Here is a 56,043-nt window from a genome sequence, read left to right as displayed (position 1 = left end):
GGCGGCGACGCGGGTGCCGGTGAGGGCGGTGGCGCCGACGGTGCCGCCTCCGCCGGTGACGGAGTTGAGGAGCATGCCGGCGCCCTGGATGACGACGGTCTCGGCCAGCAGCTGCACGACGAGGGCGACGACCTCGGCCCGGTGGGACTCGACCTGGTCGGCGTACTGCTCGCAGGCTCGGCCCAGACCGTAGGCCTCCTCGGCGATCGCGGCGAGCTGGTCGGAGACCTCCTGGCAGGCGTCGACGGCGAGCGGGATCTCGGGGGACACCTCGCCCTCGAGGCCCCGGACCGCCGCGCCGCAGTCGGAGGTCAGGTCGGCGACGGCGCGCGCGCAGTCGACCCACGTGGCGCCCGCGGTGCGCAGCTCGCCGACGTCGGCGCTGGGCCACGCGAAGCCCTGGATCAGGTCGATCACCCAGCCCAGCCCCGTGGGGACGGCCGACCAGTCACCGCCGAGGGCGGTGGGCGGCGGCGAGGGCATCGCCGCGACCCAGCCCAGGTCGCCCGGCCCGCCGGCGGGGGAGACCTCGCCGTCGGGCGCGACGACCGCCCCCGGCACCACCACGCCGCGGAGCACGGCCCCGGCCTCGGCCCGCTCGTGCTCGGCGCGTGACGTCGCGGTGAGCCGACCCAGGCAGGCCAGCGCCGTCACGCAGTCGCCGAGCCCGGCGACGACCTCGGCGGCTGCTGTGTCGTAGGCCGCTGCGAAGTCGGCGGAGGTGGCGTCGTCGCCGGCCATGCCGCCGAGACCGGCGAGGGCGTCGGTGAGGTCGTCGAGGTGCTCCGCACAGCGGCGGTTGCCGGTGGCCAGGGCGTGCTCGGCGGTGAGGAAGCCCGCGCCGTCGACGTCGATCCTCACCGCACGGCCCCCCAGGCCGCGAGGTTGGAGGCGACCGCCGCCTCGTAGCGGTCGTGGGCCAGGCCCGCAGCCGTGCGCAGGTCGGCGAGCGCCCCCCGCATCTCCTCGTACGCCGCGGCCCAGCGCGCATGCGCCTGGTCGTGCGCATCGGCGGCGGCGCCCGTCCACGCGGCGTCCAACCGCGCCACCCGGGCCGCGACGCGGTCGAGCGCCGCGTCGAGCTCGCGCTGGGTCGCACCGGCCGCGTCGACGACCCGCTGGAGCTCCGCGAGGTCGACCCGGAAGCCGCTCACCGGGAGCCTCCGACGCCGCTCCCGTCGAGCCGGGCCGCCAGCGCTGCGAGTCCGTCGGCCACACCGACGTCGAGGTCGGTCACGTCGCGGTGGTGCCGCGCGATCCGGTCGGCGGTCTCGTCGAGGGCCGCGACGACCGCGTCGGCCGCCCCGGCCCAGTCGGCCCAGGCGACCGCGAAGGAGTCGGCGGCCCGGCCGCGCCACACGGCGTCGAGGAGCCCGTCGACCTCGCGGCCGAGGCGGGCCCGCGACCGGGCGAGGTCGGCGGCGGTGTCGCGCAGGTCGGCGACCGCGGCCTCGGTGGCCGCGTGGTCGAGGGCCAGCGTGCCGGCGGGGCCGGCGGGGGCGTCGAGGTGCATCGGATCTCCCGAGAGGTCGTCGTAGGACCACCCTGACCCGAGGGGGAGCGCCGCGACAGCCCCGGTCGCCGATCTGTGGAAAACCCCGCGGGAGGGGTCAGACGAGGTCGCCGGGGTCGGCCGGCACGTCGACCGACTGCGAGCGCAGCGCGTCGAGGGGGATGATCTCGAGGGCCCGCTCGCTGGTCGCGGCGAGCACGACGGGGGCCGCGACGCCGTCGTGGAGCGCCTGGAGCCAGCGCACGGCCACCACGCACCAGCGGTCGCCGGGGTGCAGCCCCGGGAAGCCCCACTCGGGGCGCGGGGTGGCCAGGTCGTTGCCGACCGAGCGCTGGTGGGCGAGGAACTCCTCGGTCATCACCGTGCACACCGCGTGCAGGCCCACGTCGGCCGGGCCGCAGGTGCACGTGCCGTCGCGGTGGAAGCCGGTCATGGGCTCGGTGCCGCACGGCTCGAGCTCGCCGCCGAGCACGTTGAGCTCCGGTGTGCCCTCGGGTCGCATGGCGTCACTGTCGCAGGTCGGGTGGCTCCGCGGACAGGGTTCGCGGAGACCGCCCCCCGCTGTCACGGTCAGCGCCCGACCATCACCCCGACCGGCTCGGGGGTGAAGCCGGGGAAGACCTGGGCGGCGGAGGCGTCGGTGCGCGACAGGACGACCTCGGAGAGCACCGAGCGGAAGTCGGTGGTGACGGTGAGGTCGGCGTCGAGGGAGTTCTCCAGACCGGGCCAGCGGCCGTAGTAGCGCCCGCCCTTGACCCCGGCGCCGGCGAGGAACATGACGTTGCCCCAGCCGTGGTCGAGGCCGTAGTTGGAGTTCTCCGACACCCGTCGGCCGAACTCCGAGATGGTCAGCAGGGTGACCCTCTCGCGCATCGAGCCGAGGTCGGCGAAGAAGGCGGCGATCGCGGTGGCCAGGTCGTTGGCGTTGTACTTCATCGCGCCCCAGTCGAGGGTGCCGAGGTCGGCGTGCATGTCCCACTCGCCCTGGTCGACGGTGACCAGGGAGACGCCGACGTCGCCGCGGATGGTGCGGGCGACGGCGGCCAGCGCCCGGCCCAGGTCGCTGTCGGGGTAGGCCGCGCGGTTCTCCGGCTCGGCGCGCACGGGGCCGAGGTCGGCCACGGCCGCCATCGCCGAGCGCATGCCACGGGCCATCGGGGCGGTGGAGGAGCCCCACATCTGCGACAGCGAGCGCAGCCGGGCCTGGTCGGTGTCCCACTGGTCGTTCCCGGCGACGACGGCGTCGGAGATGTTGCGCAGCGACATGATCGGCTGCTCGCCGTAGAGCGAGGCCGGTGGGGAGGAGGAGCCGATGCTGACGCCCTGGAGCGGCGAGTCGCCGTCGAGGCCGCCGAGCAGGCGGTTGAGCCAGCCGCTGCGCACGCTCGAGCCCGGGTTGGCGTCCTCGACCAGCTCCATGGCCGCGAAGTGTGACCGGTTGACCACGGCCATGCCCGTGGCGTGCACGGCGGCGAGCTCTCCCGACTGCCACATCGGGAGCAGGGGCGCGAGGTTGGGGTGCAGCCCGAAGAAGGCGTCCTTGCCCAGCAGCTTGGCCGCGGGCACGGCGATGCGGGGGCGCGCGGCGTAGTAGGCCGGGTCGCCGTGGGGCACGACGAGGGAGAGCCCGTCGGCGGCACCGCGCATCGACAGCACGACCAGCACCGAGCCGTTCGGCGCCGGCGCGACCCCGGCGGCCATGGCCGGCGCGGCGCCGTAGGTGACCATCGCCGAGCCCACGGCGTACGCCGCGCCCGTGAGCCCCAGCCCGCGCAGGAAGCCGCGGCGCGAGAGCGCGGTGGCGGCGGCGTAGTCGGGGCACCCGCACGGGTCGCCGGTGCGGGAGGCGGTGCGGGCAGCAGCAGTCGTCATCGTCGTCACGCTCACCGGAGGTAGTGGTCGGGGTGGTCGAGCAGAGCAGCGAGCAGGCGCGGAAAGTGCCACTTCATCAGCGCGTGGTCGGCGGTGATGGTGGCGTCGGGGGCGATGCCGGTGGCCGTGCACGCGCCCTGGAGCAGCGAGGCGGAGGACGGACGGGCGTGCACGCGGCGGGCCATGTGGTCGACCAGGTCGCGGAAGACGATCGGGAACTCCGGCACCCACTCGGTGGGCTTCTTGTAGGTCGTGCCGTGCTCGGGCCACCACCCGCCCGACATCGACCAGTGCATGGCCATCGAGGCCAGGGCGCGGGCCGGGGAGTCCCAGGCGGCGTTGGTGAGCGGCTGTCCGTCGGGGCGGGGCCAGGCGAAGGGCTTGAGCCCGATGGTCTCCGACTGCCAGATCATGGCGTTGGCGGCGGCCTCGCCGTCGCTGGGCGGCTCGAGGGGCAGGCCGAGCGCGCGGTAGGTCGCGACGACGTCCTCGGCGGGGTCGCGCAGCTTGGTGCGCCGCGAGGTGCGGAACTCGCGGCTGTTGACCAGCTTCATCAGCACCGGCTTGATGGCGGTGTCGTTGGCCAGGTAGGTCGCGGCCAGCCTCTCCACCAGCGCGTCGCTGGGGGTGTCGCTGACGAAGCGCAGCGCCAGCTTGCGCGCGATGCGCCGCGCCGTGGCGGGGTGGTGGGCCAGGTGCACGAGGTAGGCCCGCACGACCTCGCGCCCATCGGCGGCGGCGTTGTCGTGGCTGAAGCCCGCCACCTGCACCGGCCCGGTCCAGTGGTCCTCGGGGCGGTAGGTGGCGGCCCAGGTGCGCCACAGGTCGACGCGGTAGCCGGTGAGGATCCGCGCGGAGGCCTTGACGTCGTCCTCGGTGTAGTTGCCGACCCCGAGGGTGTGCAGCTCGAGCAGCTCGCGGCCGAGGTTCTCGTTGGGGTGGGCCTTGGTGGAGGTCGCGCCGTCGAGGAAGATCAGCATCGAGGGGTGGGTGATCGCCTCGACCAGCATCTCGTCGAAGCGCCCGAGCGCGTGGCGCCGCATGATCTCGCCGTAGGGCGCGCGCCACACCGCCTGCGCGTCGCCGATCGCCGGCACGTGGAGGTGGCCCTCCCAGAACTCCGTCATCACCTCGAGCACCTGCTGGCGCGAGGTGATGCGCCGCGCCATCGCCCGGCGCGCGTAGTCGTACATGACCTCCCACGTGCCGCGGACGTCGGTGATCTGGCGCTGCCAGAGGTCGGCGGGCCCGCGGTGGAGGTCGGGCCACCAGTCGGCGAGGGCCTCGGCGCGGGCGGAGTCGGCGGTGGCGAGCTGCTCGCGGAACCACGCCATGCCGCCGCCGGCGGCCTTGACCTCGGCGGTGAGCTCGGGCGTGACGCCGTAGGAGAAGCGGGTGACCAGATGGCGGGCGCCGGCGCCCAGGACGGGCGTGCGGGCGTAGCGGCCGGGGGCGTAGGTGGCACTCACGAGGCGGGGGGTCCTCATCCGTGGGGTGGTGCGGCGGGGGTGCGGGTGATGGCGCGGGGGTGCTGCAGGGGGGTTGTCGAGGGGGGCGACACGGTGATCTTCGGCCGCGACGCGCCGAGGCGGAGGGATCGGCCCCAGAAGGGGCCGTCAGGCGGGCGGCATGGCCCGGACGGGCCATGCCCGGGTGGCCCGGTCGGGTCACCCGCAGGAGGTGGGTGGGGTGCGGTCGAGCCGTTCGTGGCACCGGTGTCGCCGAACGGCGCATGGAGCGTCGCGACGTGGGTACGTTGCGACCGTCCAGCCCGCGGCGCCACGCCACGGGCCTGCCCCCGGTCACGAGGATCCCCCCATGAGCGACAGCACCCCGTCAGCCCCGCCCCCGCCGCCCGAGGGCTACCGCCCCCCGCCGCCGGCCGGCTCGCCCTCCTCCTACGGCGCGCAGCCGCCCTCGCCGTACGGCGGCTACGGCGCGCCCGCGACCTACGGCGCCCCGGGCGGCGCGCCCCTCGGCAAGGTCCGCGGCACCGGCGTCTGCATCGTGCTGGCCATCGTGACCTTCGGCATCTACTCCCTCTACTGGTACTTCAAGACCCACGAGGAGATGAAGCAGCACAGCGGCCAGGGCGTCGGCGGCGGCGTGGCCCTGATCCTGGCCCTCTTCGTCGGGTTCGTGATGCCCTACCTCACCGCCAGCGAGGTCGGCGGGCTCTACAAGCGCCGCGGCCAGGAGCCGCCGGTCAGCGGTCTCACCGGCCTGTGGTACTTCCCCGGCATGTTCATCCTCGTCGGCCCGATCGTGTGGTTCGTGAAGACCAACGGCGCCCTGAACCGCTACTGGGAGTCGCTGGGCGCCACCCGCGACTGACCCGCACCACGCACGGAACACCCGGGACGCTCCCGGGGTTGGCCCGACGTACCCCCGTCACCGACCCCAGGAGCGTCTCCCCGTGCCCACCTCCGAGCTGTTCACCCCGATCACCCTGCGCGGCGTCACCGTGCGCAACCGGGTCTGGGTGGCGCCGATGTGCCAGTACTCCTCCGTCGACGGCCTGCCCGACGACTGGCACCTGGTGCACCTCGGCTCCTTCGCCCGCGGCGGCGCCGGCCTGGTGATGACCGAGGCCGCGGCCGTGGTGCCCGAGGGGCGCATCACCCCGCAGGACGCCGGCATCTGGGACGACGCCCAGCGCGACGCCTGGCGCCGGGTCGTCGACTTCGTGCACGGCCAGGGGGCCACGGCGGCGGTCCAGCTCGCCCACGCCGGGCGCAAGGCCTCCGCGGCCCGCCCCTGGGCCGAGGGCCAGGTGGCCTCCGACGCCGAGGGCGGCTGGGAGCCGGTCGGCCCGTCGGCCGAGGCCTTCCCGGGCCTGCGCGACCCCCGCGCGCTGACGGTCGCCGAGATCGAGCAGGTCGTGGAGGCCTTCGGGGCCGCCGCGGTGCGCGCCGTCGAGGCCGGCTTCGACGTCGTCGAGGTCCACGCCGCCCACGGCTACCTGCTCCACGAGTTCCTCTCCCCGCTCTCCAACCACCGCGACGACGAGTACGGCGGCCCCTTCGAGCACCGCGCCCGCCTCCTGCTCGACGTCGTACGCCGGGTCCGCGCGGCCGTCGGCGAGGACGTGCCGCTGCTGGTGCGCATCTCCGCGACCGACTGGGCCGAGGGCGGCTGGGACGCCGACTCCTCGGTGCGGCTCGCGGGGCTGCTGCGCGAGGCGGGCGTCGACCTGGTCGACACCTCCTCGGGCGGCAACCTGCGCGTCGACATCCCGGTGGAGCCGGGCTACCAGGTGCCGTTCGCGGCCCGGATCCGCGCCGAGGCCGGCATCGCCTCGGGTGCGGTGGGCCTGATCACCGAGCCCAAGCAGGCCAACGACGTCATCGCCGAGGGCTCCGCCGACGTGGTGCTGCTGGCCCGCGAGCTGCTGCGCGACCCGCACTGGCCGCTGCGCGCGGCCCACGAGCTCGGGGTCGAGCCGGGGGAGGGCGTCGACTGGCCGGTGCAGTACCGCGCGGGATCCGCCGGCTGGTGAGGCCGGCTGGTGAGGCCCGGCCGCTCAGAGCACCGAGCGGTAGACCTCCACCGTGCGGGCCGCGATGGCGCCCCAGCTGAAGGACTCGATGGCCCGCTGCCGGCCGGCGCGCCCCAGGGCGGCGGCGCGGTCGGGGTCGGAGACGACCTCGACGAGCGCCGCGGCGAAGTCGGCGACGTAGCGGTCGGGGTCGAGCGGCGTGCCGGTGCCGTCGGTGGCCTGCTCGATGGGCACCAGCCGGCCGGTGGCGCCGGCCCCGGCGCCGTCGACGACGACCTCGGGGATGCCACCGGTCGCGGTGGCCACCACCGCGGTCTCGCAGGCCATCGCCTCGAGGTTGACGATGCCCAGCGGCTCGTAGATCGAGGGGCACGCGAAGGCGGTGGCGGCGCTGAGCAGGGCGACCACGTCGGCGCGCGGCAGCATCTCGCGGATCCACACGACGCCGTCGCGCTCGGCGGCCAGGCCGGCCACCAGCGTCTCGACCTCGGCCTGGATCTCCGGGGTGTCGGGGGCCCCGGCGCACAGCACGATCTGCACCTCGGGCGGCAGCTGCGCCACCGCGCGCAGGAAGAGCGGCAGCCCCTTCTGCCGGGTGATCCGGCCGACGAAGACGACCGAGGGCCGGTCGGGGTCGACGCCCTGGGCCCGCACCCGATCGGGGGCGTGCACGGGGGCCCACAGGTCGGTGTCGATGCCGTTGTGCACGGTGTGCACGCGGTCGGGGTCGACGGCGGGGTAGGAGCGCAGCACGTCCTCGCGCATCGCGGCCGACACCGCGATCACCGCGGCCGCCGCCTCGTAGGAGGTGCGCTCCACCCACGACGACAGGGCGTAGCCGCCCTCGAGCTGCTCGGCCTTCCAGGGCCTCATCGGCTCCAGGGAGTGCGCCGAGACGACGTGCGGCACGCCGTGCAGCAGCGAGGCGAGGTGGCCGGCCATGTTGGCGTACCAGGTGTGGGAGTGCACCAGGTCGCTGCCGGCGCACCCCTGCGCGATGGCGAGGTCCACGCCCAGGGTGCGCAGGGCCGGGTTGGCGCCGGCGAGCTCGCCCAGGTCGGCGTACGACGAGGTGCCGGGCTCCTCGCGCGGGGCGCCGAAGGCGTGGACCCGGGTGTCGGGCCCGTCGGGCATCGCGCGCAGCGCGCGCACCAGCTCGGCGACGTGCACCCCCGCCCCGCCGTAGATCTCCGGGGGGTACTCCTTGCTCAGGACGTCGACTCGCACGCAGAGGAACCTACTCGCCCCGGGGGCGACACGCCCCGCGGGAACAGCGCCCGTGGACGCCGGGTTGGGGCGGGCATGAGCACCCGCCCCGTGAAGGTCCCCGACGCCAGCCACCCGATCTCGGTCACCGCCACCGGCCAGCCCGTCACCGTCAGCGTCGACGGTCACGTGGTCGCGCGCACCGACGCCGCGCTCAGCCTGGCCGAGGCGGGCTACCCGCCCGTGCAGTACGTGCCGATCGGCGACGTCGACCCGCTCGTGCTGACCCGCACCGAGCACGCCACCTACTGCCCCTACAAGGGCGAGGCCGGCTACTACAGCCTCGTGGTCGGGGGCCGCACGCTGGAGAACAAGGTGTGGACCTACGACACGCCCTATCCCGCGGTCGCCGAGATCGCCGGTCACGTCGCCTTCTACCCCGACGTCGTCGACGTGCGCGTCGGCTGACCTGCCCAGCCGGGGGTCCGGGGCGTTACGGTGACGCCATGAGCGCCTCCCGCAAGAAGGTCCTGGCCATCGTGCTCGCCGGCGGTGAGGGCAAGCGACTGATGCCGCTCACCGCCGACCGGGCCAAGCCCGCGGTGCCCTTCGCGGGCATCTACCGCCTCATCGACTTCGCCCTGTCCAACGTCGTCAACTCCGGCTACCTCCAGGTCGTGGTGCTGACGCAGTACAAGAGCCACAGCCTCGACCGCCACGTCACCCAGACGTGGCGCATGTCGACCATGCTCGGCAACTACGTCACCCCGGTGCCGGCCCAGCAGCGCGTGGGCAAGCACTGGTACCTCGGCAGCGCCGACGCGATCTACCAGTCGCTCAACCTGATCAAGGACGAGAAGCCCGACATCGTCGTCGTGGTCGGGGCCGACCACGTCTACCGCATGGACTTCTCCCAGATGGTGGCCCAGCACGTCGAGAGCGGCGCGGCCTGCACCGTCGCGGCGATCCGGCAGCCGATCTCGCTGGCCGACCAGTTCGGCGTGATCGACGTCGTGCCCGACGAGCCGAGCCGCATCCGCGACTTCCTCGAGAAGCCCACCGACCCGGTGGGTCTGCCCTCCAGCCCCGGCGAGGTGCTGGCCTCGATGGGCAACTACGTCTTCGACGCCGACGCGCTCGTCGAGGCCGTCACCCGCGACGCCACCACGCCCGGCTCCAAGCACGACATGGGCGGCGACATCGTGCCGGCCTTCGTGCGCCGCTCCCAGGCCGGCGTCTACGACTACCGCGACAACGTCGTGCCCGGCGCGACCGACCGTGACCGCGGCTACTGGCGCGACGTCGGCACGCTCGGGTCCTACTACGCCGCCCACATGGACGTCGTCTCCCCGCTGCCGGTCTTCAACCTCTACAACTTCGACTGGCCGATCTACACCGCCTACGGCCCGCAGCCCCCGGTCAAGATCGTGCAGGGCGGCGACGGCACCAAGGCCGAGGTCGACGAGGCCGTGCTCTCGCCCGGGGCCGTGGTGACCGGCGGCGCGGTCAGCCGCTCGGTGCTCTCGCCCGCGGTGCGGGTGGAGTCCGGCGCCGAGGTCAGCGGCTCGGTGCTGCTCAACGGCGTGCAGGTCGGCGCCGGCGCGGTCGTGCGCAACGCCATCCTCGACAAGAACGTCGTGGTGCCCCCGGGCGCCCAGGTCGGCGTCGACCCCGAGGCCGACCGGGCCCGGGGCTTCGTGGTCGAGGACGGCCTCACCGTGCTCGGCAAGGACCAGCCCTTCCCGGCCTAGGTCGCGGGTGGCGGGGTCGTGGGGAGCAGCCCCGCGGCCCGCGCCGGCTCGGCGTAGGCCAGGGCGAGGGTCTCGGTGGTCTCGTGGGCGTTGAGCCCGCTGGGGTTGGGCACGATCCACAGCTCCGCGCCGGCCAGGGGCTCGGGCTGGCGGCCCTGCTGCGCGCGGGGCAGCGCGAAGGCGGTGCGGTAGGCCGTGACGCCGGCGACCGCGACCACGCGGGGGCGCACCCGCTCGACCAGCGCCGTGAGCCGCGCGGCGCCGGCGCGCAGCTCGGCGGCGCCGAGCTCGGAGGCCTTGGCGGTCGCACGGGGTGCGAGGTTGGTCAGCCCGATCCCGCGCTCGCGCAGCCGGTCGCGGTCGGCGTCGGTGAGGCCCGCGGCCGGGTCGACGGGGTGCTCGATCACCCCGGCGCGGAGCATCGCGGGCCAGAACCGGTTGCCCGGGTGGGCGAAGTGCGTGCCGGTCGCCGCGGTCCACAGGCCGGGGTTGATCCCGACCACGAGCAGCCGCACCGGGTGCGCGTCGTCGCCGAGCAGGTCGGGCACCTCCGCGTCGCGGAAGCCCTCCAGCTCGGCGCGGGTGAAGGTCTGCCGCGGGCTCACGCGCCGAGCCTGCCACGCCGGCGCCGGGTGCCCGCGGGAACCCCGCGCCGCGGGCTACCGTCGGAGCACCATGCGCCTCCTCCTCGGGACCCTGACCGTGCTCGTGCTCGCGTCGGGCTGCGCCGACGGCCAGACCTCGGGGTCGGCCGCCGACCCGGTCCGCGCGGGCGCGGAGCCCGAGGTCGTCGCGCTGCTGAGCGCCACGGCCGCGGGCGGCCGGCCGGGTGCGGGGCCGACCCACCTGCGCGGGCCGGGCGACGTGGCCGCGCTGGTCGCCGACCTGCGGGGGCCGCTGGTGGGCGAGGTGCGCCGTGCGGTCGAGGGCGCCGACGTGCCGCAGGGGAGCGAGCTGGTCGGCGGCGTCGTGGCGGTGGGCTGCGAGCCGGCCGAGGACGTCGCGGTGGAGGGCGCCGGTGAGGGGCTCCGGCTCACCGCCGCCCCCGCCCCCGCGACCGGTCGGGAGTGCCTCGCGCCGGTGACGACGGTGGCGCTGGTGCTGGTCGAGGAGCCGACCGACCGCTGAGCCGGCCGGGCCGGGATCAGCCCCGAGGGGCGACGTAGGTGACCAGGAGGCTGTTGGCCACCGAGCGCTGGACGTCGTCGGAGGGCTCGTTCTCGACCGCCAGCCCGCCGTCGCCCTGCTCGGCCACGAGGGTGGAGGAGCCGCCGCCGTCGAGGTTGAGCGCCTCGTCGGCGCCGAGGTCGATCATGAGGTCGGCCAGCTCGACCATGGTGTGGCCGCGGCTCTGCTGGGAGCGGCCGTCGACCACGAGCACGAGCACCTCGCCGGTGTCGGCGTCGATGCCCACCGCCGTGCGCGGGTGCATCTCGCGGTCGTCGACGACCTGCACCACCCCGTCGTCGACGAGGAACTTGTTGCCGGTCACGACCATGCGCGGGGCGCCCTCGAGCGACCAGGTGGTGCGCACCGGCGTCCCGACCCGCAGCGCGCGCAGGGAGCGGGCCCCGTCGCCGCGCCCGACGAGCAGCCGGCCGTCGATCCTGGCCCCGGGCTGGAGGCGGGTGCGGTTGGCGACGACCCGGCCGTCGCGCACGACGACGAGTCGCACGTCCTCCTGCTGGCCCTGCACGACCTGGTAGCCCGGCGAGCGACCCCACCGGGGCGTGTAGATCCCGACCCCGCCGGGAGCCACGACGTGCGAGTTGAGGTTGGTGACGTCGATGCCGGGGCGGTCGACGACCGAGGCCCGCAGGCGGACCGTGCCGATGTGGGGTGCGCCGTGGGCGCCGAGGTAGAAGGCGGAGTTCCACCCCGAGGCACGGGCGTTCATGACGCCCCCGGCCTGCGAGCGGCCGACGCCGAGCGGGGCGCCCGTGCGGCCGATGTCGTAGAAGTCGCCGTTGACGGCGCCGACCGCGGCGGGCCGGTCCTGGGCCATGTCGAGCACGGTCTCGGTGGCGGCGACCCGGCCGGGGTTGGCGTAGTCGAGGCCCACCCCCCTCACCGAGGGGTCGACCACCAGCAGGTGCGCGCGGACCGGGCCGCGGGCGTCGGTCTGGCTCCACTCCCGCAGCTCGACCCCGGGGGCGACCTGGCGCACCGAGACGACGCTGCGGGTGAGGAGGCGGCGCTCGCCGGGGCTGACGGGCGCCGCCAGGGTGCCGGCGAAGCCGTCGGAGGTCTGCCGGTCGCGGCCCTCGCCGGCGGCGGTGCCGGGCCGGGTCGCCGGGGCCGAGCTCCCGGCAGGGCTCGGGTCAGGACTCGCGGAGCCGGCGGGAGCGGGGTCGTCGGGGGTCGCCAGGGCCGGGGCACCGAGGGCGAGCAGCCCGCTCAGCGCCGCGGCAGCCAGGGGTCGGGAGACGCGCACGGCATGAAGGCTAAGCCTCTCACCCGTGCTCGCGGGGCAGATGCGCCACAGTTCCCTCCAGCACCACGCGGCCCGGCCGCCTCAGGAGCAGGGCACCGAGCCCAGGCGGGCCAGACCCTCGCGGTCGCCCTCGCCCAGGGTGGTGCGCCCCAGGTTGTCGGCGTTCATCAGCTCCTCCGGGTCGTCGACGTGGCCCAGGCCCACGACGTGGCCGAGCTCGTGCACCAGGATGGCGCGCATCTGCTCGCGCCCGCCCGGCTCGTCGGCGAGGCGGTCGTAGACGTCGGTGTCGAGGGCGACCATGCCGGTGACGTAGTAGCGCCGGCCCAGGCCCTGGCTGGTCGCGCTGCCGCCGAGCCCGGCGACGTCGCCGGCCAGGCGCGGCACCTCCTCGGCGTCCGACCAGCCGATGAGCACCGGCGCGGGCCGGCCGAGCAGGCTCTCGCGCCGCTCGAAGTCGCGGTCGTCGGTCACTCCCTCGTCGCTGAACCGGAAGCCCGTGGCCCCCTCGATCTCGGCCACCGACTCCGAGACCAGCACCTCCCAGTCCTGCGGCGCCCCGGCGGGGTTGACCACGTAGGTGATCGGCTCGCAGGGGTTCCAGCTCACCGGCTGGCGGCCCCCGCGCTGGGTGAGGCTGAAGTCGTAGGACCCGCCGGTGTCCTCCACGCCCACGAGGTCGCCCAGCCGGTCGTTGCGACCCAGCAGGTCGCGCATCCGGTTGCCGAAGGCGCCCGGGTCGCGCATCAGCAGCAGCGTGGTCACCACGACCGCCACCAGCAGCCCCGGCAGCACCGGCCCGTGGGTGCGGCGCTCGCGGCGCGGCCCCGACGTACGCCGGCGCGCGCCCCACGGCTCCCGCACGGGTCGGTGGGTCGGGCTCGCCCCCAGGCCGTGGGACTGGTCGAGACGGTCGAGCTCGCGCAGGCGCCGCTCCATCTCCCTGGCCCAGCGGTGTCGCACTAGGGTCGGCGGCGTGCCGGTGTGGAACACCTTCGTGGAGGGCGACAACCTCGCCGTCCTGCGGGCGTGCGCCGCGCGCGGCGAGGCCTTCGACCTGGTCTACATCGACCCGCCCTACAACACCGGGCACGCCTTCGCCTACGCCGACGACCGCCGCGGCGCGCCCGGGGAGGGCCGCCACGTAGCCTGGACCGCCTTCATGCGCCCGCGCCTCGAGGCGGCCCGCGACGTGCTCGCCGGCACCGGGGCGCTCTTCGTCAGCATCGACGACCACGAGGCGGCGCACCTGCGGCTGCTGCTCGACGAGGTGCTGGGCGAGGAGGGCTTCCTGGCCCAGGTCGTGGTCAACCTCAACCCCAAGGGCCGCCAGCTCGGCGGCGGCTTCGCCACCAGCCACGAGTACCTGCTGGTCTACGCCCGCGACCCGCGCCGCTGCGTGCTGCAGGCCAGCAGCCCCGACACCGTCGACGAGCGCGACTTCCCGCTCACCGACGCCGCGACGGGGCGGCGCTTCCGGCACCTGCCGCTGCGCAACACCAACAAGAAGTTCAACCCCACCACCTCCCGCACGCTGCACTTCGCGGTGTGGGGCGACCCGGTCACCGGCCGCGTCGCCACCACGCCCTTCGACGGCGCGGTCGAGATCGAGCCCGTCTTCGGCGACGGCCGGCCCGCGGTCTGGCGCTGGAGCCGCCCGCTCATCGACCAGCGCCCCGACGACCTGGTCTGCCGCACCGTCAACGGCGTGCGCGGCCCGCGGGTCGACGTCTTCCAGCGCGACTGGCTGCACCCGGGCCGGCGCAAGAAGCTGACCACGATCTGGCTGGCCGAGGAGGTGGGCTCCACCGACACCGCGGTGGCCGAGCTCAAGGAGCTGGTGGGCCACGTCTTCGAGTCGCCGAAGCCGACCGGCCTGCTGCGCCGCGTGCTCGCCACGATGCCCGCCGACGCGCGGGTGCTCGACTTCTTCGCCGGCAGCGGCACCACCGGCCACGCGGTGGCGCTGGCCAACGCCGCCGACGGCGGCACCCGCACCTGCACGAGCGTCGACGTGGCCGCGCCGACCCGCGTCGGGTCCAACGCCCACGCCGCGGGCCTGGCCACGGTCGCCGACATCACCCGGGCGCGGCTGCGCGCCGTGGCCGAGCGCGTCGGCGGCGGGCTGGAGGAGCGGGTCGAGCCACCCTCCTGACCCGCGGCCGACCCCGCGTCACTCCACGCCGGCGGCCTTCTCCAGGGCCGCGACCTCGTCCTCGAGGAAGGTCAGCAGCCGCTGCAGGTGCGGCACGGTGCGGCGGCAGCCGGTGAGGCCGAAGGCCATCTGGCCGTCGTAGGAGGTGCAGGTGATGTTGAGGGCCATGCCGTTGATCGGGATCGACAGCGGGTAGACCCCCGTCATCCGCGCGCCGTTCCAGTAGTGGGTCGTGCGGGGGCCCGGCACGTTGCTGATGATGAGGTTGTAGGGCGAGCGGACGATGCCCTGCATCCGCAGCAGCGGCGGGATGATCGCCGGCGCCTGGCCCATCGCGGTCATCGCGATGATCTGCGTCGGCGTCATCGACGACAGCGCCTCCTTGCCGTCGACCATGGAGCGGTGGATGCTGCGCAGCCGGTCGGCCGGGTCCTCGAGGTGGGTGGCCAGCTGGGCCAGCACCGCGCCCACGGCGTTGCCGCCGTCGGCGGAGGCGATGTGGGAGGACTTCGCGTTCAGCCCCACCGGCACCATCGCCACCATCGGCTGGTCGGGCAGCGCGTCGAGCTCGAGCAGGTAGGCGCGCATCGCGCCGCTGCACATCGCGAGCACCACGTCATTGAGGGTCGTGCCGGTGGCCCGGCCGATGGCGTGCAGCCGCTCGATCGGCCAGTCCTGGGCCGCGAAGCGTCGGGCGCCCGTGATCGGGCGGTTGAACATCGTGCGCGGAGTGCGCAGCGAGACCGTGGTCGTCTCGTTGCGCACCCCGCGGGCCAGGGTCCGCACCAGGGCCGAGGGCATGCCCGCGGCCTCGGCGCTGATGCCCAGCGCCGTGCGCGCCGCCCGCAGCGGCAGCTCGGCGAGGCTGCGGTCGCGGGTGGTGGCCAGCGCCTTCGAGCGGGTGGGCGGGCGGTAGCCCCACGGCGCGGGCATGTCGCGCTCGTCGGGGTCGGTGCCCAGCACGCTCTGGAGCAGGCGCATCGCCGAGACGCCGTCGACCAGCGCGTGGTGCGACTTGGTGTAGAGCGCCACCTTGCCGTCGGCCAGGCCCTCGATGACGTGCGACTCCCACAGCGGGCGCTCCCAGGCCAGGCGCGTGGAGTGCAGCCGCGAGCACAGCTCGAACAGCTCGCGGTAGCGGCCCGGCTCCGGCAGCGCGCTGTGGCGCACGTGGTGCTCCACGTCGAAGTCCTCGTCGGGCACCCACACCAGCTGGCCCGCGGTGCGCAGCGAGCGGTGGGGGCGCTTGAGGAAGAGCGGTGCGATCTCCTCGACGTCGCGCATCTGCTCGTACATCTCGCGCACGTAGTGCGGGCCCGCACCGGCCGGCTTCTCGAAGAGCTGCAGACCGCCCACGTGCATCGGCATGTGCCGGTTCTCGGCCAGCAGGAACGCCGTGGCGGTGGGGTCGATCGGAGTGACCACGAGAGGGCCTTTCGCTGGCAGGGGGCTGCTAGGCGGCGGCCCGGGGGCCAGGATGTCTCGCCGTGACGGTCGCCACAAGGTGAACGGTGAACTCCCGGTGAAGTGACGCCGGCCCGCGGGCGGTGTGCGTCACCCCGGCTGAGGGGTTCCCCTCGTCCTCGCGCGCGGGTCTTGCCGGGCCCCGGCGGCGGCCGCAGGCTCGACGTACGCCGTCCCTCCGACTCCCGGGAGCCCTCGTGGTCCGCCGTCTCCTACCCTCCGTCCTCGTCTCCGCGGCCCTCGCCGTGGGCGCGGTCGTGCTGCCGAGCGCGGCGCACGCCGCCGACTACTCCGCGCCGCTGCGCACCGCCGTCAGCGACCTGCCGACCGCCACCGAGGTGCGCACGGGCTACTCCCGCGACCTGTTCACCCACTGGATCGACGCCGACGGCGACGGGTGCAGCACCCGCAACGAGGTGCTCATCAGCGAGGCCGACGACCCGGTCACGGTCGGCTCGGGCTGCGCGCTGTCGGGCGGGCGCTGGTACTCCTACTACGACGGCGCGTCGTGGACCGCCACCTCCGACGTCGACATCGACCACATGGTGCCGCTGGCCGAGGCATGGGACTCCGGCGCCCGCACCTGGTCGAGCGCGACCCGCCAGGCCTACGCCAACGACCTCGGCGACCACCGCTCGCTGGTCGGGGTCACCGACAACGTCAACCAGGCCAAGAGCGACCAGGATCCCGCCGAGTGGCTGCCGGCCCAGCAGGTGTGCCGCTACGTCTCGGAGTACGTCGCGGTCAAGCACCGCTGGCGGCTCAGCGTCGACGCGGCGGAGAAGGCGGCGCTGGTCTCCGTGGCCGACGGCTGCACCAACACCACGCTGACCGTCGCCCTCGCCCGCTGAGCCCGGCCGGACCCGGCCCGCCCGGCCCGCCCCGGCCCACGAGTCGTCCACAGGCGCTCGCGCCCGTCGGTCCCTCCCCAGCCGGCCGCGGGCCGGGCCCGGCGGGGCCCGGATCTCCCTAGCGTCGTGGTCGACACCGGATCCCACCGGTGCGCGACCCTCGGGAGAGACACCATGACCAGCTCCACCCTGCGCCTGGCCGTCGCGGCGGCCGGCCTCACGCTCGCCGCCACCGCCGGCTCCCTCGTCGGCGTGGCCGCGGCCCAGGCCGACCCCACCCCGCCGGCGCCCGACACGATCGTCAAGGTCACCGGCGACGCCCAGACCGGCTTCGGCATCAAGTACTACGACGGCAGCTCCGACTTCCCCCCGCGCCTGCGCGAGGCGCTCGACGACTGCGCCGACTACCCCGCCCGGATCGGCCAGGCGCGCTGCCGCACCAAGGTCAAGACGTGGTACCGCGACCTCGCCGACACCAAGCAGGCGCTGAAGTGGGCCCGGAGCGCGGCGTGAGGGCCCCGGCCCGGGCGGCCGCCCTGGTCGGCCTCGCCGGCGCCCTGGCCGGGGTCGGCCTGCTGCTGCCGGGCGCCAGCAACGGCACCCAGGCGCCGGCGCAGCCGCCGCCCGACACCATCGTCGAGGTGACCGGCGACGCCGCCAACGGCTTCGGCGTCCACCACTACGACGGCACCGCGCTCTACCCGCCCACCGACTCCGAGGCCGCGGCCGAGTGCGGGGAGTACGACACACGGGTCGCGCGGGTGCGCTGCCGCACCGAGGTGCGGGTCTGGTACCGCGACCTCGCCGACCTCCAGCAGGCCCTCGACTGGGCCCACCGCTAGGTCGTCCGCCCGCGCCGCTCCGGCCACGGCGGGGTCCCGGGTCTGGCACGATCAGGACCATGGAGGCCCCGCCGTTCGACCTCGTGTGGAGCCGCTCGCGCAGCTCGGCGCGGGTGCGGGTCGCCCGCTGGCGCTCCAAGCGCTGGCAGATCCTCCAGTGCGCGGTGGCCGCCGCCGTCGCCTGGCTCATCGCCAGCGACCTGCTGGGTCACGACGTGCCCGTCTTCGCACCCATCGCCGCGGTGGTCAGCCTCGGCACCTCCTACGGCCAGCGGCTGCGGCGGGTGGCGGAGGTGACGGCGGGCGTGGCCATCGGGGTGCTCCTGGCCGACCTGCTCATCGTCTGGCTCGGCGGCGGCGCCTGGCAGCTGGGGCTCATCGTGGCCCTCGCCATGACCGCAGCGGTGCTGCTCGACGCCGGCACCCTCTTCGTCAACCAGGCTGCGATCCAGTCGATCTTCGTCGTGGCCCTGCTGCCGGGGTCGGGCGCCTCGCTGACCCGGTGGACCGACGCCCTCATCGGGGGCGGCGTCGCCCTGGTGGCGGCCACGGTGGTGCCGGCGGCGGCGCTGCGGCGCCCGCGCGAGCAGGCCGCTGTCGTGCTGCGCAAGGTCGCCGAGCTCCTGCGCGGCGCCGCCGACGTCATGGTCGACGGCGAGGTCGAGCGCGGCATGGCCCTACTCGACGACGCCCGCAGCACCGACGCGCTCATCCGCCAGCTCCAGTCGGCGGCCGACGAGGGCATGGCCATCGTGGCGTCCTCGCCGTTCCGGGTACGGCACAAGCCGGGCATCCGGCGCATGGCGGAGCTGGTGGGCCCGATGGACCGCGCGATGCGCAGCACCCGGGTGCTGGTGCGCCAGGTCGCGGTCGCCGCCTACCACCGCCGACCGGTGCCCACCTCCTACTCCGCGCTGGCCCGCGACCTCGCCGACGCCGTCGACGTGGTGGTCGAGGAGCTCACCCAGGACCGCCAGCCCACCGCGGCGATGCCCGCGCTGCTGGCGGTGGGCATGGCCACCGGGTCGGTCGAGCGCGCCGAGGAGATGACCGCCGAGGTCGTGCTGGCCCAGCTGCGCTCCGTCGTCGTCGACCTGCTCATGCTCACCGGGCTCTCGCAGCTGGAGTCGACCGACGCGCTGCCCCCGCCGCCGCGCTGAGCCGGGCGGGCCGGGTCACAGCTCGGCGCGCAGCTCCTGCACCACCGAGTCGACGACCGCCACGAGGTCGCCGCCGGTGCGCTCGGCCACCGCCCGCTGGCGCTGGTAGGAGGCGCCGCGGCGGGGGATGTCACCGACCAGGGCGAGCTCCTCGGAGCAGCCCAGCCGCTCCGCCACCGGGGCGAGGCGCTCCAGCAGGTCGGCCAGGTCGTCGGTGACCAGGCGCTCGGTGGAGTGCTCGTCGAGGATCACGATGGCCTCGAGGCCGTAGCGCGCCGCGCGCCACTTGTTCTCCTGCACGTGCCACGGCGGCATGGTGGGCAGCTCCTCGCCGCCGGCCAGCCGGGTGTCGAGGTCGACCACCAGGCACTGGGTGAGCGCGGTCAGCGCCGCGAGGTCGGAGAAGGTGGAGACGCCGTCGCACACCCGGCTCTCGAGGGTGCCGAGGTGGGCGGCGGGCCGCACGTCCCAGCGGATCTCGGAGAGGTCGTCGATCACGCCGGTGGTGAGCTGGTCGTGGGCGAAGCGCTCGAACTCCTCCCAGGTCGCGAACTGGAAGGGCAGCCCGGCCGTCGGCAGCTGCTGGAACATGAGCGCCCGGTTGGAGGCGTAGCCGGTGTCGACCCCGGCCCAGATCGGGGAGGAGGCCGAGAGGGCCTGCAGGTGGGGGTAGTGGTTGAGCAGCGACGACAGCACCGGCATCACCCGGCGCCGCTCGGGCAGGCCGACGTGCACGTGCACGCCCCAGATCAGCATCTGCCGGCCCCACCACTGGGTGCGGTTGATGAGCTCCTCGTAGCGGTGGCCCTCGCTGAGCTGCTGGGTGGTCCAGGAGGCGAAGGGGTGGGTGCCACCGCCGTAGAGGTCCACGCCCAGCTCGTCGGCGGCCGGCACGACCGCCTCCAGGGTGGCGCGCAGGTCCTCGACGGCGTCCCCGACGGTGTCGCAGATGCCCGTCACCGCCTCGACGGTGTTGCGCAGCAGCTCCTTGTGGAGCCGCTCGGGGTGGGGCAGCCGGGGCCCGGCGAGGGCGGAGAGGTCGGCGGCGCAGTGGGTCAGGTCGCGGTCGGTCTTGTCGACCAGCGCGAGCTCCCACTCCACCCCGAGCGTGGGGGTCGGCGACCCGTGGAAGTCGATGCGCACGCGCCCAGCGAACCACACGGGCGGCGTGAGGCAGATCGCAGCGGCGGAGTTTGGCCAGCCCGGGGCAGGCCCTGCGAGCATCGCGGCCATGTCGGAGAACCGTGAGCTGAACCTGACCCTGGACTTCTGTCTCCGGGTGGGGGAGGTGCTGCTGTCCTCGGGTGCCGGCGCGGCCGACGTGACCGCGACGATGCTCTCGCTGGCGCGCGCCCTCGGCTTCTGGCAGGCCGAGTGCGACATCACCTTCACCTCCCTGGAGATGTCGCACCAGACCAGCCCCGACGAGCCCCCGGTGATCGCGACGCGCCAGGTCAAGCAGCGGGTCATCGACTACCAGCACCTCACCCGCGTCGACCACCTCGTGCGCGACGTCCTGCGCGAGGACCTCGACCTGCGCCAGGCCCGGGCCGAGCTCGGCCGCATCGTCTCCACCGGTCACGACCGGCCCCGCTGGGCCGTCACCGGGGCCTGGGCCGCGATGAGCGCCGGCGTGGCGATGCAGCTCGGCGGCGACGCGGCCGTGGTCGTGCTGGCCTTGCTCAGCGCGGTCACCATCGACCGGCTCCAGCTGCGCATGGCCAAGCGCCGGATGCCGGCCTTCTACCAACAGGTCGCCGGTGCGGGCGCCGCGACGCTGATCGCCGCGGCCGCCGCGGCCAGCCCGCTGAGCATCGACGTCTCGCTGGTGATCACCGCCAACATCGTCATGCTGCTGGCCGGCGTCGGCTTCATGGGCGGGCTCCAGGACGCCCTGACCGGCTTCTACATCACCGCCGGCGCCCGTCTGACCGAGGCGATCCTGGCCACGGCCGGCATCATCGCCGGCGTCAGCGGCGGGCTCAGCCTGGCCAACGTGGTCGGTGTCCAGATCCCCGAGATCGACCCCGGCCGCGTCGACATCCAGAGCGTGGGGCTGATGATCGTGGGCTCGGCGCTGGCCGCTGCGGCCTTCGCCTTCGCCTCCTACTCCCCGGGGCGCATCCTCGCCCCGATCGCGGGCATCGCCGCGGTGGCCATGGGCATCTCGACGTCGCTGGCCCAGCCGGGCCTGGGGCGGGCGTGGTCGGTCGGCACCGCGGCCTTCTTCGTCGGCCTCGTCGCCTTCGCCGTCGCCGGTCGGATGCGGGTGCCCCCGCTGGTGGTCGTGGTCTCGGCGATCGTGCCGATGCTGCCCGGCATCTCGATCTACCGCGGCCTCACGCTGCTGGCCGAGGGCGGGCGCCGCGACAGCTCCGAGGGCCTGCTGGCCATGGTCACCGCGGCCTCGGTCGCGATCGCGCTGGCCGCGGGCGTCATCCTCGGGGAGTACGTCGCCCAGCCCCTCAAGCGCGAGGCGCAGAAGCTCGAGGTCAGGCTCTCGGGTCCGCGACTGGTCGGCCCGGTGCGCGTGCGCAGCCGTCGCCCCGGCTCCTCGGCGCAGACCTCGCGCCGCGGTCGCGCCCGGTCCCGCGCGGAGGACGCCGACGACCTCAGCACGGGCGTCACGGGCGACGACGGGGCCGGGTCGACGGCTCAGCCGGGCTGAGCCAGCCGTTCGAGCCAGACCTCCGCGCTCCCGTCGTACGGCGCCCTGCGCGCGGCGACCGCGGCGTGCACCGCGTCGCACGACGCCCGGGCGGCCGCGACGACCTCGGGCGGGTAGGCGTAGCGCACCCGGTGCTCGGCGAACTCGTCCTCGTCGTCGACGTAGTCGCTCCCGTCGGCGCGACGCACGACGTCGAGGTCGAGGTCGACGGCGGTGACCACCGGGCCGTCGGGCCCCGCGAGCCAGCGGGGCGGGGTGGTGATGTCGACGTAGACCGACGCCCACGTGCCGGGGGCGTGGAAGGTGGCGACCCACCACTGCGCGGTCGCGACGGGCAGCAGGGTGACGGTGTCGACCTCGGAGACGAAGGCCGCGCCGGGGCGCGCGTGGTGGGTGCCGCGGGGCACGCCGACCCAGTCGCCGTGCTCGTCGGCGCCGAGATGCACGCCCGCCATCCGCCAGTGGGGGCGCTCGCCCCACTTGGTGGTCTCGATGCGGACGGGCTGCCCCGGCGCCGGTCGCACGGGCCTCAGACCACCTGGGTCTTGGGCGGGAGCACCTTCTTCGACACCTTGGCCACGACGTCCTGGTAGCGGGAGCCGGCCAGCTTGCCGAAGGTGTGCAGCGCGTGGGCGTCGAGACCGACGAGCACCCGGGCCTGGTTGCGGGTGATGCCGCGCACGATGATGGCGGCGGCCTTCTCCGGGGTCATCTTGGCCAGCTTCTCGTCGAAGAACTTGGCCGTGGCGGCCTGGTCCTCGCCCGCGGAGACGCGGGAGTTGCGGGCGATGGCGGTCTTGATGCCGCCGGGGTGCACCGAGGTCACGCCGACCGGGTGGCCGGCGATGAGCATCTCCTCGCGCAGGGCCTCGGTCATGCCGCGCACGGCGTACTTGGAGGCGTTGTACATGCTCTGCCCGGGCATCGAGATCAGCCCGAAGAGCGAGGACAGGTTGACCACGTGGCCGTCGCCGGAGGCGATGAGGTGGGGCAGGAAGGCCTTGGTGCCGTGCACCACGCCCCAGAAGTTGATGCCGATGATCCAGTCGATGTCGTCGTACTCCAGCTCGACCAGGTCGCCGGCCAGCGCGACGCCGGCGTTGTTGACGACCACGTTGACCCGGCCGAAGTGGTCGACGACCGCGGCGGCGTAGGCCTCGAAGGCGTCGCGGTCGGCGACGTCGAGCCGGTCGGTGCGCACGTCGCGGGCGCCGGCGGCCCGCGCCTGGCGGGCGGTCTCGGCCAGGCCGGCCTCGTCGACGTCGGAGAGGGCCAGGCGCGAGCCCTTGCCGGCGAGGTTGAGGGCCAGGGCCCGGCCGATGCCGGATCCGGCGCCGGTGATCACGACGACCTTGTCGGTCAGCGTCTTCATGCGTTCACGTCCTCACGTGTTGGGGTGCTGCGGGGGGCGGGGTCGGTGTGCGGCGCGCCGACGGCGTAGGCCGGGGTGTCGAAGCGGGCGAGCAGGCGGCGGAAGCCGAAGGTGGAGCGCGGCCACAGGGTGGTGTTGCGCCCGTGCTCGTCCTGGTACCAGCTGGAGCAGCCGCCGGTGCTCCACACCGTGCGGTCCATGCGCTGCTGGAGGCTCTCGTTCCAGGCGGCGGTGGCCCGCTCGGTGGGCTCGACCGTGGCGTAGCGGTGCCGGCGCATCGTGCGGATCGCGTCGCGCACGTAGGCGACCTGCGACTCGATCATGAAGACCATGCTGGAGTGGCCCAGGCCGGTGTTGGGGCCGACCAGCAGGAAGAGGTTGGGGAACTCCGGCACGGTGGTGCCCTTGTAGGCCGCCATGCCGCTCTCCTTCCAGCGCGCGGCCAGGGTGCGGCCGGTGCGGCCCACGAGGTGCTCGGTGATGGGCAGCTCGGTGGTGTGGAAGCCGGTGGCGACGATGACGACGTCGACCTCGCGCTCGGTGCCGTCGGCGGTCACGATGCCGCGCTCGGTGAGCCGGGCGATCCGGTCGGTGACCACCTCGGTGGTCGGGCGGGCCAGTGCGGGGTAGTAGCGGTTGGAGATGAGGATCCGCTTGCAGCCGATCTGGAAGTCGGGGGTGACCTTCGCGCGCAGCTCCGGGTCGCTGATCGAGCGGGCGATGTTGGCCTCGGCGGCCTTGCGCGCCGGCAGCAGCACCGCGGGGGCCAGGGTGAAGGGCGGCACGTAGGACTCGCGGCCCCAGTAGATCGCCGTGCGGTAGGCCTTCTGCAGCCCGGGCACGTGGCGCAGGGCGGCCTTCTCCAGGCGCGAGTAGGTGCGGTCGTGGCGCGGCATCACCCAGGGTGCGGTGCGCTGGTAGACGTCGAGGTGCTCGGCCCGCTCGGCGACCTCGGGGATGATCTGGATCGCCGACGCGCCGGTGCCGATGACGGCGACGCGCTTGCCGGTGAGGTCGGCGGTGTGGTCCCAGCGGGCGGAGTGGAAGACCTCGCCGCCGAAGGACGCCAGCCCCTCGATGTCGGGCAGCTTGGGCTCGGAGAGGCCGCCGGCGCCGACGACGAGGTCGCGGGCCAGGTAGTCGCCGCGGCTGGTCTCGACCAGCCACGCCTGCTCCTCGGACCGCCAGGTGGCGGTCTCCAGCGCGGTGTCGAAGACGAAGCGGTCGAGCACGCCCGACTCGCGCGCCACGCGCTGGATGTAGGCCTGGATCTCCGGCTGGGGCGAGAACGACATCGACCAGTCGGGGTTGGGCGCGAAGGAGTAGGAGTAGAGCTGGCTGGGCACGTCGCAGGCGGCGCCGGGGTAGGTGTTGTCGCGCCACGTGCCGCCGACGTCGCCGCCCTTCTCGAGGACGACGAAGTCGCGCTCGCCGTCGGCGTCGAGCTGGATCGCGGCGCACAGGCCCGCGAAGCCGGCGCCGACGACGAGGTGGTCGACGCGGCGCGCGCCGGCCGGGACCGGGGTGGTGTCGGTGGTCATGGTCACGAGGGTATTGGCGTTATTGAAAAAGTGTCAATAGAGTGGGGTCCGTGACCCGCAGCACCTCCTCCCGCACCCGGCTCAGCCCCGACGAGCGACGCGCCCAGCTGCTCGACCTCGGTGTGCGCCTGCTCGCGACCCGCTCGGTCGACGAGCTGAGCATCGACCTGCTCGCCGAGGAGGCCGGCATCTCGCGCGGGCTGCTCTACCACTACTTCGGCAACAAGCACGCCTTCCACGAGGCCGTCGTGCGACGGGCCGCCGACGACCTCATCGAGCAGACCGCCCCACCCACCGTGGGCGACCCGATCGAGCGCCTGCTGCTGTCGATGACCGCCTACCTCGACTACGTCGTGGCCAACCACGAGGGCTACCTCTCGCTGGTCAAGGGCGCCGCCGGCGGCAACGAGACGCTCCGCGAGATCTACGAGGAGGCCCGCTCGACCCTCACCGACCGCATCTTCCGCGAGGACGCCCAGGGCCAGCTCGTCCCCGACACCCCCGCGAGCCGGCTCATGGTGCGCGCCTGGGCGGCCATGAACGAGCAGCTCGTGCTCGCCTGGATCGAGCACCCCGCCGGCATCACCCGCGACGACCTGGTGGCGATGATGGCGGGCTCGCTGCCCGCGCTGGTCGGCGTGCTGCCCCCGGCGGGACCGGCGGGACCGGCCGGGTCTCACTCCACCCCGGCCGAGAGGTCGTAGAGGCTCACGCCGTCGACGCTCTGCGCGGTGAAGGTCGACTCCACCCAGGCCGTGATCTCCGCCGCCGCGTCCGAGCCGCCGTCGGACCCGCCGGCGCCGCCCAGCACGCCGCCCGTCGGGCCGCCCATCGTGCCGCCCCCGCCGATGAACCAGTGGATCTCGCCGTCCGCGACGTACTGCTGGAACTCCGCGAGGGTGGGGCTGGGGTCGCTGCCGTTGAAGCCGCCGATCGCCATCACCGGCTCCTGGGTGGCCAGCTGGTAGCCCGACGCGGTGTTGGAGCCCACCGCCGCCGCGACCCACGTGAAGGAGTCGGCGTCGCCGGTGAGCAGCGCGTCCAGCGCCTCGCTCGACGTGCTGGCCTCCAGCAGCCCACCGGTGCTCGCCCCGGGCGCTGCGCCCGTCGTGCCGGGGCCGCCCATCCCCCCGGGGCCCATCCCGGCGGGGCCGCCCGTGCCCCCGGGGCCGGCGGTGGTCGTCGGTCCGGCGGTAGGGATCGAGCCGGTGTGCGGGGTGGCGGCGGTCGACAGCGCGTACGCCGTCGGGCCGGCCAGGGCCGCGACCAGCGCCGCGGCCGCCACGACCCGGCCCGCGCGGCGGGGCAGGTGCCGCACCCCGGCGAGCGCCAGCGTGGCGAGCGCGCCGACCGCGGCCACGACGTACTTCAGCCAGGGGTGCCAGTCGCCCGCCCGGTCGAGCAGCACGAAGGCCAGCGACGCGGTCAGTGCCGTGGTCGTGGCGAGCACCCCGCTGACCAGCAGCGAGTCGCGGTGCGACCACGCCGACCAGGCGCCGATGCCGACGAGGGCGGCGATCGCGGGGGCCAGGGCGACGGTGTAGTAGGCGTGGAAGATGCCGCCCATGAAGGAGAAGGTCACCGCGGTGACCACGAGCCAGCCCAGCCAGACGGCCAGCGTGCCGCGCAGCACGCGGGGGCTGCGGGGGCCACGGGCCGACGCCGGGCCGCGGCGCCAGGTGAGGGCCAGCGCCGTCGCCCCCAGGACCACGGCGGCGGGCAGCAGCCACGCGACCTGCCCGCCGATCTCGCTGCCGAGCAGGCGCAGCGCCCCGGTCTCGCCCCAGCCGCCTGCGCCGCCCACCGAGCCGGTCTCCTCGCCGGTGATGCGGCCCAGACCGTTGTAGCCCAGGGTCAGCTCGAGGACCGAGTCGCCCTGCGAGCCCCCGATCCAGGGCCGCGAGGACGCGGGCCACAGCTCGACGATCGCGACCCACCAGCCACCGGCGAGCACCATCGATGCGAGGGCGAGGAGGAGGTGGCCCACGCGCCGTGCGGGCGGCACGGCGGCGAAGAGGGCGTAGGCGAGGGCGAAGGCCGGCAGCACCAGGAAGGCCTGGAGCATCTTGGCCAGGAAGGCCAGCCCGACCAGCGCCCCGGCCAGGGCGATCCAGCGCACCGGTCGGGCCCCCTCGAGGGCGCGCTGCACGGCGTACGCCGCGGCCACCAGCAGGAGCACCAGCATCGCGTCGGGGTTGTTGAAGCGGAACATGAGCACCGCCACCGGCGTGAGCGCCAGCACGGCGCCGGCCAGCAGGCCGGCCCCGGCCGAGCCGGTCGCGCGCCGCACGAGGGCGTGCAGCAGGGCCACGGCGCCGACGCCCATCAGCGCCTGCGGCACGAGGATCGCCCACGAGGAGAGCCCGAAGGCCCGCACCGAGAGCATCATCGGCCACAGCGACAGCGGGGTCTTGTCGACGGTGATCGAGCTGGCGGCGTCGGAGGAGCCGAAGAAGAAGGCCTTCCACGACTCCGAGCCGGCCTGCACGGCGGCGGAGTAGAAGGAGTTGGCCCAGCCCGAGGCGCCGAGGCCCCACAGGTAGAGCAGGGCCGTCGAGCCCAGGAGCAGGGCGAGCGCCACGCGCTCCCGGGGGAGTCTCAGGACCCCGGGAGCGGTGGCGCCCGCGTCTGGGTGGGTGGTCGCTCGGACGGGTGCGGCGGTGCTGGTCGACATGACCGCCAGCCTGCGGCCGCCGGCTGGGGCGACCTCAGGGCCGCGCTGTCAGCGGCCTGTGACCCGCGAGGGCCACCCGGCGCCGAGCCTACGCCGGATCGGCGGCCCGGACGACCTCGGCCAGCTGGTCGAGGCCCCAGGCGAGGTCCTCGGCGGTGATGACCAGCGGCGGGGCCAGTCGGATCGTCGAGCCGTGGGTGTCCTTGGCCAGGACGCCGCGCGCCATGAGCGCCTCGCAGACCTCGCGGCCGGTGCCGACGGCGGGGTCGATGTCGATGCCGGCCCACAGGCCGCGGGTGCGCACGCGCAGGACGCCGTGGCCCACCAGCGCCTCGAGCCGGTCGCGCAGCACGACGCCGAGCTCGGCCGCGCGGTCCTGGTGCTCGCCGGTGGCCAGCATCCGCACGACCTCGAGGCCGACGGCGCAGGCCAGCGGGTTGCCGCCGAAGGTCGAGCCGTGCTGACCGGGGCGCAGCACGCCGAGCACGTCACGGTCGGCCGCGATGGCCGAGACCGGCACGATGCCGCCGCCGAGCGCCTTGCCCAGCACGTAGACGTCGGGCACGACGCCCTCGTGGTCGCAGGCGAAGGTCTTGCCGGTGCGGCCCAGGCCGGCCTGGATCTCGTCGGCGACCATCAGGACGTTCTCGCGGGTGCAGACCTCGCGCAGTCCGCGCAGGAAGCCGTCGGGGGGCAGCACGACGCCGCCCTCGCCCTGGATCGGCTCGATGAGCACGGCGACGGTGTCGGCGTCGATCGCGGCCTCGATGGCCTCGAGGTCGCCGTAGGGCACCATCTGGAAGCCGGGGGTGAAGGGGCCGAAGCCGTTGTGGGCGTCGGGGTCGTCGGAGAAGCTGACGATGGTCGTCGTGCGGCCGTGGAAGTTGCCGGAGGACACGATGATCTTGGCCTGGCCGGGCGTCACGCCCTTGACCTCGTAGCCCCACTTGCGCGAGACCTTGATCGCGGTCTCGACGGCCTCGGCGCCGGTGTTCATCGGCAACACGAGCTCCTTGCCGCACAGGTCGCCCAGCTCGGCGCAGAAGTCGGCGAAGCGGTCGTGCACGAAGGCACGGCTGGTGAGCGTGAGGCGGTCGAGCTGCTCGTGCGCGGCGCGCAGCAGGCCGGGGTGGCCGTGGCCGAAGTTGAGCGCGGAGTAGCCCGAGAGGAGGTCGAGGAAGCGCTTGCCGTCGACGTCGGTCATCCAGGCGCCCTCGGCGTGCTCCACGACGACCGGCAGCGGGTGGTAGTTGTGCGCCGTGCGCGCCTCGGCGCGCTGGTAGAGCTCGGTGCTGCGGGCGACCTCGGTGGTGGCGGTCGTGGCGTCGGTCAGGGATGCCGTCATGGCTCGTCTCCTCCTGGAGGCCCGTCCCGGCGTGCGGGAGGGTCGGGGCGGGTCGGTCGGATCGTGGGTCGCGTCGCGCGACCTCCCCACACCACCAGGCACGGGGACGGAATCCGAGGATTGTCAGACAATCCCTCACGAGAGTAACCCCACGTACGGCGGGCCGCCGAATGCTCGAGGGCCCCCTCGACCGACCCGGTCGCCCCGGAGCCGACCCTCAGCCCACCGCCCCGGGCAGGGTCACCTCGACCGCGGTGTCGCCCGGTCGGCTGACGAGCGTGACCCGGCCCCCGTGGGCCGTCACGATGGCCTCGACCAGCGCCAGCCCGAGCCCCGCGCCGCCCGGTGCGGCCACGCCGCCGCGGGTGCGCGCGGTGTCGCCGCGGGCGAAGCGCTCGAAGGCGTGGTCGAGCAGCTCGGGCGGGAAGCCCGGCCCGTCGTCGTGCACCCGGAAGCCGTCGGGCAGCGCGGTGACGGTGACCGTGGAGCCGGCGGGGGTGTACTTGCGGGCGTTGGTGAGCAGGTTGGTCACCACCTGGTGCAGCCGCTGCTCGTCGCCGTCCACCTCGGCCGGTGCCTCCTCCGGCAGCTCCAGGCGCCAGTGGTGGTCGGGGGAGAGCACGCGGGCGTCGGAGACCGCCTCGAGCAGCAGCCGGGTGAGGTCCACCGGTGCCGACTCCAGCGGTCGCCCGGCGTCGAGGCGCGCGAGCAGGAGGAGGTCCTCGACCAGCGAGGTCATCCGCCCCGACTCCTCCTCCACCTTCGCCAGCGCGGTGGCGACCGCGGTGGCGTCGTCGGGTCGGCGGCGGGCCAGCTCGGTGTAGCCGGCGATGGTGGCCAGCGGCGTGCGCAGCTCGTGGGAGGCATCCGCCACGAACTGGCGCACCTGCAGCTCGCTGCGGTGGCGGGCCTCCAGCGACGACTCCACGTGGGCGAGCAGCGTGTTGAGCGCCGAGCCCACCCGGCCGACCTCGGTGCGCTCGTCGGTGAGGTGGGCGGGCACGCGCTCGGTCAGGTCGATCTCGCCCTGCGCCAGCGGCAGCTCCGCCACCGTGTGAGCGGTGTCGGCGACCTCGCGGAGGGGGCGCAGCTGTCGGCGTACGACGAGCAGGCCGGCCAGCCCCGCGACGGCCCCGCCGAGCAGGATGAGCACCACCTCGGTGGTGACCAGGGTCGACACCACCCCGTCGAGGTCGTCGGTCGGCAGCCCCGCGGCCACGGTGTAGTCGCCGGAGGCGGTCTCGCGCACGGCCACGCGGTAGGACCCGACGCCGGGCAGGTCGACCTCGCGCGGGCGACCGTCGGCCGGGAGGGCGGCGAGGAGGTCGAGGGCGGCCGTGGAGAGCGCGCGGGTGCCGGGCCGCCCGTCCTCGCCGGGGGTCAGCACGCAGCCGGCCGGGTCGGCCTCGTAGTCGGCGTACTGCTCGAAGAAGGCCGTGAGCGTGCCGACCGACTGTCCACGGCCGGGGTCGTCGCCGTCGCCCGGCCCCCGGTCACGGTCGTCGAGGTCGTCGGGCACGCCGCCGACGGGCGGGTCGGGGGTCGAGCAGGGCACGAAGAACTGCGACGCCGCGACGTACTCCGCGCGCTGCAGCGCCGCCCGCACGTCGTCGTCGACCTGGCCGAGCAGGTAGGAGCGCACGGCGAGGGTCGCGACGGTGCCGATGAGCAGCGAGACGAGCAGCACGAGCGCCACGGCCGTGAGGACCAGGCGGGAGGTGAGGGAGGCGAGGCGGCCCACGGGGTGCCGGCGCCTAGGCGGCGGGCTTGAGCACGTAGCCCGCGCCGCGCATGGTGTGGATCATCGGGTCGCGACCGGCGTCGATCTTCTTGCGCAGGTAGGAGATGTAGAGCTCCACCACGTTGGCCTGGCCGCCGAAGTCGTAGTTCCACACCCGGTCGAGGATCTGGGCCTTGCTGAGCACCCGGCGGGGGTTGCGCATGAGGAAGCGCAGCAGCTCGAACTCGGTGGCGGTCAGGCTGATCTCGGTGCCGCCGCGGACGACCTCGTGGCTGTCCTCGTCGAGGGACAGGTCGCCGACGGTGAGCACCGACGACTCGGCGGCCTGCTGGGCCCCGGCGCGCCGCATGAGCCCCCGCAGCCGCGCCACGACCTCCTCCAGCGAGAAGGGCTTGGTGACGTAGTCGTCGCCGCCCGCGGTCAGCCCGGCGACCCGGTCCTCGACGGCGTCGCGCGCCGTGAGGAACACGACCGGCACGTCCGGGTCGTGGGTGCGCATGCGACGCAGCACCTCGAGGCCGTCGAAGTCGGGCAGCATCATGTCGAGCACCACGGCGTCGGGACGGAAGTCCTTCGCCGCGGCGACCGCCTTCGTGCCGGTGTGGGCCGCACTCACCTCGAAGCCCTCGTAGCGCAGCGCCATCGAGATCAGCTCGGCGATGTTGACCTCGTCGTCGACGACGAGGACGCGCAGGGGACTGCCGTCGGGTCGGGTGAGCTCCATGGCTCCACTCTGGCCCAGGTGCCTGTGCGTCCGCTGTGGACGTCCTGGGTGTCGGACGTGCGTGCCGCGACGGTGCGCTCAGCGGTGACGGCGGGGAGCGACGTGGTGCGGGGGATGCGCGACGAGACCGGGGTGGACCCTCCGTCGGTCGTGGGCCCTCCGTCGGTCGTGGGTCAGTCGCCGGTGGCGGTGGCGGTGGCGGTGGCGGTGGCGGTGGCGCCCGCGGCGGTGGCGCCGGTGGTGGCGCCGGTCGTGGGGGTGGGGTCGGTCGAGGCGCCGGGAGGAGAGGTGGGGTCGCCGGGGGAGCCCGGCGCGTCGGCGGAGCCGTCGTCCGACGGCTGTCCCGGGAAGGTCCCCTGCTGCACCGGCGGTCGTCCCCCGAAGCCGCCCGGACCGCCCGGTCCGCCCGACCGGCCGTCGTCGGACCCGCCTGCGGCGACGCCGAGCACGGCGCCGCCGGTCCCGCCGATGAGCAGGCTGGCCAGCGCGACGGCCACGACGCCCCGCAGGGCGAGCACCCGTCGCCGCCACCCACCTCCGGCCGGTGGGGCGTCGTCGGCGTTCGGACGGGAGGCGGCGGGGAGGTCGGGTGTCTGGTCACTCATGCCGCCAGCGTCGACGCCCCCGCTGTGCCCACCCTGTGCCCCGACCGTGAGTCCGGTGGCCGGTCCGGGCCTCGCTGGTCGGGCAGGGAGCGCCAGCGCTCCGGTGGTTGAGGAGGGAGCGCCAGCGACCGTCTCGAAACCACCCTCGCGGGACGGTGGTTGAGGAGGGAGCGCCATCCCCGCGGTGGTTGAGGAGGGAGCGCCAGCGACCGTCTCGAAACCACCCTCGCGCGACAGCAGAACCCCCTCCACAGATCACCCGACACATCTAGTCATCGAATGCCTGTTCGAATAAACTAGGCGCATGCTCATCGACCTCGACACCACCGGCGCCGTGGTCGACGTCGACTCCCTCGACGCCGACGAGGTTCTGGAGTACGCCGCCGACACCGCCCGCTCGGTGCGTGCAGCCGAGCGCCGCACCCTGCGGGTCATGGCCCGCTGGGGAGCCCTGAACCCCGACCGGGCCTACGCGTGGTCGGTGCCGGGGATGATCCGCCACGGCCTGGACGAGTTCGCGGCTGAGCCGTTGGCCCTGGCGTTGGAGATGTCGCCGGTCAACGCCGGCTGCAACCTCGCCGAGGTCATGGAGCTGGTCCACCGCCTCCCACGCATCTGGGCGATGGTCGAGGACCTCACCCTCCCCGGCTGGCGGGCGCGGCGGATCGCCGCCCAGACCCAGGTGTTGAACGACACCGGTGCTGCGTTCGTGGACCGCAAGGTCGCCGCCCTCGGCCCCCGCGTGCAGAGCCTGGGGGCGCGGCGGATCGAGCTGTTCGTGGCCGAGGCGGCCGCCAGGCACGACCCCCACGCCCAGGCCGCCCTGGAGGAGCGGGCCCGCGGTGGGTGGAACGTGCGGGTGACCCACGACGTCGACCGCGGGTCCGCGTCGGGCACCTCGTGGTTGGAGGCGACCGGTGACACCCAGGACCTCACCCGCTTCCACGACCTGATCTGCGCCACCGCCGCCGAGCTCGGCCGCCACCAGACCTCGATCGGAGCCGTGGTGGAGTCGTTGGAGGTCCGCAAGGCCCGTGCCATCGGCGTCATCACCGACCGCGCCCAAGGCCTCACCGCCCTCGACTCCGTCGAACCCACCACTGCGAAGGAACGGGTCGTCTACCTCCACCTGCGCCCCGAGGACCTCGCACGCGCCGAGACCCTCGCCGCCCTCGACGCCGCCCGCATGAACGGAGAAGAACCCGCGCCGGAGGAGCCACCGCCACCCGCCGAGGCCCCGGCCGACGAGCCCCCACCCGACCCCCGGGACCTGCCCGCCCCGGATTCCGAGGACGACTCCGAGCCCCCTGCAGCAGCGCCTGCAGGCCTCGCGGCGGCCCCGGTGGCTGAGGAGCGAGCGCAGCGAGCGTCTCGAAGCCCCGCCCCGGCCATCGACGAACAGCCCGCGGACGAGCACCCTGCAGACGAGCAGCCCGCCGACGAGCAGCCTGCGGGCGAGCGGCCTGCGGGGGACGCGTACCGCACCACCGGCCCCGACCTGCGCCCCACAGCGGTCCATCGCCACCACGAGACCAGCCACCTGTCCCAGATCGACCGCACCGGACCAACACCCGGCACCGCGGTCGTCGAGGGCCTCGGCGTCGTCTCCACCACCACCCTGCGCCGCTGGCTGGACGGCACCAAGGTCTTCGTGCGCCCCGTCATCGACCTCGACCCCACCACCGCCGGCGCCGTCGACCGGCACGACCCACCACCGTGGATGCGCGAACACGTGGTCATCCGCGACCCCCGATGTGTCTTCCCCGGCTGCACCGTGCCCTCACGACGCTGCGACCTCGACCACATCACCCCCTACCGCCCCCTCGACCACGGCGGACGCCCCGGCCAAACCCACCCCTCCAACCTCGCGCCGCTGTGCCGCCACCACCACCGCCTCAAGACCACCGGCTCCGAGGGCAGCCCACCCTGGAGCTACCACCGCGCCCCCGACGGCACCTACACCTGGACCAACCCCCACGGCTGGACCACGCTCGTCCGCCCCGGCTGAGCGCACCGACCCACAGGCCGCGCCTGTGTCGACACAGTGCCGCGCCGCCTACCGCCGACCTCGCCGCCCGCCCACCCTGGGACGGTGACGACGACCGCGATGTCCCCCACCGAGACGACCCCGAGTCGATCCGACCACGCTGCGACCACGGCCGCGGGCTCGGTCGGACCCAACTGGTTCGCGTCGGTCATGGGCACCGGCATCCTCGCGGTCGCGCTCACCGCCGTGCCCGTGGCCGTCCCGGGGCGCGACCTGCTGGCCCTAGCGGCCTGGCTGGTGGCGGCGGTGCTGCTCGTCGTGCTCACGGCGGCGAGCGTCGCCCAGTCGCGACGCCACCCGGGCAGCGTGCGGGCCCACCTCGCCGACCCGGTCATGGCGCACTTCTTCGGCGCGCCCGCGATGGCCCTGATGACGGTCGGCGCGGGAGCGCTCCTGGTGGGTCACCGCGTCATGGGCGTCACGCCGGCGCTGGCCGTGGGCGCGTCGCTGTGGGTGGCCGGGACCCTGCTGGGCCTCGCCACCACGGTCGTGGTGCCGACCGTGGCGCTCGTCTCCCACCGCGTCGGGCTCGACGACGCGACCCCCAGCTGGCTGATGCCGGTCGTGCCCCCCATGGTGAGCGCGGCGACCGGCGCGCTGCTGGTGCCGCACGTGCCCGCGGGCGACCTGCGAGCGGCGTTCCTGCTCTGCTGCTGGGGCCTGGCCGGCGTGGCGCTGGCCGCCACCCTCGTCGTCCTCCCCCTGGTGCTGCGCCGGCTCCGACGCCACGGCATCGCAGCGACCGCCGCCCCGACGCTGCTCATCGTGCTCGGCCCGCTGGGCCAGTCGGTGACCGCGGTGCACCACCTCGGCGACCTCTCCCCCGCCGTCCTGCCGGGGCCGTGGGGGGCGTGGGCGGCCGGCGCGGTGGTGCCGTACGGCGCGCTGGTGCTGGCCCTCGCCATGGCCTGGCTGGTCGTGGCGGGCGCCCTGGTCGTCCGCACGGCTCGGCGCGACGGCGGGCTGCCCTTCAGCCTGGCGTGGTGGGCCTTCACCTTCCCCGTCGGCACCGTGGTGACGGGCTCCGCCGCCCTGGCCGAGGCGACCGGGAGCACCGCGCTGCTCGACCTCGCCGTCGTCCTCCTCGCCACCCTCGCCACCCTCTGGCTCGTGGTCGCCGTGCGCACGACGACCTGGCTCCTCGCCCGCTGACACCGGGCGTCAGGGCACCGGTGCGTCCTCACCCCGTCAGGCGGTGGTGCGCCCGAGTCGGCGGGGCAGGCTGGGGACACGGGCCCCGACGGCCCCGGGGCGAGCGCAACGCCGCCCCGCACTCGACGAAAGGTCCCGACATGCCCCAGCTCGACGGCAAGCGCATCGCCTTCCTGGTCGCCAACTCCGGCGTGGAGCAGGTGGAGCTCACCGAGCCGCGCAAGACGATCGACGCGGCCGGCGCCACCACCACGCTCATCGCGCCCGAGAAGAGCACCATCCAGGCCTTCGAGAACGACGTGGACAAGGCCGACACCTTCGAGCCCGACCTCGCCGTGGCCGACGCCTCGGTCGACGACTTCGACGGCCTCGTGCTGCCCGGCGGCACGACCAACCCCGACGCCCTGCGCCTCGACGAGAAGGCCGTCGCCCTCGTCAAGGCCTTCGCCGACGCCGGCAAGCCGATCGCCGCGATCTGCCACGGCCCCTGGACCCTGGTCGAGGCCGGCGTGCTCGGTGGCAAGACCCTCACCAGCTGGCCCAGCCTCAAGACCGACATCTCCAACGCCGGCGGCAGCTGGGTCGACGAGCAGTCCTTCACCTGCCCGGCCAACGGCTGGCAGCTCGTCACCAGCCGCAACCCCGACGACCTCCCGGCCTTCGGCGAGGCCGCCGTGGCGGCCTTCGCGGGCTGACCCACCCGGGCTCACCAGCGAGCAGCACCACGCACGTCGACGGCGGCGGCAGGACCTCGGTCCTGCCGCCGCCGTCGTCTGCGGGTCGTGCGAGGGTCAGCCGCTCACTCCTGCGAGCCGGTCGCGGGCCCGACCACCAGGTCGTCGAGCACCGAGCCGGTGGCGCGCTGCGCCCAGATCCCCACGTGGCCACCGCGCCCGACGAACGCCGTGGCGTCGCGGCCCTCGAGCACGAAGGTCGCCACGACCTCGCCGTCGCGCAGCACCTCGACCCGGTCGCCGACGGTGCGGGCGCCGAGCACGTCGCCCTCGGCGAGGTCCACCCTCGGGCCGACCGAGCGGGTCCAGGCCGAGGCCACCGAGCGCTTCACCGCGAGACGCACGCGCTGGGTCTGGGGGTTCCAGGTGACGGCCAGGCCGCGTCGGAAGCCGTCCTGGCCCTGGGCCTCGAGGAGCAGGCCGAGCGAGCGGGCGCCGGGGGCGACGCGCTCGAGGGTGACGGCGGCCTCCTGGTCGGCGCCCTGGCGGGACCCCGTGTGCAGGATCGGGCCCCCGCGCCCCACCCGCAGACCGCGGGGCGTCACGCGGTAGTCGGCGCGTGAGGTGCTGCCGACCCAGGCGTCGTCGAGACGACCGGGCTCCTCGAAGCCGTCGACGAGGACGGGCTCCGGCTCCGGCTCCGGCTCGACGGGGGGCTCGACGGTCTCGGTGACCACGACGGTCCGCTCGACCTCGGGCGCCGGGGCGTAGGTCGCGTCACCGGCCTGCGAGGCGGTGACGGTGCACGCACCTACCCCGGTGGCCCGCAGCCGGTCGACCGTCACCGTGCACGGCCCGTCGGTGCGGAAGGAGACCCCGAGGCCGGAGGTCGCCGTCGCGAACAGCTGCTGGTCGGGATCGCCGACCTCCATGTCGGAGGGCTTCGCGAAGATGATCGTCTGCCCAGCGGGCTGCGGGTCGGGGTCGGTGCCCGGAGCCTGGAACGTCACCGCATAGGTGCGGGTCGCCGAGCCGTCCTCGCTGGTGACCACGACCCGGGCGGTGCGACCGTCGCCGGCCTGCTGGACCTCCACGGTGGCGAAGGGGTCGGCGGCGCGCGCCGCGACCTGCTGCACCTGCGTGGAGGTGACGGTGTAGGACTCGCGGGCCGGGTCGAAGCCGGGCAGCGGGGTGCCGGCCACACGCAGCTCGGCGAGGCCGGCGTCGGAGCCCTGGGCGGCGACCTGACCCAGCACCTGCAGCTCGCTCATGGTCAGGTGGGTGTTGTCGCGGGCCGTCATCACCAGGCGGGCCCGGTCGACCTCGACCCCGGGGAAGCTGACGGTCACGACCGGCGAGGCGAGCCCGGCGGCCATCGTCGTGGTCTCCCCGACCTGTCGCCACCCACCGTCGCCGGTGGGCACCTCAACGCGCACCGAGGCGGGGTAGCTGTCGCTCGCGCCGTCCTTGAAGAACACACCCCGCAGGCCGGTCAGCGTGCGGGCAGCGGGGAACGTCAGCGTGAGGGTGTCGGAGGTGTTCTTGGCCGACGACCTCCAGTTCGACCACGCCTTGTCGCCCAGGTCGCCGTCGAGCAGCCCGGCGGTGCCGTAGCCGGGCTCGGTGAAGGTCGCGGCCACGGTGGTGCCCTGCGGCGTGGGCACCACGCCGGGCACGGGCTCGGTCACCCGCACCGCGACGGTCGCGGGCAGGGTGCGCCCGGCCCCGCCGTCGGCGACGCCCTCCAGCTCGACCACGCCGGTCTGGTCGAAGGCACCCGCGGACGCGGTCTCCCAGGTGACCGGCCGCTCGACGGTGGCGCCCGACTCCCCCACCGCGGTGACGGCGGTGGGCAGGGTCGGGGCCTGACCGACGTACGTCGCCGCGCGCGCCGGGCGGGTGGACACCAGGGTGTCGACGGTGACCTCGGCGGTCGTGGTGAGGCTCTGCCCGTCGGAGGTGGTCACGGTGCCGGGCACGACGACCGTGCCGGGCTGCTGCCACGCGGAGTCGGCCGGCAGGTCCCAGACGACGGGCAGGCCGTCGCGGTCGCCGCCGGCGTAGACCCCGGTGACGCTCGCGGGCAGGGAGGGGGCGACCCCGACGGGGGTGACGACGGCGGTGGGCCGGACACCCTGCACGGTCTCGTCGAGGATCCGCCAGCGCTGGTTGTCGCCCGAGGTCGGCGTGTAGAACGCCACCCGGGTGCCGTCGGCGGTGGCCCCGCCGGGCACGTCGAGGAGCTGACCGGTGCCGGCGTTGACGACGGTGTAGGTGCCGTCACCGGTGGTGGAGAGCATCCACTGCGCGCTCTCGGCCGGGGTCGACCCGGTGTCGGCGGCGACCAGCGTCGGGTCGTCGGCCCCGGCGGCGAGCAGCAGCGCGCCGTCACCGGTGCTGAGCGTGTAGCGCTGCCGGTTGCTCACCGAGTCGGCGAGCGGCCGCAGCCGCCAGACCTGGTCGGGGGCCGAGGCGCTGTCGGTGCGGATCACGACGCCCGACCCGGTCGCGGCCGGGGCGAGCGACTTCCCGCTCTGCACGCCGCGCAGGCGGTAGACGTGGTCCTCCTGCACCAGTGCGGCGTCCTCGGCGACGCCGGAGACGTCCGAGACCAGCAGCGTGGTCACCGAGCGGGCGGGCAGGCGCAGCGTGGCCTCGCCGTCGCGCACCACGGTCGGTGTGCCCGTGCGCAGCGCGCCGGCGGCGCTCGTGACCACCGGCGTGACGGTGGCGCCGTCGGCCACCGACACGAACTTTGCGAGGTCGAGGGTGACGTCGCGGGCGGCGTCGGAGTCGTTGACGTGCACGACGGTGACGCCCTCGTCGGTGAGCGCCGCGGTGGAGTCGGTCGAGTCGGTGGCGACCAGGCGGTCGCCGGGCTCGATGTAGTGCGTGTAGTTGCGCACGGTGTCGAACTTGGTGTTGGTCTTGATCCGGCAGGTGCCCTCGGCGGGCGGGGCGGCGGGGTCGCGCACGAGCACGTCGCCGTCACCGCAGTCGAAGTCGAGCTGGATGCTGCCCCAGTTGGCCCCGGCGGCGCTCTCGCCGCCGGGCTCCATGTTCTTCAAGTCCTCGACCGGCTGCCAGAAGACCCAGGCGTCGGGCTCGAGCTCGCGCAGGTCGTCGGTGATCCGCTCGGCCATGCCCAGGCCGGGCGCCATGTCGGTGAAGCTCTGGCCCGCGCCCCACGAGCCCTCGACCTCGCTCATCCACAGCGGCTTGCCCTCGCCCTTGGCGAGGTCGCGCGCCGACGTGCGCTGGCCGGTGCCGTAGGTGTGCACGTTGAGCTGCTCGACGAGGTCCTGCGTCGGCTGGTCGTAGGCGTACCAGTTGCGCACGAAGGTGCCGGGGTTGGTCTCGTCCATGGCCGAGATCGGGGTGTCGAGGTCGCTGGCCGCCAGCGCCTCCTCGAGGGCCGTGATGACCCGGGCCTGCATGGCGGGGCCGGCGTGCGCGCCCTCCTGGCGTCCGCCGGTCGGCTGGCCGTCGGCGCCGAGCTGGGTGCCCCAGTAGGGCGTGTTGGGCTCGTTGAGGGGGTCGACGGTGTCGAAGGTGATGCCGTGGGCGGCCTCGAGCCGCTCCATGGCGCCGACGAGGTAGGCGGCGAAGTCGTCGACGGTGTCGGCGCGGATCTGCTCGGCGCTGGGGTCGAAGCCGCCCGAGACGTAGCCCGAGACGGTCTGGAACCACGGCGGGGAGTTGTTGAAGGCCTCCCAGTGGGTGATGTCGGCCTTGATCGCGTCGATCCACCAGCGCTGGGTGGCGTCGGCGTCCTCGTTCCACAGCGCCGGGTCGGCGGGGTCCCACCAGTCCTTGTCCTGCGGCGTGAGCTGCGGGCCCGCGGGCGCCTTCCACCAGCCCTCGACCGCGCCACCGGGGCGCAGGTAGTCCTCGACCGACGGAGCGTTGCCGCCGCCGATGTTGTAGCGCGCGATGTTGAGGTTGAGGCCCTCGTCGCCGAAGACCAGGTCGCGCAGCTCCTGGCGGATGGCGTCGGGGTAGTCGCCCGTGGCGTTGGCGAACCACACCAGGCTGGTGCCCCAGCCCTCGAAGGGTCCGCCCTGGTACGACGGGTCGGGCGTGACGGTCACGTCGGGCACCCCGTCGTCGGCGGCGGCCGACGGGGCGGGTGCGGCGGTGGGTGCGGCGGTGGGTGCCGCGGTGGGTGCCGCGGTGGGTGCCGCGGCGGGCGCGGCCGCTGCGGCGGTGGGCTGGCAGGCGAGCCCGGCGACGACCGCCGAGACCGCGAGGGCTGCGAGCCCGCGTCGGGGGGTGGGTGCTCTCATGCTGCGCTGCTCTCTGGAGAGGACGGAAGGGCGCGACGAGGGGTGCGCTCCCGCCCCGTCCATGACAGGATGTTTGCGCAAACATCGCCTGTGACGACCGTCTCACCGCGCCCCGCGACCGTCAAGCCCCCGCCTTGCCGGGGAGGTCCCCGGCAGGCGAGGATCGTGGTGGCGCCACCACCACCGAGAGCAGGCCCGTTGACCACCACCGAACCCCCTCCCCCGGCCCCGCACCGGCGCGTGTCCATGGCCGACGTCGCCAAGCTCGCCGGCGTCTCGGCGCAGACGGTCTCGCGGGTCTCCAACGGGGCCGGCGACGTCGTCGACGCCACCCGCGAGCGGGTCCTGCGGGCGATGGACGAGCTCGGCTACCGGCCCAACGGTGCCGCGCGGGCCCTCAAGCGGGGCGAGTTCCGCACGATCGGCGTCGTGCTCTTCACGCTGTCGACCACCGGCAACATGCGCACGCTCGAGGGCATCGCCGACTCCGCCGCCGAGCAGGGCTACGCGATCACGCTCCTCCCCGTGGCCCCCACCCAGGCCAAGGTGGCCGGCGCCTTCGACCGGCTCAGCGAGCTCGCGGTCGACGGCGTCATCGCCATCATGGAGGTGCACCTGCTCGACACCGCCCAGGCCGTGCTCCCGCCCGGCATGACCATGGTCGTGGTCGACTCCGGCGGCACCGACCGCCACTCCGTCGTCGACACCGACCAGCACCTCGGTGCCCGGCAGGCCGTGCAGCACCTGCTCGACCTCGGCCACGAGACCGTCTGGCACGTCGCCGGCCCCGAGGCCTCCTACGCCGGGGAGAGCCGCTGCGAGGCGTGGCGCACGACCCTCGAGGCGGCCGGCCGCACGGTGCCGCAGCTGCTGCGCGGCGACTGGAGCGCGGAGTCGGGCTACGCGGCGGGCCAGCGGCTGGCCGGCGAGCCGGGCTGCACGGCGGTGTTCGCCGCCAACGACCAGATGGCCCTCGGTCTGCTCCGCGCCTTCCACGAGGCCGGCCGTCGCGTGCCGCAGGACGTCAGCGTCGTCGGCTTCGACGACGTGCCCGACGCGGCGAGCTACATCCCTCCGCTCACCACGGTGCGGCAGGACTTCGCCGGCGTCGGGCGCCACTCGGTGGCCGGGGTGCTGGCCCAGCTGCGCGACCGGCGCACCCCGCCCACCACGGTGCTGGTGCCCACCGAGCTCGTCGTGCGCGCGAGCACCGCTCCCCCGCCCGGCTGAGGCTCAGTCGGCGCTGCGCACGACGACCACCTCGCGCGGGGCGATCACGAGCCGGTCGGAGGCGGGGGCGGCGCCGTCGATCACCTCGCCGGCCGGGGCCGGGAGCTCGACGTAGCCGTCGGTGCGGTTGACGAGAAAGCGGTACTGCTCGCCCTCGCGCTCACGACGGATCAGCTCCACCGCGCCGCGGGCCTCCTCGGGCAGCTCGGAGACCACGCCCGCGTCGCGGGCCAGGTCGGCCAGCACCGGTGCGACGCCGCTCGCGCCCAGCCGGGTCCCGACGTACGACGCGGAGCCCGCACCGACCGGGCGGCGGGTCACGGCGGGCGAGCCGGCGTGCACGCCGTCCTTGTAGCGCACGCGCACCTCGACGGCCGGGTCGACGACGTCGACGCCGTCGGCCCACACCGAGCCCGCCGAGCCGTTGTCGAGGTCCACGCTCGTGCCGGGCTCCAGCGGGCCGAACTCCTCGATCCGCAGGCCGAGCAGGTCGCGCAGCGCGCCGGGGTAGCCACCGAGCCAGACGTGGTCGTGCTCGTCGACGACCCCGGAGAAGTAGGTGGTCACCAGGTGGCCGCCGCCCGCGACGTAGGCCTCGAGCCGCTCGGCCAGGGCCGCCGGCACGACGTGCAGCACCGGTGCCACGACCAGGGCGTAGCCCGACAGGTCGGCGGCCAGGGGCACGACGTCGGCGCGCAGCCCCAGGTCGAGGCAGGCGGAGTACCAGTCGAGCGCCTCCTGGCGGTAGCGCAGCTCCTGGGTGGGCGTGCCGCTGCCCTCGGCGGCCCACCAGGAGTCCCAGTCGAAGACGATGGCGATGTCGGCGGGGCGACGGCTGCTGCCCACGACCGGCGACAGGGCGTCCAGGCGCGCGCCGAGCTCCTGCACGGTGCGGTGCAGGGCGGTGCCGGTGCCGGCGTGGGGCAGCATCGCGGAGTGGTACTTCTCGGCGCCGCCCTGCGACTGGCGCCACTGGAAGTAGCAGACCGCGTCGGCGCCGTGGCCGACGTGGGTGAGCGAGTCGCGCACGAGGTGGCCGGGGCGCTTGGGGACGTTGACCGACTTCCAGTTGACCGCGCTGGTGGAGTGCTCCATGAGGAACCACGGCCGGCCGCCGGCGATGCCGCCGGTGAGGTTGGCCGAGAAGGACAGCTCGTCGAGCGGGCGCTCGCCGTCCTGCACGTAGTGGTCGTTGGAGACGAAGTCGACGTCGGCGGCCCAGGCGGCGTAGTCCATGCCGCGCGTCTCCCCCATCACCATGAAGTTGGTGGTCACCGGCACGTCGGGGGTGATCGCGACCAGCACGTCGCGCTCCGCGCGCAGGTGGTCGGCGAGGGCGTCGGAGGAGAAGCGCTGGAAGTCCAGGCGCTGGGTGGGGTTGATGAAGGAGCCGTGGCCGGCGAAGCGCGGCGGCAGCACCTCCTCCCACGCGCCGTAGCGCTGCGACCAGAAGCTGGTGGCCCAGGCGTGGTTGAGGGCCTCGACGCTGCCGTAGCGCGCCTGGAGCCAGGTGCGGAAGGCACGGGCGGCGTCGTCGGAGTAGTCGTGGACGTTGTGGCAGCCCAGCTCGTTGCTCACGTGCCAGGCGGCCAGGGCGGGGTGCTCGGCGTAGCGCTCGGCCACGGCGCGCACCAGGCGCAGCGCGTGCTCGCGGAAGACCGGTGAGGTGGGGCGCCAGTGCTGGCGCGCCCCGGGCCACACGGTGTGGCCCTCGAAGCTCACCGGCAGCACCTCGGGGTGCAGGGTGGTCAGCCACGGCGGCGGCGAGGCGGTGGCGGTGGCCAGGTCGACGGCGATGTCGTGGGCGTGCATGAGGTCCATGACCTCATCGAGCCAGGCGAAGTCGAAGCGGTCGGGCGCCGGCTGAAGCCGGGCCCAGGAGAAGATCGCGACCGACACGACGTTGACCCCCGCGCCGCGCATCGCGGCGACGTCCTCGGCCCACACCTCCCGCGGCCACTGCTCGGGGTTGTAGTCGGCGCCGAAGGCCATGCGCGGCTCGTCGGGCCGGGTGGGCCAGCGCAGCCAGCGGTGGGAGGTCGGGGCGGTCATGGTGCGTGCTCCTCGGAGGAAGGGACCGTCGGTACGACGGGACCGGGCCGGGCCGGTCCCGTCGCACCGACGGGGGTGGGGCGGGGTGCTGCGGTGCAGCGAGGGGCGGGTCCGGTCAGGAGACGGAGAAGCCCTGCTGCTCGCCGTACTCGGTCATCTGCTCCTGCCAGGCGGCGAGGCCGTCGGCGAGGGGCTCGTCGGAGACGTAGGCCTGGCCGACGGTGTCGTTGAAGATGCTGTTGGCGTAGACCTGGAACGGCAGGTAGGACCAGCCCTCGGCGACCTGGCCGGCCGACTCGGAGAGCACCTCGTTGACCTTCTGGTCGCCGAAGTACGGGAACTCCTTGCCGACGAACTCGTCGGACTCGATCTCCGCGACGGTGGCGGGGAAGGCGCCGCCGTCGACGCGGGTCTGCACACCGTCCTCGACGTTGGCGTACTCCAGGAAGGCGTAGGCCAGCTCCTTCTCCTGGGCGTCGGTCGGGATGGTCAGCGAGGAGCCGCCGTTCTCGGCGGTGGTCTCGGCGCCGGCCTCCCACTGCGGCATCGGCGCGACGCGCCAGTCGCCCTTGCCGTCGGGGGCACCGGACTCGAGGTTGGCCGGCATCCAGGCGCCGGTGACCAGGGTGGCCACGGTGCCGTCGTTGAGGCCGGAGAACCACTCGTCGCTCCACGAGCTGATCGGGGCGAGGAGCTCCTCGTCGATCATGGTCTGCCAGGTGTCGGCGTAGGTCTGCGCGCCCTCGTCGGAGAACTCGATGGTGACGTCCTCGCCCTCGGAGGAGAACGGCTGGGCCCCGGCCTGCCACATCAGGCTGGTCGCGAAGCCGGCGTCGCCGGTGTCGTTGGTGATGTAGACGTCGGGGTCGGCGGCCTGGAGGTCGCGACCGGCCTGCATGAACTCCTCCCAGGTGGTCGGCACCTCGATGCCGTACTCCTCGAAGACCTCCTGGTTGTAGAACATCGCCATCGGGCCGGAGTCCATGGGCAGGCCGTAGATGCCGTCGTTCTGCTGCACCGAGGACCAGGGGCCGGGGGTGAAGGTGTCCTCGAGGTCGGCGGCGCCGAACCCGCTCAGCTCGCTCACGCTGCCGGCCAGGGAGAACTGCGGCAGGGCGTAGTACTCGACCTGGGCGACGTCGGGCACGCCTTTGCCGGCCGAGACCGCGTTCTGCAGGGCGGTGTACTGGTCGTTGCCGGTGCCGGCGTTGACCAGCTCGACGTCGACGTTGGGGTACTCCGCCTCGAAGTCGCTGACGACCTTCTCCAGGGTGGGCTCCCACGCCCACACGGTGAGGGTGCCGCCCTCCTCGAGCGCGGCGTCGACGGCGTCGGCGGAGACCTGCTCCCCGCCGGAGGCGGAGTCGTCCCCCGAGCCGCAGGCGCTCAGGCTGAGCGCCCCGACGGCGGCGACGGCGACCGCTCCGAGCCAGCGGTTGCGTCGGTTCGTGTTCTTCATGGTGTGGGTGGTCCTCTCGGATCGTGCCTGCCCTGGACGGTGCGTCCCGGGGGGATCGGTGGGGTGGTGCGGGTGGTGGTGCGGGGTGGTGGGGCGCGGGTGCGCGCTCACTCCTTGACGGAGCCGGCGGCCAGGCCCGACTGCCAGTAGCGCTGGAGCAGCAGGAAGACGGCGACCAGCGGCAGGATGGTGACCACCGAGCCGGTGATGACGAGGTTGAAGACGGCCTCGCTGCCCGCGGTGGACGCCTGGGCGTTCCACGCGTTGAGCCCGAGGGTGAGGGGGTACCAGTCGGGGTCCTTGAGCATGATCAGCGGCAGGAAGTAGTTGTTCCAGGTCGCGACCATGGTGAAGAGCAGCACGGTGACGACGCCCGGCATGAGCAGCGGCAGGCAGATCTGCCAGAACACCCGGAACTCCGAGGCGCCGTCGACGCGCGCGGCCTCCATGAGCTCGGTGGGGATGGCGTCGGTGGCGAAGGTCCACATCAGGTAGAGGCCGAAGGGCGAGATGAGCGAGGGGATGATCACCGCCCACGGTGTGTTGGTGAGCCCCATCTGGCTGAACATCAGGAAGGTCGGCACCGCCAGCGCCGTGCCCGGCACCGCGACGGCCCCGATGACGACGGCGAAGACCGCCTTCTTGCCCGGGAAGTCGAAACGCGCCAGGGCGTAGCCGCCCAGCACCGCCAGCGCGGTGGCGCCGCCGGCGCCGAGCACGACGTAGAGCAGCGTGTTGAGCAGCCAGCGCAGGAAGATGCCGTCGTCGTAGGTGAAGGTCTCGGTGAGGTTGGACCACAGCGAGAAGTCGTCGGAGAACCACAGCCCGAAGGAGGTGAAGAGGTCGCCCTGGGTCTTGGTGGCGTTGATGACCAGCCACAGCAGGGGCACCAGGCTGTAGACGAGCACGATGCCGGTGAGGGCGGTCAGCAGCGGGCTGCGCCGGGCGCGGCGCTCGGCGGGGGCCCCGGTCACCGGGACGCCGCCGCGGCGGGCGCCGGAGCGGCTGGAGCGCAGGCGGGGGCCCGGGCGGACGGGGGCCGCGCCACGGTCGGGCGGGGTGGGGGCCAGGGGCGTGGTGGTCACGTCAGAGCTCCTTGCGCATGCCGCGCAGCTGCACGACGTAGGCGATGACCATGGTCACCAGGCCCATCACGATCGCGACGGTGGCGGAGTAGTTGTACTGCTGGCCCGAGAAGGACAGCGAGTAGGCGTAGAGGTTGGGCGTGAAGTCGGTGGTGATCGCGTTGGGCGCCAGGCTCTGCAGGATGCTCGGCTCGTTGAAGAGCTGGAAGCTGCCGATGATCGAGAAGATCGTCGCCACCACGAGCGCGCCGCGGATGGCGGGCAGCTTGATCGAGGTGATCACCCGCCACTCGCTGGCCCCGTCGATGGAGGCGGCCTCGTAGAGGCTGGTGGGGATGGTGCGCAGGGCGGCGAAGAAGATCAGCATGTTGTAGCCGACGAACTCCCAGGTCACGATGTTGCCGATGGAGGCCAGCACCCAGGTGGGGCTGAGCGGGTCGGGCAGCGAGGTGCCGAAGGCGTCGTTGACGTTGCCGACCAGGCCGAAGCGGTCGCCGTACATGAAGCCCCACATGAGCGAGGCGACGACGGCGGGCACGGCGTAGGGCAGGAAGATCGAGATCCGGAAGAACGACGCGCCGTAGAGCCGCCCGCTGTCGATGGCCAGCGCCACCAGCAGCGCGAGCAGCAGCATCACCGGCACCTGCACGACCAGGAAGAGGCCGACGCGGGTGAGCGACTCCCAGAAGGCGTCGTCGCCGAGCACCTGGGTGTAGTTGTCGAGCCCGACGAACGACGTGCCGCCGATGAGCTGGTCGCGGAAGAGGCTGAGGTAGACCGAGTAGACGATCGGAGCCAGGAACACCAGCGCGAAGACCGCGACGAACGGCGCCAGGAAGCCCCAGCCCGTCCACCGGCGGCGGTTGCGCGGGGCACGGTCTGCGATCGGTTGCTGGACCGCCATCGGCCTGCCTCCTCGGGGTGTCGCGGGATGCGATGTTTGCGTAAACATCGCGTTGTGAGGATGGTTACATCCCGCCCCGGCGTCCGTCAACGCCCCGACCGTCACTTCCTCGCCCGGGACTCGTTGGACAGGTCTCCGCCCCTGAGGAGCCACCCGTGTCCAGCACCCCGACCAGCCCGCTCGTCGACCCCGCCCTGCTGCAGCACTGCCGCCGCTCGGCCGAGGCCGGCTTCCCCTTCCGCGTGCGCACGCCCGCGGTCGCGGCGACCCTGCTGCTCCAGGGGCTGGCCACCCGCGACGCGAGCGACCCGCTGCTGCTCACCGGGCTCCCGCTCGCGCTGACCTGGGCCCCGCCGGCTCGCGACCCGCTGCCGCTGCGACCCACGGCTGCGTCCGCCGCCCCCGACCGCCCGCGGCGCTGCGCGAGCGGTCACCACCTCTCCCCCGTCGCCGCCGAGGTCACCGGGGTCCGTCAGCGGGGGGCCGCCGACGTCCTCGGCGGCGAGCGGGTCGAACTGTGCGCCCGCTGCGCCTCGATGCTCGCCGACGCGGGCTACTTCACCGCCCGGCCGGCCTGAGGGCCCGGCCCCGCCTCAGTCGAGCAGCACCCGCAGGCCGGTCGCGAGGAGCGCGGCCAGGGCGCACGCGGCCGCGACGAGCAGCAGCCCGCCGTCGTGGGCGATGCGTGCCCGCGGTCCCGGGTGCGGCGACGACGGGCGCCTCACCGGTCGGCCCCCGGGATCTCCAGCCCCGCCGCGTCCACGACGGCGAGGTTGAGCCCGAGCACGTCGACGCGGGGCTCGCCGAGCACGCCGAGCGTGCGACCCGCGGTGTGCTCGGCCACCAGGTCGCGCACCCTCGCCTCCGGCAGGCCGCTGGCCGCGGCGACGCGCGGCACCTGCAGGGCGGCGTACCGCGGCGAGATGTCGGGGTCGAGCCCGGAGGCCGACGCGGTGACCGCGTCGGGCGGGACGTCGGCGACGTCGACGCCCTCGCGGGCGGCGACCTCGGCCTGCCGCTCGGCGATGAGGTCGAGCAGCTCGGGGCTCTCGGGGCCGAGGTTGGAGCCGTAGGTCGCGAGCATGTCGTAGCCCTCGCCGGCGGCCGAGGGCCGGGGCCGGAAGAGCCGGTCGTCGTCGACGAGCTGTCCGACGAGGGCGGAGCCCGCGGCCTCGTCGGGGTCGGTGGTGCGCTCCCCCTCGACGCTCACCAGCGAGCCGTCGGCCCGCCACGGGAAGGCGACCTGGGCGACACCGGTGACCAGCAGGGGGTAGGCCACGCCGAGCAGCAGCGTGGCGGCGAGCAGCACGCGCAGGCCGGCGAGGCTCTGGCGGGAGAAGGCGAGCAGGGTCTTCACGCGGGGTCCTCTCAGAGACCGGGGACGAGGGAGACGAGGAGGTCGAGCAGCTTGATCCCGACGAAGGGGGCGACCAGGCCGCCGACGCCGTAGAGCAGCAGGTTGCGCCGCAGCAGGTCGGCGGCCGACGACGGCCGGTAGGCGACGCCGCGCAGCGCCAGCGGCACCAGCGCCACGATGACCAGGGCGTTGAACACGACGGCCGACACGATCGCCGACTCCGGGCTGCTCAGGCGCATCACGTTGAGCACCTCCAGCTGCGGGAAGGCGACCACGAACATCGCCGGCAGGATCGCGAAGTACTTCGCCACGTCGTTGGCGATCGAGAAGGTGGTCAGCGCCCCGCGGGTGATGAGCAGCTGCTTGCCGATCTCCACGACCTCGATCAGCTTGGTGGGGTCGGAGTCGAGGTCGACCATGTTGCCGGCCTCCTTGGCCGCGGTCGTGCCGGTGTTCATCGCCACCCCGACGTCGGCCTGGGCCAGCGCAGGTGCGTCGTTGGTGCCGTCGCCGCACATCGCGACCATCCGGCCGCCCTGCTGCTCGCGGCGGATGAGCGCGAGCTTCTCCTCGGGCGTGGCCTCGGCGAGCACGTCGTCGACGCCGGCCTCCCGGGCGATCGCGTGGGCGGTCACCGCGTTGTCGCCGGTCACCATCACCGTGCGGATGCCCATGGCGCGCAGCTCCGCGAAGCGCTCGCGCATGCCGTCCTTGACGACGTCCTTGAGGTGCACCACCCCGAGCAGGCGGGCCGGCCCGTCGCCGACGCGCTCGGCGACCACCAGCGGCGTGCCGCCGCTCGCGCTCACCTCCTGCACGGCGGCGTCGACCTCCGGGGAGGCCGCACCCCCGCCGTCGAGCACCCACCGCGACGTGGCCGAGGCGGCTCCCTTGCGCACGCTGCGACCGTCGAGGTCCAGCCCGCTCATCCGGGTCGTGGCGCTGAACTCCACCAACGACGCTCCCGTCGGCACCCCGTCGTACGTCGAGCCCACGAGGTCGACGATGCTGCGCCCCTCGGGGGTCTCGTCGGCCAGGGAGGCGAGGAGCGCGGCCTCGGCCAGCTCCGCGTCCGAGACGCCGCCGGCCGGGAGCAGCGCGCTGGCACGCCGGTTGCCGTGGGTGATGGTGCCGGTCTTGTCGAGCAGCAGCACGTCGACGTCCCCGGCCGCCTCCACGGCGCGCCCGCTCATGGCCAGCACGTTGCGTCGCACGAGCCGGTCCATGCCGGCGATGCCGATGGCCGAGAGCAGGGCCCCGATCGTCGTGGGGATCAGGCACACCAGCAGCGCCACGAGCACCACCACCGACTGGTCGGCGTCGCTGTGGTCGGCGATGAGGTAGAGCGTCGCGCAGACCACGACGAAGACGATGGTCAGCGCCCCCAGCAGCACGCCGAGCGCGATCTCGTTGGGGGTGCGCTGGCGCTGCGAGCCCTCGACCAGGGCGATCATCCGGTCGACGAACGACTGCCCCGGCGCGGAGGTGATGCGCACGACGATGCGGTCGGAGAGCACCGTGGTGCCGCCGGTGACGGCGCACCGGTCGCCCCCGGACTCCCGGATCACCGGGGCCGACTCCCCGGTCACGGCCGACTCGTCGACCGAGGCGACACCCTCGACGACGTCACCGTCACCGGGGATCCGCTCCCCCGCCTCCACCACGACGAGGTCGCCGACGCGCAGCGAGGTGCTCGACACCTGCTCCTCCTCGCCGCGGCGGTCCAGGCGACGTGCGGTGGTCTCCTGCTGCAGCGCCCGCAGGCTCGCGGCCTGGGCCTTGCCCCGGCCCTCGGCCACCGACTCGGCGAGGTTGCCGAAGAGCACGGTGAGCCACAGCCAGAGCGAGACGAGGACCGCCAGTGCGCTGGGGTCGAGGACGCTGAGCACGGTGGTCGTCACGGCCCCGACCTCGACGACGAGCATGACCGGGGTGGCGAGGAGGAGACGCGGGTCGAGCTTGCGCAGGGCGCCGGGCAGCGCCGCGCTGACGGTCGTCAGCAGGGAGGTGGTCACGAGAGGGACTCCACGATCGGGCCGAGCACGAGCACGGGCACGTAGGTCAGACCGACCAGGACCAGGGCGACGCCGGCGAGCAGGGTGACGAAGAGGGGACGGTGGGTCGGCAGCGTGCCGGCCCCGGGCGGTCGTGGGTGCTGCTCGGCGAAGCGACCGGCGAGCGCCAGCACCAGCACGATCGGGACGAAGCGGCCCAGCAGCATGCACAGGCCGAGCAGGGTGTTCCAGAACGGCGTGCCCGACGTCAGCCCACCGAAGGCGCTGCCGTTGTTGTTGCTCGCCGACGTCACGGCGTAGACCGCCTCCGTCAGCCCGTGGGGGCCGCCCTCCTGCAGCCCGGCCAGACCGGCCGGAGCGGTGAGGGCCACGGCGCTGCCGACGAGGACGAGCACAGGGGTGGTGAGCACGTAGCCCGCCACCAGCACGATCTCGCGCTGGCCGATGCGCTTGCCGACGTACTCCGGAGTGCGCCCCACCATCAGACCGCTGAGGAAGACGGTCACGACGGCGAGCATCAGCATGCCGTAGAGCCCCGACCCGACGCCGCCGGGCGAGATCTCGCCGAGCATCATGTTGAAGAGGGCGATGCCCCCGCCGGGGGCGGTGAGCGAGTCGTGCATGGCGTTGACCGCACCGGTCGAGGTGCCGGTCGTGACGGCCGCCCACAGGGCCGACCCGGCGGTGCCGAAGCGGACCTCCTTGCCCTCCAGCGCTCCGCCGGCGAGCTCGGGCGCGGAGCCGGGCCCGGCCATCTCGGCCCAGGTCAGCAGCGCCACCGAGGTCGTGAGCAGCAGGGCCATGACCGCCACCACGGCGCCGCCCTGACGGCGGTCGCGCACGAGGTGGCCGAAGGCCCAGGCCATCGCGAAGGGCACCAGCAGCATCAGGTACGTCTCGAGCAGGTTGCTGGCCGGCGACGGGTTCTCGAAGGGGTGGGCGGAGTTGACGTTGTAGAAGCCGCCGCCGTTGGTGCCGAGCTGCTTGATCGCCTCCTGGCTGGCCACCGGCCCGCCGGTGATCTCCTGGGTGGCGCCGCTCAGCGTGGTCACGGCGTGGGGCTCGGCGAGGTTCTGCACCGCCCCGAGCGCCACGAGCAGCAGCGCGGAGAGCAGCGCGATCGGCAGCAGCACCCGCACGACGCTGCGCACGAGGTCGGTCCAGAAGTTGCCGACCCGACCGTCGCGGCCGCTGCGGGCCAGGCCGCGCGCCAGGGCCGCCGCGACGGCCATGCCGACCCCGGCGGAGACGAAGTTCTGCACCGTCAGGCCGGCCATCTGCATCGTGTGGCCCAGGGCGGCCTCGCCGGAGTACCACTGCCAGTTGGTGTTGGTGACGAAGCTGACCGCGGTGTTCCAGGCACCGTCGGCGGGCAGCGCCGGGAAGCCGAGCGACAGCGGCAGGTGCTGCTGGAGGCGCCCGAGGGCGTAGAGCCCGAGCACCCCGACCATCGAGAAGCCGAGCACCGACAGGGCGTAGGTGCGCCAGTGCTGGTCGGCGTCGGGGTCGAGGCGCAGCAGGCGGTAGGCCGCGGACTCGGCGCGCAGGTGGCGCGGGGACAGGTACATCAGCGCCAGCCGGCGCCCGAGGACGGGCACGGTCAGCGCGAGCAGCACGGCGAGGAGGAGGACCTGGCCGAGCGCGGGACCGAGCGCGCTCACCGGACGGCGTCGTCGGCGGAGCCGGCGTGGGCGGTGGGACCCCCACCGCCGGCGCGGCCGGAGCGGTCGAGGACTCCGGCGAGGAGGGCCAGCAGCACGAAGGCCGTGAGGGTCAGGGCGAGGTAGAGGAGGTCGGACACGACCTCATTCCAGAGCCTGTCAGCCGCTCCCCGGGACCTCCTTGATGCTTCCCTGACGGCCCGCTGCGCCCCGTTGACGCCTCCCTAGCGGGAGTGCGTCGGGGGCCGCTCACCCCACGTGCACGTGGGGGCGGCGGGCCCGGTCGGGCTCGGCGCGCCGCAGCACCTCGCGCGTCACGGGCGCCACCTCGCCGACCCCGAAGACGAGGAACCGCAGGAACTGCAGCACCGGGTTGCCCTCGGTCCACTCGAAGTAGATGTGGGGCGTCACGCCCGTCGTGTCACGTGCGTGCAGCAGCAGGGCGGCGAGAGCGTTGGGGACCGTGGACGACTCGAGGGTCAGCACGCGTCGCGACCCGTGGCGCACGCTGCCCCGCACGCGCACCACGGCCTCGAAGTCGGAGGGATCGGTCACGGTCACCTCCACGAAGATGACGTCGCCCTCGTCGGCGATGTCGTTGTCGGCCGCCATCTGCCGGGCCTTGTCGTCGTACTCCCCCCGGTCCCCCGAGCCCGGCTCGTTGGCGATCAGCCGGATGCGTCGACGCGCGCAGTCCCGCAGGAAGCGCTCCGCGGTCTCGTCGAGCTCCACCGACGTCACACGGAGCTCGAAGGCCCGACGCACGCGCGAGAGGAAGGACACCACGACGATGGCCGCGATGAACGCCCCGCCGATGCGCACGCCGTCGGGACGCTCCACCACGTTGACCACGGTGGTGTAGACGAACACCAGGGCGATCGCGCCGAAGGCGAGGGTGCGCTTGCGCTGGCGGTCGCGACGGGCGGCGAGGGTCACGGCCACCGCCGCAGAGGTCATCAGCACGAGCACGCCGGTGGCGTAGGCCCCGCCCTGGGCGTCGACGTCGGCGTCGAAGACCCACGTGACGAAGAACGCCACCGCGATCAGCACGAGCACCAGCGGCCGCACCGCCCGGGCCCAGTCGGGCGCCATGCCGTAGCGCGGCAGGTAGCGCGGGATGAGGTTGAGCAGGCCGGCGAGCGCCGAGGCGCCGGCGAACCAGAGGATGGCGATCGTCGAGGCGTCGTACACCGTGCCGAAGACGCTGCCGAGGTTCTCGTGGGCCAGGTAGGCCAGCGCGCGTCCGTTGGCCTCTCCCCCCTCCTGGAACTCCGCCGCCGGGATCAGCATGGTGGTGACGGTGCTGCTCGTGACCAGGAAGACGCTCATGGTGAGCGCAGCGGTGGTCAGCAGCCGCTTCGTGCCGCGGATCCGCCCGGCGGGGTGGTCGGGTGTGTCCCCGGGATCACCCTTGACCTGGGGCATGACCGCGACCCCGGTCTCGAAGCCGCTCATGCCCAGGGCGAGCTTGGGGAAGACGACGAGGGCGACCGCCACCACCATCACCGGGTTGCCGTGCTGCTCGGTCAGCGCCTCCGACCAGTCGGCCACGACCGACGGGGTGGTCGCCACCTGCCACAGCCCCACGCCGATCACCACGGCGTTGAGGGCGAGGTAGCCGGCGACCAGCACCACCGCCACCCCGATGGCCTCGGAGAAGCCGCGCAGGAAGACAGCACCCAGCGCCCCCAGCAGCACCAGCGTGATGAGCACCTCGTGGCCGTGCCAGGCCGAGGGCACGTGGGGGTTCTCCACGATGTGGGCGGTCGCATCGGCCGCCGAGAGGGTCATCGTGATGAGGAAGTCGGTGGCCGCGAAGCCCAGCAGGGCGAGCACGAACAGCTTGCCCTTCCAGTAGGACAGCAGCCGCTCGAGCATGGCGATCGACCCCTCACCGCGCGGCGACTCCTCCGCGACGCGGCGGTAGACCGGGAGCGCGCCGAGCAGGGTGAGCGCCACCAGCACGATCGTGGCCAGCGGGGAGACCGCACCCGCGGCCAGGGCGGCGATCCCGGGCTGGTAGCCGAGGGTGGAGAAGTAGTCGACACCGGTCAGGCACATGACGCGCCACCACGACGTGGTGTGCTCCTCCTGCGGCGGCAGGCCGTGCGGGGCCTGGTGGACGCGGCGGTCGGAGAGGTCCGACAGCAGCCACCCCCGCAGGCCGCCCCGCGCGTCCTCACCGCCCGCGGTGCCGGACGTGGGGCCGGACGTGGGGCCGGGGGGTGGCGCTGGTCGGTGCACGTCGACGGACATCCCCCCAGCCTGCCGAGGAGACCGGCTCCGCACACGCCGATCCGGGCCTGCGGGGCGTCAAGGAACCGTCAAGGTTCCCCACTTCCATCGCGCCCGTTCGTCCGGACTACGTCCGGACTGCGTCAGGGCTGCGTCAGGGCTGCGTCAGGGCCCCATGCAGACCGCCCCGCCGCGCGGGTGCGCGGCGGGGCGGGAGGTCGTGCGATGGGAGAGCGTCAGACGCGGGTCTTGTTCTTGCCCGCGACGCTCTCGGCGACGCCGATGAGGAGCACGGCGGCGATGACGGCGAGCACGAAGCCGATGACGTTCAGCTCGAAGATGCCGCCGGTGCCGAAGAGCTGCGCGATGAGCCCTCCGATGAGGGAGCCGACGAGGCCGAGACCGAGGGTCGCGAGCAGCCCCAGGTTCTGCTTGCCGGGCTTGATGAGGCGCGCGAGCGCACCGATGATGAGGCCTGCCACAAGGAATCCGATCATGGAGCAGACGCTACGCACGGGGGCGGCCCGACCCATCACCCGTGGAGGTGACACGTCGGGGCACAGGCGTGCTCCCGCGCCCGGGCGGGCGCCGGTGGGGATGCCGGTGGGAATGCCGCACCCCGGGTCGTGGTTGAGTCACGGTTGACCCGCGCAACCAACCGCGCGGCCCGCCCCACGAGCCCCACCCAGGAGCCCCTCCCCGTGTCACCAGCGATCCGTGGCAACCAGAGCCTCACCTTCGCCGTCCTCACCGTCGCGGTCTCGTCCTTCGCGCTGCTGCAGTCGCTCATCGTGCCGGTGCTGGCGCAGATCCAGCTCGAGTACGACACCGACCAGACCACCGTGACGTGGGTGCTGACCGCCTACCTGCTCTCGGCGTCGATCGCGACCCCGCTGCTGGGCCGGATCGGCGACGCGGTGGGCAAGAAGAAGATGCTCGTGGTCACCCTGAGCGCCCTGGCCGTGGGCTCGCTCATGGCCGCGCTGGCGCCGAGCATCGGCTGGCTGATCGTGGCCCGCGTGGTGCAGGGCCTCGGCGGCGGCGTGCTGCCGCTGTCGTTCGGCATCATCCGCGACGAGTTCACCGGCCGGGTCACCGGCGCGCTCAGCGTGATCGCCTCGCTCACCGCGGTCGGCTTCGGCGCCGGCATCGTGGTGGCCGGCCCGATCGTCGACTCGCTGGGCTACCACTGGCTGTTCTGGCTGCCGATGATCGCCACCGCCGTCGCCGCCCTCGCCGCGCTCGTGCTGGTGCCCGAGTCGCCCGTGCGCACCCCCGGGCGCCTGCCCGCCCTGCCCGCCGTGCTGCTCGCCGGCTGGCTGGTCGCCCTGCTGCTGGCCGTGAGCCAGGGCAACAAGTGGGGCTGGGCCTCGGTCGAGGTGCTGGGCCTGCTCGCGGCCGCCGCCGTGCTCGCCGCCCTGTGGGTGCGCGTCGAGACGCGGGTGCCGGTGCCGCTCATCGACATGCAGATGATGCGCCTGCGCGGTGTCTGGACGACCAACGTCGTCGGGGCCTTCGTCGGCTTCGGCATGTTCGCCTCCTTCGGCTTCCTGCCGCAGTTCCTCCAGACCCCGTCGGCGGCCGGCTACGGCTTCGACGCCACCATCACCGAGTCGGGCCACCTGCTGCTGCCCAGCGCCGTGGCCAGCTTCGTGGTCGGCTTCCTCACCGCCCGCCTCATCGGCCGCTTCGGCGCCCGCCTGGTCATCGTCACCGGCACCCTGATCAGCGGTGCGGCCTTCGCCTCGATGGCGCTCTTCCACGACACCACCGCCCAGCTCTACGCCGCCACCACGGCCCAGGGCCTCGGCTCGGGCCTGGTCTTCTCCAGCCTGGCCGGCGTGGTCATCGCCAGCGTGCCGCGCGAGCAGACCGGCGTGGCCAGCGGCATGAACGCCAACATCCGCACCATCGGCGGCTCCATCGGCTCGGCCGTCATGGCCGGCATCGTGACCGCCCGGATGAACCCGGCCGGCTTCCCCGAGGAGAGCGGCTACACGATCGGCTTCGCGATCCTGGCCGTCGGCATGCTGGTGGCCGCGGCCGCCGCGATGCGGATCCCCGACATCCACGACCCCGCGACCGAGCAGACCGACGACGCGGTCGAGCTCGAGCCGGAAGCCCCCTCGCCGCAGCCGGTCACGACGTAGGACGCGCGGCCGGCCGGCGGGGCCCGGGCTAGAGGTAGAGCCCGGTGACCTCGTCGCCCAGCCGCTCGGCGGCCACGGCGTGCACGTCGCGCTCGCGCATGACGACGTAGAGCTCGCCGTGCACCTCGACCTCGGACTTGTCGTCGGCGTCGAAGAGCACGCGGTCGCCGGTCTCGACTGAGCGGGCGCTGGGCCCGGTGGCCACGACGCGGGCCCAGGAGAGCCGGCGCGCGCCCATCGCCGCGGTCGCCGGGATCACGATGCCTCCCGACGAGCGGCGCTCGCCGGCCTCGGCGTCGATCTCGACGAGCACGCGGTC

51 protein-coding genes (2 of these 51 running past the window's edge) are annotated in these 56,043 nt (G+C 74.2%); 18 read left to right on the top strand and 33 right to left on the bottom strand.

Going from position 1 to position 56,043, the window contains the following annotated elements:
- From LPA27_RS00565 to LPA27_RS00540, 6 genes are all read right to left on the bottom strand, one after another.
- Positions 1–861, bottom strand: partial view of an RNase A-like domain-containing protein gene (locus LPA27_RS00565; RefSeq protein ID WP_228941117.1) — the 5' portion only. The gene continues 570 nt to the left of window position 1, outside the view; 861 of the gene's 1,431 nt are visible here — the first part of the coding sequence; it begins with the start codon at positions 859–861; its stop codon lies off the left edge, out of view.
- Entirely contained in the window at positions 858–1,154 is a 297-nt protein-coding gene (locus tag LPA27_RS00560) for a WXG100 family type VII secretion target (protein WP_228941116.1), read from the bottom strand. Before LPA27_RS00560 ends, LPA27_RS00565 begins: the two co-directional genes overlap by 4 nt.
- On the bottom strand, positions 1,151–1,513 hold the full coding sequence (locus tag LPA27_RS00555) for a WXG100 family type VII secretion target (RefSeq protein WP_228941115.1): 363 nt from the start codon (positions 1,511–1,513) through the stop codon (positions 1,151–1,153). The genes LPA27_RS00560 and LPA27_RS00555 overlap by 4 nt, the downstream gene beginning before the upstream one ends.
- A gap of 97 nt (positions 1,514–1,610) precedes the next feature.
- Positions 1,611–2,015, bottom strand: a complete 405-nt coding sequence (locus LPA27_RS00550; RefSeq protein WP_056865779.1) for a DUF2237 family protein — start codon at positions 2,013–2,015, stop codon at positions 1,611–1,613.
- 68 nt (positions 2,016–2,083) lie between these two features.
- Positions 2,084–3,385, bottom strand: a complete 1,302-nt coding sequence (locus LPA27_RS00545) for a DUF1501 domain-containing protein (protein ID WP_228941114.1) — start codon at positions 3,383–3,385, stop codon at positions 2,084–2,086.
- 11 nt (positions 3,386–3,396) lie between these two features.
- Complete coding sequence (locus LPA27_RS00540; RefSeq protein ID WP_228941113.1) at positions 3,397–4,872, bottom strand: DUF1800 domain-containing protein; 1,476 nt, start codon at positions 4,870–4,872, stop codon at positions 3,397–3,399.
- Positions 4,873–5,203: 331 nt separating this feature from the next.
- On the opposite strand from LPA27_RS00540, the gene LPA27_RS00535 reads away from it, so the two are divergent.
- Positions 5,204–5,719 (top strand): DUF4234 domain-containing protein, encoded by a 516-nt coding sequence (locus tag LPA27_RS00535; protein ID WP_082500555.1) that lies wholly within the window; start codon positions 5,204–5,206, stop codon positions 5,717–5,719.
- 82 nt (positions 5,720–5,801) lie between these two features.
- A complete protein-coding gene (locus LPA27_RS00530; RefSeq protein ID WP_228941112.1) occupies positions 5,802–6,884 on the top strand; it encodes an NADH:flavin oxidoreductase/NADH oxidase in 1,083 nt (360 codons plus the stop codon).
- Between the two features lie 24 nt (positions 6,885–6,908).
- On the opposite strand, the gene glgA is transcribed toward LPA27_RS00530, so the two are convergent.
- On the bottom strand, positions 6,909–8,111 hold the full coding sequence (gene glgA, locus LPA27_RS00525; protein ID WP_228941111.1) for a glycogen synthase: 1,203 nt from the start codon (positions 8,109–8,111) through the stop codon (positions 6,909–6,911).
- 75 nt (positions 8,112–8,186) lie between these two features.
- Here glgA and LPA27_RS00520 point away from each other — a divergent pair, with 75 nt between their 5' ends.
- Complete coding sequence (locus tag LPA27_RS00520; protein ID WP_228941110.1) at positions 8,187–8,558, top strand: DUF427 domain-containing protein; 372 nt, start codon at positions 8,187–8,189, stop codon at positions 8,556–8,558.
- 38 nt (positions 8,559–8,596) lie between these two features.
- The gene (gene glgC / locus LPA27_RS00515; protein ID WP_056865785.1) at positions 8,597–9,841 is read left to right on the top strand and encodes a glucose-1-phosphate adenylyltransferase; all 1,245 of its coding nucleotides are present in this window, start codon (positions 8,597–8,599) and stop codon (positions 9,839–9,841) included.
- On the opposite strand, the gene LPA27_RS00510 is transcribed toward glgC, so the two are convergent.
- Positions 9,838–10,446, bottom strand: a complete 609-nt coding sequence (locus tag LPA27_RS00510; protein ID WP_228941109.1) for a mismatch-specific DNA-glycosylase — start codon at positions 10,444–10,446, stop codon at positions 9,838–9,840. The genes glgC and LPA27_RS00510 overlap by 4 nt on opposite strands.
- A gap of 70 nt (positions 10,447–10,516) precedes the next feature.
- Here LPA27_RS00510 and LPA27_RS00505 point away from each other — a divergent pair, with 70 nt between their 5' ends.
- A complete protein-coding gene (locus LPA27_RS00505; RefSeq protein ID WP_228941108.1) occupies positions 10,517–10,969 on the top strand; it encodes a hypothetical protein in 453 nt (150 codons plus the stop codon).
- A 16-nt stretch (positions 10,970–10,985) separates the two neighbouring features.
- Here LPA27_RS00505 and LPA27_RS19195 read toward each other — a convergent pair whose 3' ends face one another.
- Positions 10,986–12,275, bottom strand: coding sequence for a phosphodiester glycosidase family protein (locus LPA27_RS19195; RefSeq protein ID WP_267477169.1), 1,290 nt, complete (start codon positions 12,273–12,275; stop codon positions 10,986–10,988).
- Between the two features lie 81 nt (positions 12,276–12,356).
- Positions 12,357–13,214: a matrixin family metalloprotease gene (locus LPA27_RS00495; protein WP_228941107.1), complete on the bottom strand. Its 858-nt coding sequence runs from the start codon at positions 13,212–13,214 to the stop codon at positions 12,357–12,359.
- A 37-nt stretch (positions 13,215–13,251) separates the two neighbouring features.
- On the opposite strand from LPA27_RS00495, the gene LPA27_RS00490 reads away from it, so the two are divergent.
- Positions 13,252–14,430: a site-specific DNA-methyltransferase gene (locus LPA27_RS00490; protein ID WP_228941106.1), complete on the top strand. Its 1,179-nt coding sequence runs from the start codon at positions 13,252–13,254 to the stop codon at positions 14,428–14,430.
- Between the two features lie 18 nt (positions 14,431–14,448).
- Here LPA27_RS00490 and LPA27_RS00485 read toward each other — a convergent pair whose 3' ends face one another.
- Positions 14,449–15,855 carry a WS/DGAT/MGAT family O-acyltransferase gene (locus LPA27_RS00485; RefSeq protein WP_193662768.1) on the bottom strand — a complete coding sequence of 469 codons (1,407 nt, stop codon included), beginning with the start codon at positions 15,853–15,855 and terminating at the stop codon, positions 14,449–14,451.
- A 236-nt stretch (positions 15,856–16,091) separates the two neighbouring features.
- On the opposite strand from LPA27_RS00485, the gene LPA27_RS00480 reads away from it, so the two are divergent.
- The 4 genes from LPA27_RS00480 to LPA27_RS00465 all read left to right on the top strand — a co-directional run bounded on the left by LPA27_RS00480 (position 16,092) and on the right by LPA27_RS00465 (position 18,747).
- Positions 16,092–16,745, top strand: coding sequence for an HNH endonuclease family protein (locus LPA27_RS00480; RefSeq protein ID WP_228941105.1), 654 nt, complete (start codon positions 16,092–16,094; stop codon positions 16,743–16,745).
- A gap of 174 nt (positions 16,746–16,919) precedes the next feature.
- Entirely contained in the window at positions 16,920–17,258 is a 339-nt protein-coding gene (locus LPA27_RS00475) for a hypothetical protein (RefSeq protein WP_228941104.1), read from the top strand.
- Positions 17,255–17,587 (top strand): hypothetical protein, encoded by a 333-nt coding sequence (locus tag LPA27_RS00470; RefSeq protein ID WP_056865823.1) that lies wholly within the window; start codon positions 17,255–17,257, stop codon positions 17,585–17,587. The genes LPA27_RS00475 and LPA27_RS00470 overlap by 4 nt, the downstream gene beginning before the upstream one ends.
- Before the next feature lie 59 nt (positions 17,588–17,646).
- Complete coding sequence (locus tag LPA27_RS00465; RefSeq protein WP_056865792.1) at positions 17,647–18,747, top strand: FUSC family protein; 1,101 nt, start codon at positions 17,647–17,649, stop codon at positions 18,745–18,747.
- A gap of 15 nt (positions 18,748–18,762) precedes the next feature.
- Here LPA27_RS00465 and LPA27_RS00460 read toward each other — a convergent pair whose 3' ends face one another.
- Entirely contained in the window at positions 18,763–19,890 is a 1,128-nt protein-coding gene (locus LPA27_RS00460) for a glutamate--cysteine ligase (protein ID WP_056865793.1), read from the bottom strand.
- An 88-nt stretch (positions 19,891–19,978) separates the two neighbouring features.
- Between LPA27_RS00460 and LPA27_RS00455 the strand changes: the two genes are divergently transcribed.
- Entirely contained in the window at positions 19,979–21,415 is a 1,437-nt protein-coding gene (locus tag LPA27_RS00455) for a threonine/serine ThrE exporter family protein (protein ID WP_228941103.1), read from the top strand.
- Here the strand turns inward: LPA27_RS00455 and LPA27_RS00450 are convergent.
- Genes LPA27_RS00450 through LPA27_RS00440 form a run of 3 tightly spaced genes read right to left on the bottom strand, consistent with a single transcriptional unit; the run spans position 21,403 to position 24,328 of the window.
- Positions 21,403–21,939, bottom strand: a complete 537-nt coding sequence (locus LPA27_RS00450; RefSeq protein ID WP_056865794.1) for a DUF402 domain-containing protein — start codon at positions 21,937–21,939, stop codon at positions 21,403–21,405. The two genes, LPA27_RS00455 and LPA27_RS00450, sit on opposite strands and share 13 nt — an antisense overlap.
- A 5-nt stretch (positions 21,940–21,944) precedes the next feature.
- Complete coding sequence (locus LPA27_RS00445) at positions 21,945–22,787, bottom strand: SDR family NAD(P)-dependent oxidoreductase (RefSeq protein WP_056865795.1); 843 nt, start codon at positions 22,785–22,787, stop codon at positions 21,945–21,947.
- Complete coding sequence (locus LPA27_RS00440) at positions 22,784–24,328, bottom strand: flavin-containing monooxygenase (RefSeq protein WP_228941102.1); 1,545 nt, start codon at positions 24,326–24,328, stop codon at positions 22,784–22,786. The genes LPA27_RS00445 and LPA27_RS00440 overlap by 4 nt, the downstream gene beginning before the upstream one ends.
- A gap of 50 nt (positions 24,329–24,378) precedes the next feature.
- Here LPA27_RS00440 and LPA27_RS00435 point away from each other — a divergent pair, with 50 nt between their 5' ends.
- On the top strand, positions 24,379–25,032 hold the full coding sequence (locus tag LPA27_RS00435; protein WP_228941101.1) for a TetR/AcrR family transcriptional regulator: 654 nt from the start codon (positions 24,379–24,381) through the stop codon (positions 25,030–25,032).
- Here the strand turns inward: LPA27_RS00435 and LPA27_RS00430 are convergent.
- The 5 genes from LPA27_RS00430 to LPA27_RS00410 form a co-directional block, all read right to left on the bottom strand.
- Positions 25,005–26,909 carry an ArnT family glycosyltransferase gene (locus tag LPA27_RS00430; RefSeq protein ID WP_228941100.1) on the bottom strand — a complete coding sequence of 635 codons (1,905 nt, stop codon included), beginning with the start codon at positions 26,907–26,909 and terminating at the stop codon, positions 25,005–25,007. The genes LPA27_RS00435 and LPA27_RS00430 overlap by 28 nt on opposite strands.
- A gap of 181 nt (positions 26,910–27,090) precedes the next feature.
- Positions 27,091–28,347 carry an ornithine--oxo-acid transaminase gene (gene rocD, locus LPA27_RS00425; protein ID WP_228941099.1) on the bottom strand — a complete coding sequence of 419 codons (1,257 nt, stop codon included), beginning with the start codon at positions 28,345–28,347 and terminating at the stop codon, positions 27,091–27,093.
- A gap of 217 nt (positions 28,348–28,564) precedes the next feature.
- Positions 28,565–30,088, bottom strand: a complete 1,524-nt coding sequence (locus tag LPA27_RS00420; RefSeq protein ID WP_228941098.1) for a sensor histidine kinase — start codon at positions 30,086–30,088, stop codon at positions 28,565–28,567.
- Positions 30,089–30,101: 13 nt separating this feature from the next.
- On the bottom strand, positions 30,102–30,812 hold the full coding sequence (locus tag LPA27_RS00415) for a response regulator transcription factor (protein ID WP_228941097.1): 711 nt from the start codon (positions 30,810–30,812) through the stop codon (positions 30,102–30,104).
- A 173-nt stretch (positions 30,813–30,985) separates the two neighbouring features.
- Positions 30,986–31,417 (bottom strand): hypothetical protein, encoded by a 432-nt coding sequence (locus LPA27_RS00410; protein ID WP_228941096.1) that lies wholly within the window; start codon positions 31,415–31,417, stop codon positions 30,986–30,988.
- 304 nt (positions 31,418–31,721) lie between these two features.
- Here LPA27_RS00410 and LPA27_RS00405 point away from each other — a divergent pair, with 304 nt between their 5' ends.
- The 3 genes from LPA27_RS00405 to LPA27_RS00395 all read left to right on the top strand — a co-directional run bounded on the left by LPA27_RS00405 (position 31,722) and on the right by LPA27_RS00395 (position 35,311).
- On the top strand, positions 31,722–33,425 hold the full coding sequence (locus LPA27_RS00405) for an HNH endonuclease signature motif containing protein (RefSeq protein ID WP_228941095.1): 1,704 nt from the start codon (positions 31,722–31,724) through the stop codon (positions 33,423–33,425).
- Between the two features lie 84 nt (positions 33,426–33,509).
- Complete coding sequence (locus tag LPA27_RS00400) at positions 33,510–34,616, top strand: C4-dicarboxylate ABC transporter (RefSeq protein ID WP_228941094.1); 1,107 nt, start codon at positions 33,510–33,512, stop codon at positions 34,614–34,616.
- Positions 34,617–34,756: 140 nt separating this feature from the next.
- Positions 34,757–35,311: a type 1 glutamine amidotransferase domain-containing protein gene (locus LPA27_RS00395; RefSeq protein WP_056863687.1), complete on the top strand. Its 555-nt coding sequence runs from the start codon at positions 34,757–34,759 to the stop codon at positions 35,309–35,311.
- Between the two features lie 104 nt (positions 35,312–35,415).
- Here LPA27_RS00395 and LPA27_RS00390 read toward each other — a convergent pair whose 3' ends face one another.
- Positions 35,416–39,576: an Ig-like domain-containing protein gene (locus LPA27_RS00390; RefSeq protein WP_228941093.1), complete on the bottom strand. Its 4,161-nt coding sequence runs from the start codon at positions 39,574–39,576 to the stop codon at positions 35,416–35,418.
- Between the two features lie 246 nt (positions 39,577–39,822).
- Between LPA27_RS00390 and LPA27_RS00385 the strand changes: the two genes are divergently transcribed.
- Positions 39,823–40,806, top strand: coding sequence for a LacI family DNA-binding transcriptional regulator (locus LPA27_RS00385; protein WP_228941092.1), 984 nt, complete (start codon positions 39,823–39,825; stop codon positions 40,804–40,806).
- A gap of 3 nt (positions 40,807–40,809) precedes the next feature.
- On the opposite strand, the gene LPA27_RS00380 is transcribed toward LPA27_RS00385, so the two are convergent.
- From LPA27_RS00380 to LPA27_RS00365, 4 genes are all read right to left on the bottom strand, one after another.
- On the bottom strand, positions 40,810–42,858 hold the full coding sequence (locus LPA27_RS00380) for a beta-galactosidase (RefSeq protein ID WP_228941091.1): 2,049 nt from the start codon (positions 42,856–42,858) through the stop codon (positions 40,810–40,812).
- Positions 42,859–42,973: 115 nt separating this feature from the next.
- Positions 42,974–44,317: an ABC transporter substrate-binding protein gene (locus LPA27_RS00375; RefSeq protein ID WP_228941090.1), complete on the bottom strand. Its 1,344-nt coding sequence runs from the start codon at positions 44,315–44,317 to the stop codon at positions 42,974–42,976.
- Positions 44,318–44,424: 107 nt separating this feature from the next.
- Positions 44,425–45,402: a carbohydrate ABC transporter permease gene (locus LPA27_RS00370; RefSeq protein WP_056903562.1), complete on the bottom strand. Its 978-nt coding sequence runs from the start codon at positions 45,400–45,402 to the stop codon at positions 44,425–44,427.
- Position 45,403: 1 nt separating this feature from the next.
- A complete protein-coding gene (locus LPA27_RS00365) occupies positions 45,404–46,306 on the bottom strand; it encodes a carbohydrate ABC transporter permease (RefSeq protein ID WP_228941089.1) in 903 nt (300 codons plus the stop codon).
- A 155-nt stretch (positions 46,307–46,461) separates the two neighbouring features.
- Between LPA27_RS00365 and LPA27_RS00360 the strand changes: the two genes are divergently transcribed.
- Positions 46,462–46,884, top strand: a complete 423-nt coding sequence (locus LPA27_RS00360) for a hypothetical protein (RefSeq protein WP_056863681.1) — start codon at positions 46,462–46,464, stop codon at positions 46,882–46,884.
- A 15-nt stretch (positions 46,885–46,899) separates the two neighbouring features.
- Here the strand turns inward: LPA27_RS00360 and LPA27_RS19190 are convergent, their stop codons facing one another.
- The 7 genes from LPA27_RS19190 to LPA27_RS00330 all read right to left on the bottom strand — a co-directional run bounded on the left by LPA27_RS19190 (position 46,900) and on the right by LPA27_RS00330 (position 54,071).
- A complete protein-coding gene (locus LPA27_RS19190; protein ID WP_264674740.1) occupies positions 46,900–47,031 on the bottom strand; it encodes a hypothetical protein in 132 nt (43 codons plus the stop codon).
- Complete coding sequence (gene kdpC, locus LPA27_RS00355; protein ID WP_056903561.1) at positions 47,028–47,663, bottom strand: potassium-transporting ATPase subunit KdpC; 636 nt, start codon at positions 47,661–47,663, stop codon at positions 47,028–47,030. The genes LPA27_RS19190 and kdpC overlap by 4 nt, the downstream gene beginning before the upstream one ends.
- A gap of 11 nt (positions 47,664–47,674) precedes the next feature.
- Positions 47,675–49,678 carry a potassium-transporting ATPase subunit KdpB gene (gene kdpB, locus LPA27_RS00350; RefSeq protein WP_267477168.1) on the bottom strand — a complete coding sequence of 668 codons (2,004 nt, stop codon included), beginning with the start codon at positions 49,676–49,678 and terminating at the stop codon, positions 47,675–47,677.
- The gene (gene kdpA, locus LPA27_RS00345; RefSeq protein ID WP_228941088.1) at positions 49,675–51,339 is read right to left on the bottom strand and encodes a potassium-transporting ATPase subunit KdpA; all 1,665 of its coding nucleotides are present in this window, start codon (positions 51,337–51,339) and stop codon (positions 49,675–49,677) included. The genes kdpB and kdpA overlap by 4 nt, the downstream gene beginning before the upstream one ends.
- Positions 51,336–51,479, bottom strand: a complete 144-nt coding sequence (locus tag LPA27_RS00340; RefSeq protein WP_228941087.1) for a hypothetical protein — start codon at positions 51,477–51,479, stop codon at positions 51,336–51,338. The genes kdpA and LPA27_RS00340 overlap by 4 nt, the downstream gene beginning before the upstream one ends.
- Positions 51,480–51,588: 109 nt before the next feature.
- Positions 51,589–53,400: an amino acid transporter gene (locus LPA27_RS00335; protein WP_228941187.1), complete on the bottom strand. Its 1,812-nt coding sequence runs from the start codon at positions 53,398–53,400 to the stop codon at positions 51,589–51,591.
- Between the two features lie 410 nt (positions 53,401–53,810).
- Positions 53,811–54,071, bottom strand: coding sequence for a GlsB/YeaQ/YmgE family stress response membrane protein (locus tag LPA27_RS00330; protein ID WP_056904218.1), 261 nt, complete (start codon positions 54,069–54,071; stop codon positions 53,811–53,813).
- Positions 54,072–54,275: 204 nt separating this feature from the next.
- On the opposite strand from LPA27_RS00330, the gene LPA27_RS00325 reads away from it, so the two are divergent.
- On the top strand, positions 54,276–55,724 hold the full coding sequence (locus LPA27_RS00325) for an MFS transporter (protein WP_228941086.1): 1,449 nt from the start codon (positions 54,276–54,278) through the stop codon (positions 55,722–55,724).
- Between the two features lie 28 nt (positions 55,725–55,752).
- On the opposite strand, the gene LPA27_RS00320 is transcribed toward LPA27_RS00325, so the two are convergent.
- Positions 55,753–56,043 carry the 3' portion of a GroES family chaperonin gene (locus LPA27_RS00320; RefSeq protein ID WP_228941186.1) on the bottom strand. 9 nt of this gene lie beyond the right edge of the window, so only the last 291 of its 300 coding nucleotides appear in the window; its start codon lies beyond the right edge, outside the window; its stop codon occupies positions 55,753–55,755.

The sequence above is a fragment of the Nocardioides sp. Leaf374 genome (assembly GCF_916862475.1).
Classification (GTDB): Bacteria; Actinomycetota; Actinomycetes; order Propionibacteriales; family Nocardioidaceae; genus Nocardioides; species Nocardioides kribbensis.
Note: the sequence above shows the minus strand (reverse complement) of the source record. Positions and strands in the feature narration are given on the sequence as shown.

What these genes read in the sequence shown, in the direction of transcription:
- LPA27_RS00475 (WP_228941104.1), top strand. Translation starts at nt 16,920, where the DNA reads ATGACCAGCTCCACCCTGCGCCTGGCCGTCGCGGCGGCCGGCCTCACG.
- LPA27_RS00455 (WP_228941103.1), top strand. Translation starts at nt 19,979, where the DNA reads ATGTCGGAGAACCGTGAGCTGAACCTGACCCTGGACTTCTGTCTCCGG.
- LPA27_RS00495 (WP_228941107.1), bottom strand. Translation starts at nt 13,214, where the DNA reads ATGGAGCGGCGCCTGCGCGAGCTCGACCGTCTCGACCAGTCCCACGGC.
- LPA27_RS00335 (WP_228941187.1), bottom strand. Translation starts at nt 53,400, where the DNA reads ATGTGCCTGACCGGTGTCGACTACTTCTCCACCCTCGGCTACCAGCCC.
- rocD (WP_228941099.1), bottom strand. Translation starts at nt 28,347, where the DNA reads ATGACGGCATCCCTGACCGACGCCACGACCGCCACCACCGAGGTCGCC.
- LPA27_RS00415 (WP_228941097.1), bottom strand. Translation starts at nt 30,812, where the DNA reads ATGGAGCTCACCCGACCCGACGGCAGTCCCCTGCGCGTCCTCGTCGTC.
- LPA27_RS00445 (WP_056865795.1), bottom strand. Translation starts at nt 22,787, where the DNA reads ATGAAGACGCTGACCGACAAGGTCGTCGTGATCACCGGCGCCGGATCC.
- LPA27_RS00505 (WP_228941108.1), top strand. Translation starts at nt 10,517, where the DNA reads ATGCGCCTCCTCCTCGGGACCCTGACCGTGCTCGTGCTCGCGTCGGGC.
- LPA27_RS00390 (WP_228941093.1), bottom strand. Translation starts at nt 39,576, where the DNA reads ATGAGAGCACCCACCCCCCGACGCGGGCTCGCAGCCCTCGCGGTCTCG.
- LPA27_RS00540 (WP_228941113.1), bottom strand. Translation starts at nt 4,872, where the DNA reads ATGAGGACCCCCCGCCTCGTGAGTGCCACCTACGCCCCCGGCCGCTAC.
- LPA27_RS00385 (WP_228941092.1), top strand. Translation starts at nt 39,823, where the DNA reads ATGGCCGACGTCGCCAAGCTCGCCGGCGTCTCGGCGCAGACGGTCTCG.
- LPA27_RS00440 (WP_228941102.1), bottom strand. Translation starts at nt 24,328, where the DNA reads ATGACCACCGACACCACCCCGGTCCCGGCCGGCGCGCGCCGCGTCGAC.
- LPA27_RS00535 (WP_082500555.1), top strand. Translation starts at nt 5,204, where the DNA reads ATGAGCGACAGCACCCCGTCAGCCCCGCCCCCGCCGCCCGAGGGCTAC.
- LPA27_RS00550 (WP_056865779.1), bottom strand. Translation starts at nt 2,015, where the DNA reads ATGCGACCCGAGGGCACACCGGAGCTCAACGTGCTCGGCGGCGAGCTC.
- LPA27_RS00520 (WP_228941110.1), top strand. Translation starts at nt 8,187, where the DNA reads ATGAGCACCCGCCCCGTGAAGGTCCCCGACGCCAGCCACCCGATCTCG.
- LPA27_RS00555 (WP_228941115.1), bottom strand. Translation starts at nt 1,513, where the DNA reads ATGCACCTCGACGCCCCCGCCGGCCCCGCCGGCACGCTGGCCCTCGAC.
- LPA27_RS00365 (WP_228941089.1), bottom strand. Translation starts at nt 46,306, where the DNA reads ATGGCGGTCCAGCAACCGATCGCAGACCGTGCCCCGCGCAACCGCCGC.
- glgC (WP_056865785.1), top strand. Translation starts at nt 8,597, where the DNA reads ATGAGCGCCTCCCGCAAGAAGGTCCTGGCCATCGTGCTCGCCGGCGGT.
- LPA27_RS00395 (WP_056863687.1), top strand. Translation starts at nt 34,757, where the DNA reads ATGCCCCAGCTCGACGGCAAGCGCATCGCCTTCCTGGTCGCCAACTCC.
- LPA27_RS00330 (WP_056904218.1), bottom strand. Translation starts at nt 54,071, where the DNA reads ATGATCGGATTCCTTGTGGCAGGCCTCATCATCGGTGCGCTCGCGCGC.
- LPA27_RS00380 (WP_228941091.1), bottom strand. Translation starts at nt 42,858, where the DNA reads ATGACCGCCCCGACCTCCCACCGCTGGCTGCGCTGGCCCACCCGGCCC.
- LPA27_RS00410 (WP_228941096.1), bottom strand. Translation starts at nt 31,417, where the DNA reads ATGAGTGACCAGACACCCGACCTCCCCGCCGCCTCCCGTCCGAACGCC.
- LPA27_RS00375 (WP_228941090.1), bottom strand. Translation starts at nt 44,317, where the DNA reads ATGAAGAACACGAACCGACGCAACCGCTGGCTCGGAGCGGTCGCCGTC.
- LPA27_RS00405 (WP_228941095.1), top strand. Translation starts at nt 31,722, where the DNA reads ATGCTCATCGACCTCGACACCACCGGCGCCGTGGTCGACGTCGACTCC.
- LPA27_RS00465 (WP_056865792.1), top strand. Translation starts at nt 17,647, where the DNA reads ATGGAGGCCCCGCCGTTCGACCTCGTGTGGAGCCGCTCGCGCAGCTCG.
- LPA27_RS00545 (WP_228941114.1), bottom strand. Translation starts at nt 3,385, where the DNA reads ATGACGACTGCTGCTGCCCGCACCGCCTCCCGCACCGGCGACCCGTGC.